The 56,938-nt window shown below is 75.3% G+C and carries 50 protein-coding genes (1 of these 50 running past the window's edge); 27 read left to right on the forward strand and 23 right to left on the reverse strand.

Going from position 1 to position 56,938, the window contains the following annotated elements; all coding sequences use genetic code 11:
- Nucleotides 1-80: 80 nt before the first annotated feature.
- From SCATT_RS26415 to SCATT_RS26425, 3 genes are all read left to right on the forward strand, one after another.
- Nucleotides 81-3,989: a Pls/PosA family non-ribosomal peptide synthetase gene (locus SCATT_RS26415; RefSeq protein WP_014628732.1), complete on the forward strand. Its 3,909-nt coding sequence runs from the start codon at nt 81-83 to the stop codon at nt 3,987-3,989.
- 49 nt (nt 3,990-4,038) lie between these two features.
- Nucleotides 4,039-5,487, forward strand: a complete 1,449-nt coding sequence (locus tag SCATT_RS26420; RefSeq protein WP_202446746.1) for a M1 family metallopeptidase — start codon at nt 4,039-4,041, stop codon at nt 5,485-5,487.
- Nucleotides 5,488-5,567: 80 nt separating this feature from the next.
- Nucleotides 5,568-7,964, forward strand: a complete 2,397-nt coding sequence (locus SCATT_RS26425; RefSeq protein WP_202446747.1) for a GH92 family glycosyl hydrolase — start codon at nt 5,568-5,570, stop codon at nt 7,962-7,964.
- A gap of 22 nt (nt 7,965-7,986) precedes the next feature.
- Here the strand turns inward: SCATT_RS26425 and SCATT_RS26430 are convergent, their stop codons facing one another.
- Nucleotides 7,987-8,292, reverse strand: a complete 306-nt coding sequence (locus SCATT_RS26430) for a hypothetical protein (RefSeq protein WP_014146284.1) — start codon at nt 8,290-8,292, stop codon at nt 7,987-7,989.
- A gap of 230 nt (nt 8,293-8,522) precedes the next feature.
- Between SCATT_RS26430 and SCATT_RS38835 the strand changes: the two genes are divergently transcribed.
- The 11 genes from SCATT_RS38835 (at nt 8,523) to SCATT_RS26485 (ending at nt 22,771) form a co-directional block, all read left to right on the forward strand.
- Nucleotides 8,523-9,002: a hypothetical protein gene (locus SCATT_RS38835; RefSeq protein ID WP_014146286.1), complete on the forward strand. Its 480-nt coding sequence runs from the start codon at nt 8,523-8,525 to the stop codon at nt 9,000-9,002.
- Between the two features lie 57 nt (nt 9,003-9,059).
- Nucleotides 9,060-13,655 carry a cation-translocating P-type ATPase gene (locus SCATT_RS26440; protein WP_014146287.1) on the forward strand — a complete coding sequence of 1,532 codons (4,596 nt, stop codon included), beginning with the start codon at nt 9,060-9,062 and terminating at the stop codon, nt 13,653-13,655.
- A gap of 195 nt (nt 13,656-13,850) precedes the next feature.
- Nucleotides 13,851-14,345, forward strand: coding sequence for a hypothetical protein (locus tag SCATT_RS26445; RefSeq protein WP_014628735.1), 495 nt, complete (start codon nt 13,851-13,853; stop codon nt 14,343-14,345).
- Nucleotides 14,329-15,291, forward strand: coding sequence for a bifunctional lysylphosphatidylglycerol flippase/synthetase MprF (locus SCATT_RS26450; protein ID WP_014146289.1), 963 nt, complete (start codon nt 14,329-14,331; stop codon nt 15,289-15,291). Before SCATT_RS26445 ends, SCATT_RS26450 begins: the two co-directional genes overlap by 17 nt.
- A 105-nt stretch (nt 15,292-15,396) precedes the next feature.
- Nucleotides 15,397-16,536 (forward strand): acyl-CoA dehydrogenase family protein, encoded by a 1,140-nt coding sequence (locus SCATT_RS26455; RefSeq protein ID WP_014146290.1) that lies wholly within the window; start codon nt 15,397-15,399, stop codon nt 16,534-16,536.
- An 82-nt stretch (nt 16,537-16,618) separates the two neighbouring features.
- The gene (locus tag SCATT_RS26460; RefSeq protein WP_014146291.1) at nt 16,619-17,740 is read left to right on the forward strand and encodes an SDR family oxidoreductase; all 1,122 of its coding nucleotides are present in this window, start codon (nt 16,619-16,621) and stop codon (nt 17,738-17,740) included.
- Entirely contained in the window at nt 17,737-19,026 is a 1,290-nt protein-coding gene (locus SCATT_RS26465; RefSeq protein ID WP_014146292.1) for an aspartate aminotransferase family protein, read from the forward strand. Before SCATT_RS26460 ends, SCATT_RS26465 begins: the two co-directional genes overlap by 4 nt.
- 65 nt (nt 19,027-19,091) lie before the next feature.
- Nucleotides 19,092-19,571: an SRPBCC family protein gene (locus SCATT_RS26470; protein ID WP_014146293.1), complete on the forward strand. Its 480-nt coding sequence runs from the start codon at nt 19,092-19,094 to the stop codon at nt 19,569-19,571.
- Complete coding sequence (locus SCATT_RS26475; RefSeq protein ID WP_014628736.1) at nt 19,543-20,139, forward strand: flavin reductase family protein; 597 nt, start codon at nt 19,543-19,545, stop codon at nt 20,137-20,139. Before SCATT_RS26470 ends, SCATT_RS26475 begins: the two co-directional genes overlap by 29 nt.
- The gene (locus SCATT_RS26480) at nt 20,136-21,470 is read left to right on the forward strand and encodes an NAD(P)/FAD-dependent oxidoreductase (RefSeq protein ID WP_014628737.1); all 1,335 of its coding nucleotides are present in this window, start codon (nt 20,136-20,138) and stop codon (nt 21,468-21,470) included. The genes SCATT_RS26475 and SCATT_RS26480 overlap by 4 nt, the downstream gene beginning before the upstream one ends.
- 62 nt (nt 21,471-21,532) lie before the next feature.
- Nucleotides 21,533-22,771, forward strand: coding sequence for a wax ester/triacylglycerol synthase domain-containing protein (locus tag SCATT_RS26485; protein ID WP_014146297.1), 1,239 nt, complete (start codon nt 21,533-21,535; stop codon nt 22,769-22,771).
- Nucleotides 22,772-22,835: 64 nt separating this feature from the next.
- Here SCATT_RS26485 and SCATT_RS26490 read toward each other — a convergent pair whose 3' ends face one another.
- From SCATT_RS26490 to SCATT_RS26515, 6 genes are all read right to left on the reverse strand, one after another.
- A complete protein-coding gene (locus SCATT_RS26490; protein WP_014146298.1) occupies nt 22,836-23,687 on the reverse strand; it encodes an SAM-dependent methyltransferase in 852 nt (283 codons plus the stop codon).
- A 45-nt stretch (nt 23,688-23,732) separates the two neighbouring features.
- On the reverse strand, nt 23,733-25,286 hold the full coding sequence (locus SCATT_RS26495) for an ABC1 kinase family protein (RefSeq protein ID WP_014146299.1): 1,554 nt from the start codon (nt 25,284-25,286) through the stop codon (nt 23,733-23,735).
- A 74-nt stretch (nt 25,287-25,360) separates the two neighbouring features.
- Nucleotides 25,361-25,930, reverse strand: a complete 570-nt coding sequence (locus SCATT_RS26500) for a hypothetical protein (RefSeq protein WP_014146300.1) — start codon at nt 25,928-25,930, stop codon at nt 25,361-25,363.
- 91 nt (nt 25,931-26,021) lie between these two features.
- The gene (locus SCATT_RS26505; protein WP_014628738.1) at nt 26,022-26,549 is read right to left on the reverse strand and encodes an RNA polymerase sigma factor; all 528 of its coding nucleotides are present in this window, start codon (nt 26,547-26,549) and stop codon (nt 26,022-26,024) included.
- Between the two features lie 341 nt (nt 26,550-26,890).
- Complete coding sequence (locus tag SCATT_RS26510; RefSeq protein WP_014146302.1) at nt 26,891-28,666, reverse strand: NAD(P)/FAD-dependent oxidoreductase; 1,776 nt, start codon at nt 28,664-28,666, stop codon at nt 26,891-26,893.
- A gap of 33 nt (nt 28,667-28,699) precedes the next feature.
- Nucleotides 28,700-29,359, reverse strand: a complete 660-nt coding sequence (locus SCATT_RS26515; protein ID WP_014146303.1) for an HD domain-containing protein — start codon at nt 29,357-29,359, stop codon at nt 28,700-28,702.
- 294 nt (nt 29,360-29,653) lie between these two features.
- On the opposite strand from SCATT_RS26515, the gene SCATT_RS26520 reads away from it, so the two are divergent.
- Both SCATT_RS26520 and SCATT_RS26525 read left to right on the forward strand, forming a co-directional pair.
- A complete protein-coding gene (locus SCATT_RS26520) occupies nt 29,654-31,078 on the forward strand; it encodes a cation:proton antiporter domain-containing protein (protein ID WP_014146304.1) in 1,425 nt (474 codons plus the stop codon).
- Nucleotides 31,079-31,165: 87 nt separating this feature from the next.
- Nucleotides 31,166-31,618: a large conductance mechanosensitive channel protein MscL gene (locus SCATT_RS26525; RefSeq protein ID WP_014146305.1), complete on the forward strand. Its 453-nt coding sequence runs from the start codon at nt 31,166-31,168 to the stop codon at nt 31,616-31,618.
- Here the strand turns inward: SCATT_RS26525 and SCATT_RS26530 are convergent.
- Entirely contained in the window at nt 31,585-32,775 is a 1,191-nt protein-coding gene (locus SCATT_RS26530; RefSeq protein ID WP_014146306.1) for a cytochrome P450, read from the reverse strand. The genes SCATT_RS26525 and SCATT_RS26530 overlap by 34 nt on opposite strands.
- A gap of 48 nt (nt 32,776-32,823) precedes the next feature.
- Nucleotides 32,824-34,074, reverse strand: coding sequence for a cytochrome P450 (locus SCATT_RS26535; RefSeq protein ID WP_014146307.1), 1,251 nt, complete (start codon nt 34,072-34,074; stop codon nt 32,824-32,826).
- Nucleotides 34,075-34,215: 141 nt separating this feature from the next.
- On the opposite strand from SCATT_RS26535, the gene SCATT_RS26540 reads away from it, so the two are divergent.
- From SCATT_RS26540 to SCATT_RS26565, 6 genes are all read left to right on the forward strand, one after another.
- Nucleotides 34,216-34,692 carry an NUDIX domain-containing protein gene (locus SCATT_RS26540; RefSeq protein ID WP_231905171.1) on the forward strand — a complete coding sequence of 159 codons (477 nt, stop codon included), beginning with the start codon at nt 34,216-34,218 and terminating at the stop codon, nt 34,690-34,692.
- Between the two features lie 97 nt (nt 34,693-34,789).
- Nucleotides 34,790-36,388 (forward strand): prenyltransferase/squalene oxidase repeat-containing protein, encoded by a 1,599-nt coding sequence (locus SCATT_RS26545; RefSeq protein WP_014146309.1) that lies wholly within the window; start codon nt 34,790-34,792, stop codon nt 36,386-36,388.
- Nucleotides 36,389-36,481: 93 nt separating this feature from the next.
- Nucleotides 36,482-37,873 (forward strand): cytochrome P450, encoded by a 1,392-nt coding sequence (locus SCATT_RS26550; RefSeq protein WP_014146310.1) that lies wholly within the window; start codon nt 36,482-36,484, stop codon nt 37,871-37,873.
- 1 nt (nt 37,874) lies between these two features.
- The gene (locus SCATT_RS26555; protein WP_014146311.1) at nt 37,875-38,108 is read left to right on the forward strand and encodes an acyl carrier protein; all 234 of its coding nucleotides are present in this window, start codon (nt 37,875-37,877) and stop codon (nt 38,106-38,108) included.
- Nucleotides 38,105-39,337 carry a beta-ketoacyl-[acyl-carrier-protein] synthase family protein gene (locus tag SCATT_RS26560; protein ID WP_014628740.1) on the forward strand — a complete coding sequence of 411 codons (1,233 nt, stop codon included), beginning with the start codon at nt 38,105-38,107 and terminating at the stop codon, nt 39,335-39,337. Before SCATT_RS26555 ends, SCATT_RS26560 begins: the two co-directional genes overlap by 4 nt.
- Nucleotides 39,338-39,381: 44 nt before the next feature.
- Nucleotides 39,382-40,674, forward strand: coding sequence for a wax ester/triacylglycerol synthase domain-containing protein (locus tag SCATT_RS26565; protein ID WP_014146313.1), 1,293 nt, complete (start codon nt 39,382-39,384; stop codon nt 40,672-40,674).
- A 12-nt stretch (nt 40,675-40,686) separates the two neighbouring features.
- On the opposite strand, the gene SCATT_RS26570 is transcribed toward SCATT_RS26565, so the two are convergent.
- The 8 genes from SCATT_RS26570 to SCATT_RS26605 all read right to left on the reverse strand — a co-directional run bounded on the left by SCATT_RS26570 (nt 40,687) and on the right by SCATT_RS26605 (nt 48,207).
- Nucleotides 40,687-41,118: an SRPBCC family protein gene (locus tag SCATT_RS26570; protein WP_014146314.1), complete on the reverse strand. Its 432-nt coding sequence runs from the start codon at nt 41,116-41,118 to the stop codon at nt 40,687-40,689.
- 85 nt (nt 41,119-41,203) lie between these two features.
- Nucleotides 41,204-41,986, reverse strand: a complete 783-nt coding sequence (locus tag SCATT_RS26575; RefSeq protein ID WP_014146315.1) for a GNAT family N-acetyltransferase — start codon at nt 41,984-41,986, stop codon at nt 41,204-41,206.
- A 64-nt stretch (nt 41,987-42,050) separates the two neighbouring features.
- Entirely contained in the window at nt 42,051-42,695 is a 645-nt protein-coding gene (locus SCATT_RS26580; protein ID WP_173405661.1) for a LysE family translocator, read from the reverse strand.
- Nucleotides 42,696-42,784: 89 nt separating this feature from the next.
- Complete coding sequence (locus SCATT_RS26585) at nt 42,785-43,291, reverse strand: MarR family winged helix-turn-helix transcriptional regulator (RefSeq protein WP_014628743.1); 507 nt, start codon at nt 43,289-43,291, stop codon at nt 42,785-42,787.
- Between the two features lie 57 nt (nt 43,292-43,348).
- Nucleotides 43,349-45,085 (reverse strand): FUSC family protein, encoded by a 1,737-nt coding sequence (locus SCATT_RS40440; RefSeq protein WP_014146318.1) that lies wholly within the window; start codon nt 45,083-45,085, stop codon nt 43,349-43,351.
- A 58-nt stretch (nt 45,086-45,143) separates the two neighbouring features.
- Nucleotides 45,144-46,151, reverse strand: coding sequence for an acyl-CoA dehydrogenase family protein (locus SCATT_RS26595; protein WP_014146319.1), 1,008 nt, complete (start codon nt 46,149-46,151; stop codon nt 45,144-45,146).
- A complete protein-coding gene (locus tag SCATT_RS26600; protein WP_014146320.1) occupies nt 46,151-47,314 on the reverse strand; it encodes an acyl-CoA dehydrogenase family protein in 1,164 nt (387 codons plus the stop codon). The genes SCATT_RS26595 and SCATT_RS26600 overlap by 1 nt, the downstream gene beginning before the upstream one ends.
- Nucleotides 47,314-48,207 carry an enoyl-CoA hydratase gene (locus tag SCATT_RS26605; protein ID WP_014146321.1) on the reverse strand — a complete coding sequence of 298 codons (894 nt, stop codon included), beginning with the start codon at nt 48,205-48,207 and terminating at the stop codon, nt 47,314-47,316. The genes SCATT_RS26600 and SCATT_RS26605 overlap by 1 nt, the downstream gene beginning before the upstream one ends.
- Nucleotides 48,208-48,288: 81 nt before the next feature.
- Here SCATT_RS26605 and SCATT_RS26610 point away from each other — a divergent pair, with 81 nt between their 5' ends.
- The 3 genes from SCATT_RS26610 to SCATT_RS26620 all read left to right on the forward strand — a co-directional run bounded on the left by SCATT_RS26610 (nt 48,289) and on the right by SCATT_RS26620 (nt 50,982).
- The gene (locus SCATT_RS26610; protein WP_014146322.1) at nt 48,289-49,074 is read left to right on the forward strand and encodes an SDR family oxidoreductase; all 786 of its coding nucleotides are present in this window, start codon (nt 48,289-48,291) and stop codon (nt 49,072-49,074) included.
- A gap of 117 nt (nt 49,075-49,191) precedes the next feature.
- Entirely contained in the window at nt 49,192-49,776 is a 585-nt protein-coding gene (locus SCATT_RS26615; protein WP_173405756.1) for a TetR/AcrR family transcriptional regulator, read from the forward strand.
- Nucleotides 49,777-49,824: 48 nt separating this feature from the next.
- Nucleotides 49,825-50,982 carry an acetyl-CoA C-acetyltransferase gene (locus tag SCATT_RS26620; RefSeq protein ID WP_014146324.1) on the forward strand — a complete coding sequence of 386 codons (1,158 nt, stop codon included), beginning with the start codon at nt 49,825-49,827 and terminating at the stop codon, nt 50,980-50,982.
- Here SCATT_RS26620 and SCATT_RS26625 read toward each other — a convergent pair.
- Genes SCATT_RS26625 through SCATT_RS26640 form a run of 4 tightly spaced genes read right to left on the reverse strand, consistent with a single transcriptional unit; the run spans nt 50,966 to nt 54,424 of the window.
- Nucleotides 50,966-52,057, reverse strand: coding sequence for an NAD(P)H-dependent flavin oxidoreductase (locus tag SCATT_RS26625; RefSeq protein ID WP_014146325.1), 1,092 nt, complete (start codon nt 52,055-52,057; stop codon nt 50,966-50,968). The genes SCATT_RS26620 and SCATT_RS26625 overlap by 17 nt on opposite strands.
- Complete coding sequence (locus SCATT_RS26630; RefSeq protein ID WP_014146326.1) at nt 52,054-52,818, reverse strand: CoA-transferase subunit beta; 765 nt, start codon at nt 52,816-52,818, stop codon at nt 52,054-52,056. Before SCATT_RS26630 ends, SCATT_RS26625 begins: the two co-directional genes overlap by 4 nt.
- Nucleotides 52,815-53,675: a CoA transferase subunit A gene (locus SCATT_RS26635; RefSeq protein ID WP_014146327.1), complete on the reverse strand. Its 861-nt coding sequence runs from the start codon at nt 53,673-53,675 to the stop codon at nt 52,815-52,817. Before SCATT_RS26635 ends, SCATT_RS26630 begins: the two co-directional genes overlap by 4 nt.
- Nucleotides 53,672-54,424: an enoyl-CoA hydratase family protein gene (locus SCATT_RS26640; protein ID WP_014146328.1), complete on the reverse strand. Its 753-nt coding sequence runs from the start codon at nt 54,422-54,424 to the stop codon at nt 53,672-53,674. The genes SCATT_RS26635 and SCATT_RS26640 overlap by 4 nt, the downstream gene beginning before the upstream one ends.
- An 82-nt stretch (nt 54,425-54,506) precedes the next feature.
- Here SCATT_RS26640 and SCATT_RS26645 point away from each other — a divergent pair, with 82 nt between their 5' ends.
- Nucleotides 54,507-55,301: an SDR family oxidoreductase gene (locus tag SCATT_RS26645; protein WP_014146329.1), complete on the forward strand. Its 795-nt coding sequence runs from the start codon at nt 54,507-54,509 to the stop codon at nt 55,299-55,301.
- A 1-nt stretch (nt 55,302) separates the two neighbouring features.
- Nucleotides 55,303-56,232 (forward strand): SDR family oxidoreductase, encoded by a 930-nt coding sequence (locus SCATT_RS26650; protein WP_014628744.1) that lies wholly within the window; start codon nt 55,303-55,305, stop codon nt 56,230-56,232.
- Nucleotides 56,233-56,310: 78 nt separating this feature from the next.
- Here SCATT_RS26650 and SCATT_RS26655 read toward each other — a convergent pair whose 3' ends face one another.
- The gene (locus SCATT_RS26655) at nt 56,311-56,535 is read right to left on the reverse strand and encodes a ferredoxin (RefSeq protein WP_014628745.1); all 225 of its coding nucleotides are present in this window, start codon (nt 56,533-56,535) and stop codon (nt 56,311-56,313) included.
- On the reverse strand, nt 56,529-56,938 hold the final stretch of the coding sequence (locus tag SCATT_RS26660; protein ID WP_014146332.1) for a cytochrome P450. It continues 805 nt past the right edge of the window; 410 of the gene's 1,215 nt are visible here — the last part of the coding sequence; its start codon lies beyond the right edge, outside the window — the gene reads right to left on this strand; its stop codon occupies nt 56,529-56,531. Before SCATT_RS26660 ends, SCATT_RS26655 begins: the two co-directional genes overlap by 7 nt.

Here is a 56,938-nt window from a genome sequence, read left to right on the forward strand (position 1 = left end):
TTCGCCGGAACGCGCGTCCGCCGCGACAGGCGGCCGAAGCGGCAGCGGTGCCGCACAGAGTCGATCACAAGGAACTGGCGTTGACCCCTCGTTCGAGATCCGCCGACCCGGCACGCCGGGCCGCACCAGCTCCCACCGCACCGGACACCGGCGCGGTGTGGCCCGCGGTATCCCCGGCGCCCCCCCGGACCCTCGTCGACATCCTGCTCGACACCGTCCGCCGGCACCCCACCGCACCGGCCCTCGACGACGGTTCCACGCTCCTGACCTACCGTGCGCTGCTGGCCGACGTCACCGCCCTCGCCGGCAAGCTGCGCGCCGAGGGCATCGGCGCCGGTGACCGGGTCGGGATACGCGTCCCGTCCGGCACCGCCGATCTGTACGTGGCCGTGCTGGCCGTGCTGTACGCGGGCGCCGCGTACGTGCCCGTGGACGCCGACGACCCGGACGAGCGGGCCGAGCTGATCTGGTCCGAGGCCGGGGTGTGCGCGGTGCTCGGGGCCGAGCGGTCGTTGACGCTGCGTCCGGAGGTGGCGGTGGGGGGTGTGGAGCGTGGTCCGGGTCCGGGGGATGACGCGTGGGTGATCTTCACGTCGGGGACGACGGGGCGGCCGAAGGGGGTGGCGGTCGGTCATCGGTCGGCGGCGGCGTTCGTGGACGCGGAGGCGGGGTTGTTCTGCCGGGAGCGGCCGTTGGGTCCGGGGGACCGGGTGCTGGCGGGGTTGTCGGTGGCGTTCGATGCGTCGTGTGAGGAGATGTGGCTGGCGTGGCGGCACGGGGGGTGTCTGGTGCCGGCGCCGCGGGAGGTGGTGCGGGCGGGGGCTGACTTGGGTCCGTGGCTGGTGGAGCGTGGGGTGACGGTGGTTTCCACGGTGCCGACGCTGGCGGCGTTGTGGCCGGTGGAGGCGTTGGCGCGGGTGCGGTTGCTGATCGTGGGGGGTGAGGCGTGTCCGGCTGAGCTGGTGGAGCGGCTGGGTGCGGGGCGGGAGATGTGGAACACCTATGGTCCGACGGAGACCACGGTGGTGGCGTTGGCGGCGCGGCTGGTGCCGGGTGAGCCGGTGCGGATCGGGGTGCCGCTGGCGGGGTGGGAGGTGGCGGTCGTCGACGCCCGTGGCCGTGCGGTGGCGTGGGGTGGGACGGGTGAGTTGTTGATCGCGGGGGTGGGGACGGCTCGTTATCTGGACGCGGTCAAGGATGCGGAGAAGTTCGGTGCGCATCCGGTGTTTCCGGGGCGTCGGGTGTACCGCAGTGGTGATCTGGTGCGGGCGGAGCGGGCGGGTCTGGTCTTCGCCGGACGTGCGGACGAGCAGGTGAAGCTGGCGGGGCGCCGGATCGAACTGGGGGAGGTCGACGCGGCGTTGAGCGCGCTGCCGGGGGTCCGCGCGGCAGCCGCGGCGGTACGGCAGAGCCCGGCCGGCGGCCAGGTGCTCGTCGGTTACCTGGTCGCCGAGGACGGGCCGCTGGACCTGGCGGCCTTGCGGCACCGGCTCCTCGACGCCCTGCCGCAGGCCCTCGTCCCCGTACTGACCGTGGTCGACCGGCTGCCGGTACGCACCTCCGGGAAGGTCGACCGGGCCGCCCTGCCCTGGCCACTGCCGACCCACGAACCGCGGGCCGACGGGGTGCCGGAGGGCACGGCGGCATGGCTCGCCGAACGGTGGCGCGAACTGCTGGGCGTCCCGGTCACCGCCGACGCCGACTTCTTCGCCCTCGGCGGCACCAGCCTGACCGCGGCCACCCTGGTGACCACGCTGCGCGAGCGCTACCCCGAGGTCTCCGTCGCCGACCTCTACCACCACCCCGGCCTGCGGCAGCTCGCCGACCACCTCGACACCTCGGCCGGAAGCGGCGGCACCCGGCGCGACGTTCGTCCGGTACCGCGCCGCGCCGGAGCCGTGCAGGCCGCCGTGGTGACCGCGCTCGCCACCTTCACCGGACTGCGCGCGCTGGTGGTGCTCGCCGCCGTGGACAACCTCCTCGGAGCCCTGCCGTGGGCGACGCACACCTCGTGGTGGACGGTGGCGGCCGGCTGGCTCGTCCTCCACAGCCTCCCGGCCCGGCTGCTCCTCGGCGCGGGCGCGGCCCGGCTGCTCACCCGCGGGATCCGCCCGGGCAGCCACCCGCGCGGCGGCCGGGTCCACCTGCGGCTGTGGGCGGCCGAACGGACGGTGGCCACCGTCGGGGTGCCCCATCTGCTCGGCACCCCGTGGGCCCCGCTCTACGCCAGGCTGCTGGGGTGCGCGGTGGGCCGGAACGTGGTGCTCCACGCCATGCCGCCGGTGACCGGCATGGCCGCCTTCGGCGACGGCTGCGCGGTGGAACCCGAGGCCGACGTCGCCGGCCACTGGCTCGACGGCGACGTGCTCCACGTCGGCCCGGTACGCGTCGACGCCGGCGCCCGGGTGGCCACCCGCGCCACCCTCCTCCCCGGCGCCCACCTGGGCCCCGGCGCCGAACTCGCCCCCGGCGCCTGCGCCACCGGCCCCGTACCCGCCGGCCGCACCTGGACCGGAAGCCCGGCCCGCCCCGGCCGGGACGCCGTGCGGTCCGAAGACGTATCGGCCGGCGGTCCCGTCGGCGGGCGGGCGCGGTGGTGGCGTGGTGCCTACGCCGTTGCGCTGACCGGGCTGGGGGCGTTGCCGCTGGTCTCGCTGGTTCCGGCGGTGGCGGTGCTGTATCCGCTGGTGGCCGACGACCGGACGCTCGGGTCGCTCGTGGCTGACCTGTTGTGGAGCGCCCCGCTGCTGACCGTGGTCACGGCGGGTACGTACGCGGGGTTGCTGGCGGCCGTGGTGCGGGCGGTCGCCCCGGGGCTGCGCCCGGGGGACCACCCGGTCGACGGCGGTGCCGCGTGGTGCGCCTGGCTGACGACGCGGGTGATGGACACCGCCCGCAGGTCGCTCTTCGCTTGCTACGCCTCGCTGTTCACCCCTGTGTGGCTGCGGTTGCTGGGGGCGCGGGTGGGGCGCCGGGCGGAGGTGTCGACGGTGCTCACGCTGCCGGGGCTGCTGCGGGTGCGGGACGGTGCCTTCCTCGCCGACGACACCCTGGCCGCCCCCTTCGAGGTGCGCGGCGGCCGGCTGCGGCTGGGCCGGGCCGAGATCGGGCAGCGGGCGTTCCTCGGCAACTCCGGGATCGTCGGCCCGGGCCGCACCCTGCTCGCCGGCGCCCTCGTCGGGGTACTGTCGGACGTGCCGGAACACGCCGGACCCGGCACGTCGTGGCTGGGCCGGCCGGTCTTCCCGGTGGCCCGCACCGCCGACGCCGCCGATCCCCGGCGTACCTTCGACCCGCCGGCCCGGCTGGTGGTGGCGCGCGCGGCGGTGGAGTTGTGCCGGATCGTGCCGCTGATCTGCGCGGCGGTCCTGGCCGACCTGGTCTTCGTGGCCCTCCAGGCGCTGGTGACCACCGCCGGGGCGCCGGCCGCGGCGGCCTGCGGCGGGGTGCTGCTGCTGGCCGCCGGCACCGTGGCCTGCCTGACCGCCACCGCCGCCAAGTGGCTGCTGGTCGGCGCCTTCCGGCCGGGCGAACACCCGCTGTGGAGCTCGTTCGTGTGGCGCAACGAGCTGTACGACACCTTCGTCGAACAGCTCGCGGTGCCGTGGCTGGCCGGCGCGCTGCACGGCACCCCGATGCTCAACGCCTGGCTGCGCACGCTGGGCGCCCGCATCGGCCGCGGGGTGTGGTGCGAGACGCACTGGCTGCCGGAGACCGACCTGGTGCGGCTGGACGACGGAGCGAGCGTCAACCGGGGCTGCGTGCTGCAGACCCACCTGTTCCACGACCGGCTGATGCGGATCGACGCCGTCCGGCTGGCCGAGGGCGCAACGCTCGGCCCGCACTCGGTGATCCTCCCCGGCGCCCTGGTCGGCGCGGGAACCGTCGTCGGACCCGCTTCGTTGGTCATGCGGGGCGAGACGGTCCCGCCGGGTGGCCGGTGGATGGGCAACCCGGTGGCCGTCTGGCCGTCCGGCGACCGCCGGTGAGCCGGACACGGAAGGAGGAACGGAGCACTGAGGAGTCCACAGCGTGTCCATGTCGACGTCGACCCGCCGGGCCTTCCTGGCCGGGATGATCGCCTTGCCGGCCCTGGGCCTGGCCGCCGACGCCGCGGGTAGGAGCAACGACGAGATGAGGTTCTGGCCACGGCGGCACCACGTTCCGCCCGGTACCCGGTACTTCGCCGAGCACGGCGATCCGGAACTCCACGTCGCCGAGTACGACCTGCGTCTGGCCTACCGTCCCGACCGCCGGACGCTGGACGCGGTCGCCCGGATCACCGCCACGCACGGCGCCGGCGCCCCCGGTGCCGACCTCGACCTCTCCTCCGCGCTCAAGGTCTCCGAGGTGCTGCTCGACGGCGCCCCGGTGCCTTTCCGGCACCACCGCGGCAAACTGCGGATCACCCCGGAGGGGGGCTTGCGCGCGGGGCGCCCGTTCCACGCCGAGGTGCGCTACGGGGGCCGGCCCAAGCCGCTGCGCACCGCCGCCTTCGGCGAGATCGGCTGGGACTACGACGAGGCCGACCCCACCGGTGTGATGGTGGCCAGCCAGCCCGTCGGCGCCCCCTCCTGGTACCCGTGCAACGACCACCCCGCCGACAAGGCCGCCTACCGCTTCGAGGTCACCGTCCCGGCCGGCCTCCAGGTGGTCGCCAACGGCGTGCTCACCGACCGCCGCCCGATGCCCTCCGGCGCTGAGCGGTGGACGTACGAACACGCCGGGCCGATGGCCAGCTACCTGGCCACCCTGGGCATCGGCAGCTACGTCCTCCACTCCCAGCACGGCGGCAGCGTGCCCATCCGCAACGCCTTCCCGGAGCGGCTGGCCGCCCTCTTCCACCACGACTTCGGCCGCCAGCCGCAGATGACCCGGGTCTTCACCGACCTGTTCGGGCCGTACCCGTTCGAGGTGTACGGGGCGGTGGTGGTCGACGCCGAACTCGACGACCCGGTGGAGAACCAGACGTTCTCCCTGTTCGGCACCAACCACCTCGACGGCCGGCGGGGCAGCGAGCGGCTGGTCGCCCACGAGCTGGTCCACCAGTGGTTCGGCAACAGCGTCACCCTCGCCGACTGGCGCGACATCTGGCTCAACGAGGGGTTCGCCACCTACGGCGAGTGGCTGTGGTGGGAGTTCTCCGGCGACCGCCCGGCCGCCGCCCACGCCGCCGAACACTGGGCCGACCTCGACGACGACCCGCAGTGGCTGCGCATCGGCGACCCCGGCCCCGACCGCATCTTCGACGACCGGGTCTACACCCGTGGCGCCTGCACCCTGCACGCGCTGCGCACCACCGTCGGCGACGACCGCTTCTTCGCCACGCTGCGCGCCTGGGCGGGTGAATACCGCCACCGCAGCGCCGGCACCGCCGAGTTCATCGCCCTGGCCGAACACCACGCCGGCCGCGAGCTGGGCTCGCTCTTCACCCCCTGGCTCTACGAGAAACGGCTGCCGCCGCTGCCCGGGACCACCGGCGCCTGACCGCGCGGGGCGCGACCCGACACGCGGCGGCACCCCGTGTCGTCACCGAAACAGCGTGCGCGATCACCCATCGTAAGGGGATGAGATCTTTCCACTCACGCCTGTGGACCCCGCTGGTGGCCGCGACCACGGTCGTGCTGCTGGTGGGGTCGGCAGGGCCGCTGCCCGCCGCCGACGCCGCCGGATCCGTCACCGATCTGGTCAACCCGTTCGTCGGCACCGCCAGTGACAGCAACACCTTCCCCGGGGCCGCGGTGCCCTTCGGGATGGCCCAGGTCTCCCCGGACACCGGCTACTTCGCCGGGTACGTCTACGGCGGCCCCCGCAGCCGGGCCTCCGGCCACTACCGGGCCTACGACTACGCGCAGAAGCGGATCCGCGGCTTCAGCATGGTCCACCTGTCCGGGGTCGGCTGCGGGGCCGGCGGCGACCTGCCGACGCTCCCCACCACCGGCCCGGTCACCTCCACCGACTACGCCGACTACGCGGCCTCCTTCTCGCACGCCTCCGAACGGGCCACCCCGGGCTACTACCGGGTCCGCCTCACCTCCTACGGCGGCATCACCGCGGAGCTGACCGCCACCGCGCGCACCGGACGGCAGCGGTACTCCTTCCCGGCCACCCGCACCGCCAACGTCCTGGTCAACACCGGCCAGGCGCTGCACAAGGTCACCTCCAGCAGCGTCACCGTGCTCGACGACCGCACCGTGGCCACCACCGTCACCGGCCGCGGCTTCTGCGCCGACACCCGGCCCTACACGCTGTACGCGATCACCCGCTTCAGCAGGCCCTTCACCGCCCACGGCACCTGGAACGGCCGTACCGTGACCGCCGGTTCGCGGCACACCGCGGGCGGCGGGCGGCGCGGCGCCTACCTGCGTTTCGACACCCGTTCCGACCGCACGGTGACCGCCACCACCGCGCTCAGCTACGTCAGCGCCGCCGGCGCGCGGCGCAACCTGGACCGCGAGGGCGGCGGCGGTTTCGACACGGTGCGCGAGAACGCCCGCCGCGAATGGGAGCGCCGGCTCGGCCGGTTGCGGGTGCGCGGCGGCACCGAGTCGCGGCGGCGCATGCTCTACTCGGCGCTCTACCACGCGCTGCTGTCACCCAACGCCGCCGACGACGTCAACGGCGACTACCGCGGCTGGGACGGCCGCGTCCACCGCGCGCGGGGGTTCCGCTACTACCAGAACTGGTCGTTGTGGGACACCTACCGCACCCAGGCGCGGCTGCTGGAGCTGTTCGCCCCCGGTGAGGCGCGCGACATGGCGCTGTCGCTGCTGAAGGTGAGCCAGCAGGGGTGGCTGCCCAAGTGGGGGCTGGCCACGGTGGAGACCAACGTCATGACCGGCGACCCGGTCACCCCGTACCTGACCGACGCCTACGCCCAGGGGCTGCTCAAGGGACACGAGGAGGAGGCGTACACGGCGCTCAAGCGCAACGCCGACTCGGTGCCCTCGGCCTCCTCGCCCTACGAGGGACGCGGCGGCAACCCCCGCTACCTCAAGGACGGCTACGTGCCGCTGGAACCGCACGCCGCCCACAAGCCCGGCGACTACGACCCCGTCCAGGGCGGTTCGGCGACCCTGGAGTACGCGCTGGCCGACGCGGCGCTCGCGGCGATGGCGCACGACCTCGGCCACGACGCCGACGCCGAGCGCTTCCTGGCCCGCGGACACAACTACCGCAACCTGTTCGACCGCAGGACCGGGTGGTTCCGGGCCCGTGACGCCCGCGGCGCCTTCACCGGCCCGGCCGACCCCAAGGACAGCGTCGGCTTCCACGAGGGCACCGCGGCGCAGTACATGTGGCTGGTGCCGCAGGACCTGCCCGGACTGGTCGACCTGATCGGCGGCCGGAAGCGGGCCAACGCCCGGCTCGATGCCTTCTTCGGCTACGACCGGCTGCTGAAGGACCCCTCCGGCACCGCCCGCACGGTGTGGGTGCACGGGCCGTTCGACTACTACCACCAGAACACCTACAACCCGCAGAACGAGCCCGACCTGCTGGCGCCCTACACCTACCTGGCCACCGGCGAGCCGTGGAAGAGCGCCGACGTGGTGCGGGCCGCCCTCGCGCTCTACGGCGACAAGCCGAACGGCATCCCGGGCAACGACGACATGGGCACCATGTCGGCCTGGGCGGTGCTCTCGGCCATCGGCGTCTTCCCGGTGCAGCCCGGTACGCCGGTGTGGGGGCTGAGCACGCCCGCGTTCGAGCGGATCGACCTCGCCCTCGACCCGGCGTACTACCCCGGCGGCCAGCTCACCGTCACCGCGCCCGGCGTCTCCGACACCAACCGCTACGTGCGCTCGGTGCGGGTCGGCGACCGGTCGTGGCCGGCCACCTGGCTGACCACCGACGACCTGCGCAGGAGCGGCACGGTGGCGTTCACCGTGGGCGGCTCCCACAGCCGCTGGGGCACCGGGGACGACGACGGGCTGCCCGCGATCGGGCCGCGCCGCGACAGGTGAGGCGCCCCCGCCCGGCCCCGGCTCACCCCCGCCCCTGGCGGTCGGTGCCGGTGAGCCGGGCGGCCAGCCAGTCGGCGCCGCGCGCGGCGAGCGCGCGGCGCCGCATCCGCCGGGAGCGCGGCAGCAGCGGCGGGGTGACCGGGGCGGCGGGGACGGTGGCGACCCGGGCCAGCCGGCGGCCGGCCAGCGCCAGGGCGCCCAGCAACTCGGCGCGGACCGCCGGATCACGGGTGGCCAGCAGCGCGGTGTAGAGCCCCTCGATGTCGGCGACCGCGGCGGCCACCCGCAGATTGGTCTCGCGGATCCGGCGTAACCGTTCCCGTGACATCAGTGACGCTCCCCCCATCGGCCGGCCCGCCACCGGACCCCGGAAATTGCCTGGTTGCGCAATGTAGCAAACAAGACGTGAGGTCGCCGCCCGGTATCCCCCGGGGGTGGTCGCGCGGGGGCATCCGCATGACGTGCGGTGTGACATATGCCGATAATCTGGGCATAGAGGGTGGACAACGCGACGGCCGCCGCCGCGCCACCGTCCCCGAGCCGCGATCGGAGACCCCCATGAGTGACAGTGACACCACGGGCACCGCCACCGCCACCACCGCGCAGGACCGGCCGTCGGCCACGGCGACCCTCACCCGCCCGGTGCGCGCCATGGCCTCGACCGTGTCGCACGTACCCGGCGCCACCTCGGTCACCTCGGCGCTCGGCGGCGTACTGGACAAGGTCTCCGCGGTCTCCCCGCGCACCCGGCGCATCGCCGCCTACGCCGGGGCCGGTGTGCTCGGCGCCGTCGGGGTGGTCGAGTGGCCGGTGGCCGCGGCCGGCGCCGCCGTGGTCTGGCTCACCCAGCCCCGCCCCCGGCAGACCACCCCCGCCGGGGACGTCGCCGAGACCGTGGCGCAGGCCCGCGAGACCGTGCAGCCGCACCCCGAGGACGAGACCGCGCACCCGGACGAGGCGCCCCGCCCCGCCCGCACCGTCAAGCCCTCCGCCAAGACCGCCCGGTCCTCCAAACCCCGCGCCAAACACCACGGCTGACCCCCCATCCGCCGGCCCCGCCGACCCCACGGCGTCCGGGTGACCCGAAGGTGGCACATGCTTCCACGGCTGCTCACGCGCCTGCCCGTCGTCGGGCTCGACCTGGCGTTCTCCGCGCCGGTGCACGCCGCCCGGCTGGTGGTGCCCCCGGCCGGCGCCGCGGTGCGCTCCGCGGTGGACCTGGCCGGCACCGGGGTGCGCACCACGGTCGGCGGCGCCGCCGCGGCCACCGCGACCGCCGTGCGGGTCGGCCGGGTCGCCCGCCAGGCGCTGGCCGGGCCGGGCGGCCCCTGGCAGGCCGGCAAACGCCTCCAGTTCCCGCTGCGGCCCCGCCCGCAGGTCGCCCACGCTCTGGAGGACAGGGCCCGGAAGGTCGCCGCGCTCCTGGCCGAACACCCCGACGTCCTCACCGCCTACTGGGACGGCGGCCTGGGCCGGCTGGTCGTCCAGGTCACCGAGGACGCCGTCACCGACCGCGTGGCCGACCGGGCCGGCCGGCTCGCCGCCGACCACCAGCTCGACCAGCCCGAGGACCGCGCCGAGGAGGGCCCCGTCCACCCCGGCGACGTACGCCACGTACGCGCCGCGGTCGCCGCCCTCGCCTGCGACGCGGCCGGCGTGGCCGCCGCCCTCACCGCCCGCACCGCCCATCTGCGCAGCGCGCCACGGCTGGTCACCGCCCTGGTCACGTTGGCGCGTGAGGACTCCCGGGTACGCTCCCGGCTGGCCGGCCTGCTCGGCCCGGCCGGCGCCGACCTCGCCCTCACCGCGGTCAACGCCGCCGCCCACGGCATCGGGCAGGCTCCCACCGCGCTGCTGCTCGACGCGGCGCTGCGCGGCAGCCAGCTCGCCGCGGCGGTGGCCCGCGCCGCCGCCTTCGACGCCGCCCACGACACCGTCTGCGTACCGGACCGGACCAGCCCGCCCGCCACCGGCCACCCCCGCCCGCCGCTGGCCGCGCTCCCCGGCGAGACCTACGCCGACCAGGCGGTCACCGGCAGCGTCGTCGGCGCCGCCACCACCTTGCTGTTCACCCGGGACATGGCGGAGGCCGCCGAGGCGGTGCTGGCCGGATCGCCCAAGGCCGCCCGCTACGGCCCGGCCGCCTTCACCGCGGCCCTGGGCACCGCGCTCGCCCGCGACGGGGTGCTCGTCCGCGACCCCGACCGGCTGCGGCGGCTGGAGTGCGTGGACACCGTGGTGCTCCACCCCGAGGCGCTGCGCGGCACCCGGCGCACCGTGCTCGACGTCCACCCCAACGTGCCCGGCTGGGACCACGACCGGCTGTGGCAGGCGGCCACCGCCGCGCTGCGGCCACCCGGCGAGGCGCCACCGGACGGCGCCGGCCCCGCGCTGGACCTGCGCCCGGTGCCCGACGCGGGCCCGCTGCCGGCCGAGGACGCCACCGGCCTGATGATCGCCACCGCGGCCGGCGAGGACGTCGGCACCGTACTCGTCGGCCGCGAACTCGACCCCCGCGCCGAAGCCGTGCTCGGCGCCGCCCGCCGCGCCGGACTGCGGGTCATCGTCGCCGACGACCCGGCGCTGGAGGACTTCCGCGCCCTCGCCGACGAAGTGGCCGGCGCGGAACGCCCGTTGGACGAGATCGTGGCCGGCCTGCACCGCCAGGGACACGTGGTGCTCGCCGTCGCCCGGGTGCCCGCCGCCCGCCATCCGGCCCCCGGCCGGGCCGGACTCGACCCCGAGGCCGACCGGCTGCGCCACGGGCTGCTCCGCGCCGACCTCGCGGTGGCCGTCACCGACGAGCACAGCGCCGTGCTCTGGGACGCCGACCTGCTCGCGCTCGACGGACTCCAGGGCGTCTGGCGGCTGCTGACGGCGGTGCCGGCGGCCCGCACGGTCAGCCGTCACGCCAGGATCTTCGCGCAGGCCGGCGCCGCCCTGTCCGAACTGCTGGTCATCACCCGCGGCAGACGCCCGCACCACGCCCCGCGCCCGGCCGGCTTCCGGCTCAGCCCGGTCAACGCCGCGGCGGCAGCCGCCCTGCTGTCCGGCTGGCGGGCCGCGCTGACGGTCGCCACCCGCCCGGTGCCGCACCCGCGCCCCCGCGTCCACTGGCACGCCCTGGAACCCGCCGAGGCGCTCGACCGGATCGCCGCCGTCGCCCCCCGGCCGCCCAGCGGCCCGGCCGCCGTCCGCGCCAAGGCGGCCGGCGCCGCGGGCGCCCTCGCCCGGCTGCCGGTCCTCACCCCGGTACGGATCACCGCCCACCTGGCCGGCGCCGTACGGGCCGAACTCGACGACCCGCTCACCCCGGTGCTCACCGTGGGCGCCGCCGCCTCCGCGCTGCTCGGCTCCACCATCGACGCCCTCCTGGTGGCCGGTGCCCTCGGCATCAACGCCACCGTCGGCGGCGTCCAACGGCTGCGCGCCGAGAGGGCGTTGGCGGCGCTCGCGGTCGGCCAGCGGCGCAAGGCCCGCCGGGTGGGCGAGGCCGGCGCCACCACCGTCGACGCCGCCCGGCTGCGCCCCGGCGACATCATCGAACTGGGCACCGCCGACGTGGTCCCCGCCGACGGCCGGCTGCTGGAGGCGGACGGCCTGGAGGTGGACGAGTCCTCGCTCACCGGCGAATCGCTGCCCACCGCCAAACACCCCGCGGCCACCCCGCGGGCCACCGTCGCCGACCGCCGGTGCATGGTCTACGAGGGCACCACCGTGGTGGCCGGCCGCGCCCGGGCCGTCGTGGTGGGCACCGGGGAGCAGACCGAGGCGGGCCGGGCGGCGACCCTGGCGGCCCGCGCCCCGGCCGCGGCCGGCGTCCAGGTGCGGCTGCGCCGGCTGACGTCCAAGGTGGTGCCGCTCACCCTGGCCGGCGGCGCGGTGGTCACCGGGCTCTCCCTGCTGCGCGGCCGTCCGGTACGGGACGCGGTGGGTGGGGGAGTGGCGGTCGCGGTGGCCGCCGTCCCCGAAGGGCTGCCGCTGGTGGCCACCGTGGCGCAGATGGCCGCCGCCCGCCGGCTGAGCCGGCACGGCGTCCTGGTACGGGCCCCGCGCACGCTGGAGGCGCTGGGCCGGATGGACACCATCTGCTTCGACAAGACCGGCACCCTCACCGAGAACCGGCTGCACGTCGTCACCGTGGTCACCGCCGACGGCACCACCGCGCCATCCGGCGCCGGGGCCGCCGCCGTCCTGCGGCCGGCCGCCCGCGCCTGCCCGCGCAAGGCCGACGACACCGGCGCCCACGCCCACGCCACCGACGAGGCCGTGCTCACCGCCGCCCCGCCCGACCCCGACTGGCACCCGCTGGCCCAGCAGCCCTTCGAGGCGAGCCGCGGTTACGCCGCCGCGGTCGGCCGCCCCGGCGACGCCGCCGCCCTGCTGGTGGTCAAGGGCGCCCCCGAAGTCGTCCTGCCCGCCTGCCGTCGGACGGCGGCCGACCCCGAACGCGTCGTGCAGAAACTGGCCCGGCAGGGGCTGCGCATCATCGCGGTGGCCCGGCGCGCGGCCGGCCGGCGCCCCGCCGCCGACGTGCTCGCCGAACCCCTGGCCGACCTGGAACTCCTCGGCTTCATCGGCCTGGCCGACGCCCCGCGGGCCGGCTCCGCGCCGCTGATCGCCGCGTTGCGGCAGGCGGGCGTGCGCCCCGTGATGCTCACCGGCGACCACCCGCAGACCGCCCGTGCGGTCGCCGTGGCCCTCGGCTGGCCGCCCGACGTCACCGTGGCCACCGGCGACCGGCTGGCCGCCCTCGACCGCGACGGCCGCGCCGCGCTGCTGCGCGACTGCGACGTGGTCGCCCGGGTCGCCCCGGAACAGAAACTCCAGGTCGTCGAGGCCCTCCAGGCCGCCGGGCGGGTGGTGGCCATGGTCGGCGACGGCGCCAACGACGCCGCCGCGATCCGCACCGCGGACATCGGCGTGGGGATCGCCGCCCGCGGCTCCGCCGCCGCCCGCAACGCCGCCGACCTGGTGCTCACCGGCGACGAACTGCTGCCGCTGTTGGAGGCGGTGGCCGAGGGCCGGGCGCTGTGGCACAGCGTGGCCGACGCTGTCAGCATGCTGCTCGGCGGCAACGCCGGGGAGGTCGGCTTCACCGTGCTGGGCACCCTGCTCTCCGGCGCCTCACCGCTGTCCACCCGGCAGTTGCTGCTGGTCAACCTGCTCACCGACATGTTCCCGGCGATGGCGCTCGCGGTCACCCCGCAGGACCGCCCCGGGCCGGACGAGGGCACCGGGGACACAGGCGGCACCGGGGTCGCCGCGCTGGGGGCACCGCTGACCCGGCAGATCCGGCGGCGCGGGGTGATCGCCGCGCTCGGCGCCACCACCGCCTGGCTGATCGGCACCCTCACCCCCGGCTCCGCCCGGCGCACCAGCACCATGGCGCTGTGCGGCCTGGTCGGCGCGCAGCTCGCCCAGACCGTCGTGGGACGCCGGCGCAGCCCGCTGGTGCTGGGCACCGTCCTCGGCTCGGCCGTCGTGCTCGCCGCGCTGGTGCAGACCCCCGGCGTCAGCCACTTCTTCGGCTGCACCCCGCTCGGCCCGGTGGCCTGGGCCGGGGTGGCCGTCGCCCTCGGCGCCGCCGTCCTCGCCCCCAAGGCGCTCCCCGCCGCCGAGGAACGCCTCCTGCGGCAGGCCCGCCGGCTGCGCCGCCCCACGGCCACCGGGCGGACCGCGCCCGCCTGACGGGCCGGCCCGGCGCGGGCGTACCGGCGACCCGACCGGCGTACCGTTCCGCGCCCCGGTGGCACCGGTAGGCAAGTCGGCTTATTCCACGAGGGGTTGGCCACCCTGGTGCGTAAACAGGGGTGAAAAGACATCCTGGTGGGGGCGGCGATGCCGGGCAGCCCGCCCCTGCCGCGACATCCCTGGAGCGCCGTCGTGGATGCGAAGAACCGCTTTGAGACAAAGGTCACCTTCCGGCTCTCCAGACTGGAATGGCTGACCGCGCTCGTGATTTCGCTGGTGCTCGCCTACCGCCATCTGACCGACATCCGCTGGCCGGTCTTCGCCGGGCTGTTCGCGGGAATCGACGCCATCGGCTACCTGCCCGGCGCGATCGCCTTCCGGCGCAGCTCCGACGGGCGGATCGGCCGCGGTTACTACGTGGCCTACAACCTCATGCACAGCCTGGTGACCGCCACCGCGATCGCCGCCGGCTGGGCGCTGCTGGTGAAACCGGAATGGGCGCTGCTCGCGCTGCCGATCCATCTCATGGGCGACCGGGCGCTGTTCGGGAATTCCCTCAAACCGTTCGGCATCTCCTTCGAACCGGAAAAGCACCCGGCCTACACGGAATTCGAGCGCCATTACCGTACGGCACCGACCGGTGCCCGCCGTGACCTCGCGGAGGGCGCCGATGCCGTCCGTGCTTGACACCCTCGCCGTGCACAGCGACAACCCCAGCGCGTTCCTGGCGCTCAACAGCGGCAACGAATACTTCCAGGACGGCCGTTTCGACGGCGCGTGCGCCTACCTGAAGTCCGGGCGCCACGTGTTCCAGTTCGGCGGGCCGTTCGCCGCCGAGGGCGACCGCGCCGCGCTGCTCGACGCGTTCGCCGAACACTCCGGCCGCCGGCTCGTCGCCGTCCAGCTGCAACGCGACGACGCCGAGCTGTACGCGGCACGCGGCTTCACCGTCAACCAGCTCGGCGCCTCCTACGCCGTCGACCTCACCCGCTTCACCCTGCGCGGCTCACCCTTCGTACGGCTGCGCAACAAGATCTCCCGGGCCCGCCGCGCCGGGCTGGAGGTCACCGAGGCCGAGGTCGGCGACGACACCGCCGAGCTGGACGCCATCGACCGGTGCTGGCTGCGGGACAAGGGCGGACACGCCAAGGAGCTGCGCTTCCTGGTCGGCCAGCGCACCGGTCCGCTCCAACGCCACCGGCGGCTCTTCGTCGGCCGCATCGACGGCTCGGCCGTGTGCTACATCAACTACTCCCCGGTCTTCGGCAGCCGACCCGGCTGGCTGCACGACCTGAGCCGGCGGCGGCCCGACGCGCCCCCCGGGGTGATGGAGGCCGTCAACGCCACCGCCATCGAGCGGATGACCGAGGAGGGCGCCGGCTGGCTGCACTTCGGCTTCACCCCCTTCACCGGCCTCGACCCGGCCTGCGAACTCCCCGGCGCCAGCCGCACGTTCGCCCGCGTGGTACGGCTGCTGGCCGAGCACGGCAAGGCCGTCTACCCGGCCGCCAGCCAGCTCGACTACAAGGAGAAGTGGGCCCCGCACGCCGTACTGCCGGAGTACATCGCCTTCCGCGGCCGGCCCAGCCTGACCGCGGTGCTCCGCCTGCTGCGCGCCACCAACGCGCTGTGACCCGCGCGGCGGCCGGCCCCGCCCACCGCCGCCGGCCGCCCCGGGGCCCCAGGTCGCCCAAGGCCCTTCAGCCCATGGTCCCCACTGCCGGAAGGACGTCCGGTTATGCGATTCCTCGACCGCGAACGCACCGCGTTGGCCAAGCTCCTGCCCGACCTGGACGCCGGGCTGCGGGAAGTGCCGCTGATGGAGCTGGAACGCCCGCGCAGCCCCGGTATCGAGCTGTTCCGGGCCGGCGGCGGCCCCGGGCTGCTGGTGCCCGAGTCCCACCAGGGCAAGGGGGCCACCGCGCTGGACGCGCTGCGGGTGCAGCGGGCCATCGGCGCTCGTTCCCCGTCGCTGGCGGTGGCCACCACCATGCACCACTTCTCCATGGCCACCCTGGTCGGCCTCGGGGACGGCAACAGCGGCGACGGACTGGAGTGGATGCTGATCGAGGGGGTGGCGGCGGGCAACCGCATCGTCGCCTCCGGCTTCGCCGAGGGACGCCCCGGCACCGGCATCCTCGACCCCACCATGACCGCCCGGGTCACCCCGGACGGGGTGCGCATCAGCGGCGTCAAACGCCCGTGCAGCCTGGCCCGTTCCATGGACCTGCTGACCGCCAGCGTCATGGTGCCGCGCGAGGACGGCCAGGGCGAGGAGCTGGCGGTGGCGCTGGTGCCCGCCGACAGCGAAGGGCTCACCGTCAGCGACTTCTGGTCCAGCTCCTTCCTGGCCGGCGCCGAGAGCGAACAGGTCACCCTCACCGACGTCGTCGTCCCGCCGGAACTGCTGGTGCGCACCGCCGCCCCGGCCGGACAGCAGCTCGACGACCTCCAGACCGCCGGCCTGGTCTGGTTCCAGATGCTGATGACCGGCAGCTACCTCGGCGCCGCCAGCGCCGTGGTGGAACGGGTGCTGCTCAACGAGAAGATCCCCGAGCACGAGCGGGTGCGGCTGCTGGTGGAGACCGAGGGCGCGATGGCCGCCGCCGAGGGCATCGCGCGCCGGGTGGACGAGGGCGGCCCGGACGAATCCACCCTCGTCGACGCCCTGTTCGTGCGCTACACCGTGCAGGACACCATCGCCCGGGTGGTCCCGCGCGCGGTGGAACTCCTCGGCGGGCTCAACTTCATGACCTCCGACGAGATCGGCCACCTGGCCGCCTGCGCCCACGGGCTCGCCCTCCACCCGCCGTCCCGCGCCCGGATGACCGGCCCGCTCGCCGACTACCTCGCCGACCGGCCGCTGTCCATCGCCTGACCCCACGCCCGCGCCCGGCCGCCGCACACCGTCCCGCCCGCGGCACCGGGCCACACCGCGAACCCGCAGGGGGAACCACACCATGTCCACGTACCCGTTGCGTCCCACCACCGCGTCACCCCACCCGGCGCCCGGCCGCCGGCGCCCCACCCTGCTGCTCACCGGCGGCTCCGGGGTGCTCGGCCGGGCGCTGATCGACGAACTCGTCCGCGACTTCGACCTGGTCTGCCTGCGCCACCACCGGCCGCTGGCCGACCCCCGGGTCCGCGAGGTCGGCGCCGACCTGGTCGCCCCCGGTCTCGGGCTCACCGCCCGCGAGCGCTACCAGCTCGCCACCGAGGTGGACGTGGTCCTCCACTCCGCCGCCCAGACCAACTGGCGCACCCCGCCCGAGGACATCTGGCACACCAACACCCAGGGCACCGCCGGCCTGCTGGAGCTGGCCGCCCGCGCCGACGCGCCGTTCTACTACATGAGCACCGCCTTCGTCGCCAGCGAACTGGGCCAGGAGGACCGGGAACGCTTCCCCGGCGCCGCCGCCTACCTCGCCTCCAAGACCGCGGCCGAACAGATGGTGCGCGACAGCGGGCAGCCCGGCGCCATCCTGCGCCCCTCCGTCGTCATGGGCGACTCCGGCACCGGCCGGATCGCCGGCCAGCAAGGGCTCACCAAGGCGCTCGGCGCCATCGTCCTCGGCCAGGTGCCGGTGCTGCCGGGCGCCCCGGAGGCCCGGGTGGACATGGTGCCGCAGGACTTCGTGGCCCGCGCCACCGGCGACCTGGTCCGGGCCGGCGTCACCGGCGGCGAGTACTGGCTGACGGCCGGCAAGGAGGCACCGCTGCTGCGCGAAGTGGTCGAGGTCTGCCAGGAGTTCGCGGTCGACAACGGGCTGCCCAAACCTCCCTCGCCACGGCTGATCCCGGTCGAGGCGGTGCACCGGCTGCTGCTGCCGATGCTGGAGGGCACCGCGCTGCCCGAGACGATGCGCAAGCGCTTCCGCTACTACGCCGAACTGCTGCTGGTCTTCCAGCGGGAGCTGCCCTTCGACTCCTCGATGGGCGTCGACGGCATCGGCCGGCGCCCCAGCCACGCCGCGATCCGCGCCGCGCTGCGCCGCAACGTGGACAGCTGGGCCGAGGGCAGGCCCGGACTGCTCGACCGCCGGGTCGCGGCCGGCGCCGGGGTGCGGGAGATGGCCTCGTGAGCGCCCCCGTCCGCCCCGCCGCCGTACCCGCACCGGCCGCGGCCGGCGAACCGCGGCCCGACGTCGCCGAGTTGTACCGCCGCCACCTCGGCAGCGGCCGGGCCGTGATGGGCACCGTACTGGGCGGCATGGCCGAGGTCGGCTCCGGCGGGCCGTGGGTCCACACCGACGACGGCCGCCGCTTCCTGGACTTCGGCGGCTACGGGGTCTTCCTGCTCGGCCACCGCCACCCGGCCGTGGTCGCCGCCGTCCACCGGCAGATCGACACCCACCCGCTGGCCACCCGGGTCTTCCTGGAACCGGTGGCCGCCCACGCCGCCGAGGCGCTGGCCGCCCACACCCCGCCCGGACTCGACCACATCCACTTCGTCAACTCCGGCGCCGAGGCCACCGAGACCGCGCTCAAGCTCGCCCGGGCCGGCGGCCACGACGCCATCGTCACCACCCGCGGCGGCTTCCACGGCAAGACGTTCGGCGCGCTCAGCGTCACCGCCAACCCCAAGTACCAGGAGACGTTCCGGCCACTGCTCCCCGGCGTCACCGAGGTGACCCACGGCGACGCCGCCGAACTCGCCGCCGTGCTCGCCCGGTTGGGGGAGCGCGCCTGCTTCGTGCTGGAACCGGTGCAGGGCGAGGGCGGGGTACGCATCCCGCCCCCCGGCTACCTCGCCGAGGTCGCCGCGCTCTGCCGCCACCACGGCGCCTTCCTGATCGTCGACGAGATCCAGACCGGCATGGGCCGCCTCGGCAGCTGGTGGGGGGTGGACGCCGAACAGGTGGCGCCGGACGCGCTGCTGATCGGCAAGGGGCTCAGCGGCGGCGTCGTCCCGGTGGCCGCCGTGGCCGCCACCAAGGAGGCGTACGCCCCCTTCAGCCGCGACCCGTACCTGCACACCTCCACCTTCGGCGCCTCCCCGATCGCCTGCGCCGCCGCGCTCGCCACCGTGCGGACCATGGTGCGCGAGGAGACCGTGGCCCGCGCCGCCGCGCTCGGCGAGCGGCTGCTGGCCGGGGTACGGCAGGTGTGCGCGCCCCACCTCGGCACGCTCGTGCGCGAGGTACGCGGCAAGGGGCTGCTGATCGGCATCGAGTTCCACCGCGAACAGGCGGTCGGCGAACTCGTCCTGGAGATGGTCGGCCGCGACGTGCTGGTCAACCACTCGCTCAACTCCACCACCGTGCTGCGGCTGACCCCGCCCGCCGTGGTGGACGACGCCGCGGTGGAGCTGTTCCTGACCACCTTCGCCGACGCGCTGCGCGTCACCGCGGCCCGGCTGCCCGGCTGAACTCGCCGCAGCACGCCGTCCCCGCCGCCCACCCGGCGGCCCACCGCACCCCAGAAAGGCACACCATGCGCCATGTGGTCCTGCACGCGATGGCCCACGCGCTGCAACCAGCCGCGGCCTACGAGCGCATCAGCGACTTCCGCCGGTACCCCGAACTCACCGACACCGTACGGGAGGTGCTCGTCCAGGCACCGCTGCCGGACGGCTCGGTGGTCTCCGAGTGGACCGTCTCGTTCCGCAACGGGCTGATGCGCTGGCGGGAACGGGACGCGTTCTCCCCCGAGACGCTCTCCATCACCTTCGAACAGCTCACCGGCGACTTCGAGGTCTTCAACGGCAGCTGGCACTGCGCCCCCCGGGACGGCGGCACCCTGATCACCTTCGCCGCCGACTTCGACCTGGGCATCCCCACCCTGTCCGAGATCATCGACCCGGTCGCCGAATCCACCCTGCGCACCAACATCGCCCGCATCCTGCACGGGCTGACCGGCGCCGAGATCGTCGAGGAGGCGCAGGGTGAACCCGCCGTCGCCGCTCGTGGCTGAGGCCGCCACCGGCCACCGTCCGGCCACCGCGGCGGACGGACCCGGCTGGGACCCGCTGGACGCCGAGCCGGGCCCCGACGCCGCCCGCTGCCTCGGGCTGTACGCCAAACTCGCGGCCGGTGTCACCGTGGTCACCGCCCGAGGCCCGGACGGACCGCTGGGCATGACGGTCTCCGCCGTCACCTCGCTCTCCGCCCGCCCGCCGCTGCTCCTGGCCTGCCTGCGCAACGGCTCCCGCACGCTGACCGCCATCCGCGGCAACGGCTCCTTCGCGGTCCACCTGCTGCGCGAGGAGCAAAGCGGCCTCGCCGCCCGGTTCGCCGACCCCGCCGCCACCGCCGCCGAACGGTTCGCCGGCGCCCAGGGCCGCCAGGTGCTCGGCGTCCCGGTGCTCTCCGGCGCGCTGGCGTGGACCGTCTGCCTCCTGTCCGACGTGCGGCGGTACGGCGACCACCACCTGGTGGTCGGGCGGGTGGCCGCGGTCCACGTGGGCGGCGGGCGCCCGCTGCTGTGGCACGACCGCCGCTTCGGCACGCTCACCGGCGCCACGGGGGGCGAGGCCGGATGACCCCAGCCCCGGACGGCACCCCCTGCTGGGTGCCGGACGACGGCGGCCCGGCGCTGTCCCCGCTGCCTGCCGTGACCGGCGAGACCGGCGCCGACGTCACCGTCGTCGGCGCCGGTCTCGCCGGGCTCTCCACCGCCTACCACCTCGCCCACCGCGCCCCGGGGCTGCACATCGCCGTGGTCGATGCCGGCCACCCCGGGGCCGGCGCCAGCGGCCGGGGCACCGGGCTGCTCGGACCGCGCGCCGGCCCCGCCGTGGACGTCGCGGTCCGCCGCTACGGCCCGGCCACCGCGCGCCGGATGTACCAGGCGAGCCTGCGCGCGGTGGCCGACGTCCTCGACCTGTGCGACCGCCTCGGGGTGCGCCGAGGGGTCCGCCCCGGAGAGCAACTGGTGGCCACCCGCTCGCCCGGCGGACTCATCGCGCTGACCCGGCAGGCCGACGCCTACCGCGCCCTCGGCCTCGACGTGCCGGTGCTCACCCGCACCGCGCTGCGCCGCCGCCTCGAACCGCCGTACACCGCCGCCCTGTTGTACCGCGACGCCGCCACCCTCGACCCGGCCGCGCTCACCCGCGCCCTCGCGACCGCCTGCGCCGCCAAGGGGGTGCACCTGTACGGCGCCAGCCCGCTGCGCGAGGTGCGCGCGGGACGTCCCGGCGGCACGCGGCTGGTCTTCCCGCACGGCACCGTGCGCACCGGGCAGGCCGTGCTCGCCGTCGGCGCCGCCGCCGCGGCCGGGGCGCCGGTCGGCACGGTGCTGCCGTTGCAGGTCTACGCCATCGCCACCGCGCCGCTGCCGCCCGCCGCCCGCAAGGCGCTGGGCGGCGGCGCCCTCTCGGTGGTGGACGCGATGCCGCTCGCCCCCTACTTCCGGCTGCTGCCGGACGGCGGCCTGGTGGCCGGCGGCGGCACCGTCACCCACCTCCCGGACCCGGACGCCCGCCACGCGGACCGGGCCCGCGGGCGTGCCTGGGCCTGGCTGGCCGGCTGGGTCCGCGGACTCCACCCCGAACTCGCCGGGGTACCGGTGACCCACCGCTGGGCCGGCCGCATCGGCCACACCCTGGACGGCCTGCCGGTGGTCGGCCCGGTGCCCGGCCGGCCCGGGGTGTGGTACGTCGGCGGCTGCTGCGGCCACGGCCTGGCGATGTCGGTCGCGCACGGTGCCCACCTGGCCGGCGAACTGCTCGGCGAGGGCTGCCCGGAGCCGGGCGGACCGCTGCCCTGGCACCGTTCCCGCGCCCCCCGCCTGCCGCTGCCCGCCCCGGCCCGTCCGCTGCTGCGCGCCGCGCTGGCCACCGCGGGCCGCGCCGCCCGGCGCAACTGCTGAGCGCCCCCGGCCACTTCGACCCACCCGACCCGGCGAAACCGGCAACCAGAGAGCGAGCCGCGATGCACCCACAGCCCCGCACCGCACGGACCGTGCCGCTCGGCGCGGCGGACCTGGCCTTCCTGGAAAGCGGCGGGGAGAAGACGCTGCCCACCGTGTTCATGCTCAACTTCGCCGGTCCGCCGCCCACCCTGGACGCGCTGCGCGCCCGGGTCGCCGAACGCGCCGGGCGCGTCCCGGTGCTCGGCTGCCGGGTCACCACCTCCCGCCGGGCGCTGGAACGCGTCGAGCGCCTCGACCTCACCCGCCACGTCCGCGAACTGTCGCTCCCCGGCCCGCTGGACGACGGGCACATCGCCACCCGGATGCTCTCCCGCCCGCTGCCCGGTCTCGACGGACCCCCCTGGGACCTGTGGCTGGTGCACGGCACCGAGGGCGGCTACCGGGTCGTGCTGCGGGCGCCGCACGCCCTCCAGGACGGCGCGGGCGCCGCGCACACCGTCCGCGCGCTGCTCGCCGACGAACCCGGCGGCGGGCCGCCCGCGCACCGTCCCTCCCGGCCCCGGGCCCGCGGCTTCCTGGACACCCTCGGATACGTCGCCGCCGCCTTCCGCGACGCGGGCCCCATGCCCGCGTTCGCCGCCCGCCCCACCGGGGTCACCGAGGTCTGCCACGTCGACACCCCGGTGGCCCGGCTGCGCGCCATCGGCCGGGCGGTCGGCGGCAGCGTCAACGACGTCTACCTCGCCGCGCTCGCCCACGCCGTGCACACCTGGCACGCCAAGGAGAACGGCGCCGTCCATCCGCCGCTGCCGGTCGTGGTGCCGATGTCGGTGCGCCGGGCGGGGGAGGAACACGCCCCGGGCAACCGGATGGTCACCGCCCGGCTGCTGCTCCCGTGCGACCAGGACTCGCCGTTCGGCGCGCTGGCCGCGGTGATGGCACGCACCGCCCGGCTGCGGCGCAGCGGACAGCGGGACGCCACCCGGCTGCTGATGACGGCCACCCCGCGGCGGATCGCGGCCAACCTCGGCAAGCGCATGGTGCACGGCTCGACGGTGGCCGCGGTCACCAGCGGCGTCAACCTCGGCGACCCGTTCACGTACCAGGGCGATCCGGTGGTCAACGCGGCCGTGTTCACCGACGCCATCGCCGGCGTGATGTGCGTGGCCGTCCTCACCGGCTGCGGCGGCAACGCCCGGTTCACCTTCGTCCACGACCGGGCGCTGCCCACCGCCGACGAGATCCCCGACCTGTGGCTGGCGTCGCTGCTGGAGCTGGACAAGGCGCACACCGGCTGACGCGCGGCGGGCCGACGCGAAGGTCCCGGGGCGATCACGCCCCGGGACCTTCGCGTCGCAGCGCTCATCGCACGCCGGTGACCAGGAAGACCACCTTGGCCGCACCGGCCTTGGTCAGGAACGGCAGCAGCGTGGCGAACCGCTCCATGGCGTACGGCAGCGCGAACAGATCGGCGACCTGGGTGGCCCAGCCCAGCGAGCCCCACCAGTTGACCGGGTCACCGATCTGCCAGTGCCACCCCAGCCCGCGCGAGGCCAGCGACGTCAGGAACGGCGCCACGAACGGCGAACCGGCGGCCCGCGCGTTGACGCACTCGGCGGAGAACGTACTGCCCGGCGCGGAGAGCGCCGCCATCACCGCGGCCACCGCGGCCACCTGGTCCGGCTCGCGGAAGTACAACGGGCTCTCGCACAGCCACGCCGTGGGCCGCGCGGGGTCGAACCCGGCGGCGATCAGCGCCGGCCCCCAGTCGGCCGCCAGGTCCGCCTCGACCACCGTGCGCTCCGCCCGGGGCGGACGCCGCCCGCCCAGCACCCGTTCCTTCAGCGCGAAGACCGACGCGTCGTCCACCTCGAACACCCGCACCCCGTCCGGCCACTCCAGCCGGAAAGCCCGGGCGTCGAGGCCGGCGCCGAGCAGCACCACCTGGCGCCGCCCGGTCTCCGCCGCGGCCAGCAGGAAGTCGTCGAAGAACCGGGTGCGCACCACCATCCAGTCCGGCAGCAGCTGCTGCAACGGCCCGTTCCCGGGCGGCCCCCCGGTGAACCCGGCCGCCGCCAGGAACTCGGCGGCCCACGGATCGTGCACCAACGGCGTCGGGCGGTTCGCCTCCTGGGCGTGCGCGCCCGCCGTCCACAGTGCCTCCGGGCGGATCAGGATCTCCGGTGGCGACAGGGGTACGGGGCTCTCCGGCATGGTGGTCCTTTCGGCGAAGAGGAACGGGAACGGCGCACGGCCGCCTCAGCGCGCGCCCCGGCGGCCGGCCATCAGGGCCAGCGCGCCCAGCGCGAACATGCCGACCGACGGCCGGACGGGACGCTGACCGCCCTTGGCCGCCGGCGTACGCGGCTCGTGCACCTGCAAGGCGAGCTGCCGGTTGGACAGATCCGCCAGCACGCTGCGCATCTGCTCCGGGCCGGCGACCGCGGCCAGCATCAACTCCATCGTGGTCCGGGCGATCTGGGCGCCGGAGAACAACTCCCTGGTCAGCGAGCGCAGGATGCCCGGCACCTCGCCCTTGAACACCTCCGGCAAGGTGATCTCCGGTGCCAGGCAGCGCACCGAACCGTCCAGGTTGGCGAAGGACTTGCCCAGCAGCGAGACCGCCGGCGGCGAGCCGATCCCGCGCCGGGACGCCTTCTGCAGCACCGTGGTGAGCGACACCCCGAAGTTGAGGTCCTCCAGCGACAGATGGGACACCTTCGGCACGAAGGCGGCCATGTCGGCGGCGAACGCCGGCATGTCCGACCACGCCGTGATCCGTCCCATCTCCGCCCAGTGCTGGGCCAGTCCGTGACCGTCGTTCTGCGCCAACGTCATGAACAGCGGCAGCAGTTGCAGGCTGGTGCGCCGGTCCAGCCGGCCCACCATGCCCCAGTCGATCAGGGTGGCCGGGCCGCCGGGCGCCGCGAAGACGTTGCCGGCGTGCGGATCGGCGTGGAAGACCCGGTCGACGAAGTAACCGCGGTACATGAAGCGCAGCAGGTCCCGGCCGATCTCGATGCGCTCGGAGTCGGTGAACAGACCGCGGTCGAGATGGCGTACGGAGACCCCGGGCGCCAGCGACTGCACCAGCACCCTGGGGGTGGCGTGCACCACCCGGGGCACCGACAGGGTGCGATAACGGCGCACATGGGCGCGTGCCTCGTCCATGTTGCGCGCCTCGCCGGTGAAGTCCAGCTCCGGCTCCATCGCGTCGAAGACCGCGCCGAGCATCGCCTCGACGTCGATGACCTCGTTGAACCGGGGCGCCACCTTCGCCAGGACGCGGGAGGCCCGGCGCATCATGGCCATGTCGGCGAAGACGCTCTCGCGGATCCCGGGCCGCTGGATCTTCACCACCGCGGCGCGTCCCCCCGGCAGCACGACCCGGTAGACCTGGGCGAGCGAGGCGGCGCCCAGCGGGGCGAGGGTGTCGATGTCGTCGAAGCGCAGTTTCCAGTCGGGCCCCAGGTCCCGGGCGAGCACCGGCTCGAAGACCGAGAACGGCTGGACGTCCACCTGGTCGTGGAGGTTCTGCAACTCGGCCCGGACCGCCTCGGGCACCATGTCGGGCCGGGTCGACAGGATCTGACCGAGTTTCACATAGAACGGACCGAGGCTCTCCAGCGCGTGGCGCACCGCCTTGGCGCGCCGCTGGTCGGCCCCGGCGGCGGCTTCCTCCGCCTCCGCCGGGGCCCGGTCGTCCCGCTTCGCCCGCCGGCGTTCGCGCGTCACCTGGCCGACCTCGTCGCTGACGAGACTGCCCAGGACCTTCACCACCACACGCAGCCGATCGCCGACAACAGACGCCACCGTGGCGAGCCTCCTTCGCGGTCGAGTTCACTTGCGCCCGGTGGTCGCTCCGGGCGGGACACCGTCGGCCGGGGTCAGACCTGGGGCGGCTGGCCGGGCTGGCCGGGCTGGGCCGGCCCGCCGACCCCCGGGATGCGCTGCACCAGTGAGGTGAGCTGCGCCACCATGTCCACCAGCTGGTTGAACTTCTGCGGCAGCGTGGCCAGCGCCTGCACCGACTCGCCGAGCCCGGCGACCGTCTGCCCGGCGCTGCCGGCCAGGTGGCCCACCTGTCCGAGGGCGCCCAGCGGGTTGGCGGCGCCGGCCAGCGCCCCCAGCGGGTTGCCCGCGCCGCCGAGCGCGGCGAGCGGGTTGGCCGCCGAGGCGGCGCCGGAGGCGGCCTGGCCGGCCAGCGCGGTCAGCGGGGCCGCGGCCCCGGCCACCGACGCCAGCGGGTTGGCGCCGAGCGCGGTGAGCGCGCCCACCACGTTCTGCGGCAGCCCGGCCATCGACTGCAGGGCGTTCGCCCCGGACTGGTTCTGACCGCCGATCGCGCTGGTCGTGCCCGCTCGGTTCAGGATTTCGTCGAAGGCCAGCTTGTAGCTGTCCGTAATGTTGCCGATGAAGTCCTTGATGGTTTCCTGCGTGTTTTTGTTCGATGCCATGGGACAAGTTCCTTCCGGGCTGTTTTCTGGTCCCGCGCAATAAATCCCGGGCGGACCGGGACCCACTGTGCGGAAGGGGTTCCGCCGGCGGTTATCCAGTGGCGCCTTCCAATGCCTTCGCGCAGGCCATCCGAAGTCGTGCCCGACCTCGGGTGAACGCGCCTTCCGCCGCCTTCACGGAAATCTTGTGGATGCGGGCGAACTCCGCCGTGGAAATGCCGTCGGCGCGCGCCAGTATTACCTGCTGTTCCCTTCCCCGCAGGAGCTGCGCCTGTTGGAGCAGCCATCTGCCGAAATCCTCGTCGCACACGCCCTCCTCGGGGGTCTCCGGTTCGTCCACCACGGCGGCCCGTTGCAGCAGCCGCTTGCGGCGGTCCTGGTCGCGGTAGAAGTCGATGCACAGCCGCATCGCCACCGAGGTCAGGAAGGGGCCGAGGCGCTGACGGTCCAGCGTGGTGTGGGCGGCGGCACGCATCATGGTCTCCTGAACGCAGTCCTCGGCATCCGCGGAATTCGGCAGTCTTCGGCGTACCAGACGCATGAGACGCTCCTGATGCTGGAAGATGTCCTCCCAGGAGCATTCGGCGGGGGACCGGCGTGCGGGGTTTCGCAACTCCATGTCAATCGTGGCCCGATGTCTCGAAAGGGCAGGATGTCCACGACCGGTGATTCACTCCGTCGGTCGCCGGGCATTTCCTACCCGGGGTGTCGCGTCGACAAACCGTGGTCTTCCGGCTTACGCTCATTCGAATGAGGTGTCCCGGGAATCGCCTCGGTGCTGTTCCGGAGGGCATCCGGAAATGTTTCCGAGAGAGCCGGTGAAATCGTCTCCCGGCGTGTATTACCGCCCCCGGCGTGGTCATCTCTCCATATTTATTTTTCAGTCTTTCGAGGGACCTATCCGGCGGCAGGCCGGTGACACCGGGAAGGTGTCACCGGCCTGCCGGGCCGCCACCGCACTCAGCGCGGCGGCTCGCCCGTGGTACGCGGGGCCGGCTTGCGCGCCCAGTCCCGGTTCCAGTTGAACCACATGTCGCGCACCGTCTCGTTCACCAGCCGCGAGCCGTGCCGCAGCTCCGCGGCGTACGCCTGCACCGCCTCCCGGCCGACCAGCCCCGCGCCGCCGGTGAGGTACTTGCCGCGCACATGGCGCGGGGCGAAGAACTTCCCCCACACCAGCAGCTTCATCAGCGGCCACATCGTGAACGCCCGTGCCGGACACCGGTCCTCGGGGTCGAGCGTGCCCCACACCGCCGGGGAGAGCCCGCTCTCCCGCATGGCGTGGAAGAGCCTGGCCACCGTCTCCTCCCGGCTCAGCTCACCGGCCCGGTACGCCAGCATGGTGTCCCGGCACCGGGTGAACATCTGCTCCACCCACGGGTTGTCGGCGCCCTGCAGCCCCCGGTACGGAGCCCGCTCCAGCATGGCGAAGACCGCCGGGTCCTGGGACTTCTCGAACTCGACCGCCGCCTGGTTCTGCCCGTTGGTGCCGTACAGCGTGGTGAGCGTCCACACCCGGGTCCAGGCGTTCCACAGCTCGAAGTCGTCGAAGGAGATGTAACTGCACGACACCAGGTCGTCGTAGAAGGCGAACATGCGCTTGATCCACACCTGGAGGTAGTCGAAGCGCTCGGTGGCGAAGTCCTGCTTGCGCACCGCGTCGATCAGCCGGTGCCCCAGCGCGTTGAGCGCCATCACCGTCACCGCCAGCCCGCTGGAGAACAGCGGGTCGATGAAGTCACTGGCGTGCGGCATCAGACACCAGCGGTCGCCGACCACCTGGTCGGAGAAGAACTGCGTGCGGTCGGTGGCCACGTACGGCCGCACCGCCCGGGCGTTCGCGAACTGCCGCGCCACCGACGGGAACCGGCGCACGTGCTGCCAGAACTCCTCCTCCGGCGCCACCTCGGCCGGCCGCGGATAGCGCTCCATGTCCAGGTTGAGCCCCACGCTGCACAACCCGCTGGTGGACCCCGAGTGGTTGTCGAAGGGGATCACCCAGAACCATCCGCCCTCGAACAGGTGGTGCAGCGTGCCCTCGCTGAACGGGCTCGGCATCCCGTGCTGCTTGCGCGGCGGCCCCACGGTGTCGAACGGCAGCACGTTGACCATGTGGGTGTAGATGGTGCGCGACCGCGTACGGTACGGCGCCTCCTTGCGCAGCCCCAGCCGCTCCGGCAGCACGGCCCGCATCCCGCCCGCGTCCACCACGTACGACGCCTGGAAGGTGCCCTTCTCCCGGGTGACGAGGGTGACCCCGTCCTCCTCGAACTTCACGTCGTCCACCAGGGTGTGGGTGTACGCGGTCACCCCGTACTCCACGGCGACGCGGAACATGTAGGCGTCCACGTCCTGCCGGAAGTAGTGCGAGTCGGGCCCCAACGGCGGGCCCCAGGTGGGGTACTGGGTGCACTCCTTGGGCCGGGTCGGCTCCCCCTCGCGGTGGTAGACGAAGCCGAAGTTGCGCTTCACCCCGCAGTTGGAGGAGACGTTGCGGCGCAGCGCCGAGTTGGTGGCCAGGTGCTCGATCTCCGGGACGTCGTAGCGCCGGGCGAGCACCCGCAGCCCGAAGGTGGTCTCCGGCACGGTGGACTCGCCGATCGCGAACCTGGGGTGGCCGCTTCCCTCCAGCAGCAGCACCCGCACGCCATGGCGCGCCAGGATGGCTCCCAGCATCGTCCCCCCGATGCCGCCGCCGATCACGGCCACATCGAACACACGCTGGTCGTCTTGCATGTCTCGGTCCTTTCACGACACGGGAAGCGGCGGTCAAGCGGTCGTCCGGCGGCCCGCGGCGGACGGCCCGGGCGCCGTGCGGTGCAGCCGGCAGGCGGCCAGCCGCACGGTGAAGGTGAGCGGGAACCACGGCGTCGGGGCGAGCGCGGCCAGCCGGCGGCGCTCACCGGGCACCTGCCGCCCGCCCCGCCCGGTCACATCGAGCCAGGCCCCGAAGTGCAGCAGCCGCGCCTCGGTGCCGGCGCCCCGCCCCGGCCACGGCCGCATGTGTCCGGAAACCGCGCGCACCAGCGCCCGCCGGCGGGCCTCACCCACCGCGTGGGCCACCAGGAAGCGGTCGAGCACCGCCGCCGAACGGCGCGGGAACGGACCCCGTCCGGCGGCGGCACCGGTGAGTCCGGTGTCGTGGAAGGCGGCGGCGGCCAGCAGCCCCGGCGCGTCGTAGCCGACACCGTGGCGCCGGGCGTAGGCGTCGGCCAGCAGGAAGGTGCGCAGCGAATGCACCGCGATCTCCGGCGGCACCAACCGGTCCAGCGCGTCCAGCGCGTCGTCCACCAGCGGCCGGCCGAGCAGCCGGGCCAGCGCCGGCTCGGCCAGCAGCCCGCGCCAGGCGGCCGGCCCCGGGGCGGCCCGGTCCGCCCACCGTACGTCGTCCCCGTCCCGGTCCTGGCCGTCCGCGAACAAAGCCCCCATGCGCCGCTCGCCCCCCTGGATCCACCGTGCGCTGTGCCGGTCTCACCCCTCTTTACGCGCCAACCGGCGTCAACCCTGCGCGCGTTGACACACTGCCGCGCACCGGAGGCGACAAGGCGGTGGCCTGAGTTCGCCGCCCGGCCGTCCGTGGTGGGTAACTTGGCAAGGATCGGTCGGTTCACGCGGGGAGCGACCCAGGAGTTCACATGAACCACATAGCGTCCACCGGTTCCCATCGACTCCTTCCGGCCAAGGCCACCGGATGCCCGTACCGGGCGACGGGGGGCCGCCGGGATGGCTGACGCCGAAAACCTGCGCCCGGCGGTCACCGCGCGCCGGGCCCTGCTGAGTTACGGAGCGCTGGTCGGCATCCCGGTGGCGGCCACCGCGCTCATCGTGGTGGCCATCGGCTACCCCGGCACCGCCGCGCCGCACGCCGCCGCCTCCGGTGCCAACACCACCTACCGGATTCTGGCGGCACTGGCCCTGGTCACCGCCGGCGCGGGCGGCGCGGGGGTGCTCGCGCGGCGGCTGGGCCAGCCCCGGGTGGTCGGCGAGATAGCCGCCGGGGTCCTCCTCGGCCCCTCCGTCCTCGGCGCGCTCGCGCCGGGGGTGCAGCACTGGCTGCTGCCGCCGGAGGTCCTCCCGGTGCTGAGCGCGCTCGGCCAGATCGGCGTCTCCCTCTTCATGTTCACCGTGGGGCTGGAGCTGTCGGTGGGCACCCTGCGCAGCAACGGACTGACGGCATCGGCCCTTATCGGCCATTCCGGGATCGCGCTGCCGTTCCTGGCCGGCGTGGTGGCCGCCGTCACGCTCCCCGCGAGCTACCGGCCGCCCGGCGCCTCCACCGCCCCCTACGTGCTCTTCATGGGGCTGAGCCTGAGCATCACCGCGGTGCCGGTACTGGCCCGGGTCCTGGCCGAGGAGGGGCTGCTGCGCACCGGACTGGGCACGCTGGCGATGGCCTCGGCCGGGGTGGCCGACGTCACCGCCTGGTGCCTGCTGGCGCTGGTGCTCGCCGTCGCCCGCGGCGGCTCGCTGCTGGGCGCCGCCGTCACCGTCGGCTGGGTCGCCCTCTTCGCGCTGGTGGTCTGGTACGGGCTGCGTCCGCTGCTGGCCAGGTGGCTCGACCCGGCGCGTCCGGACACCCCGCTGGCGATGGCCCGCACCGCGACCATCGTGCTGGTCAGCGTCCTGCTGTGCGCGCTGGCCACCGAACGCATCGGCGTCCACGCGCTGTTCGGCGCGGTCGCCGCCGGTCTGGCGATGCCCCGCACCGCCGCGGTACGCCAGATCACCTGGCGCATCGAAGGGCTCACCACCTGGCTGCTGCTGCCCTCGTTCTTCATGACCGTGGGGCTGAGCACCCGGCTGGGCACGGTGGGCGGGGCGACCGGCTGGCTGTGCTGCGGGGCGGTGCTGCTGGCCGCGGCGGCCGGCAAGTTCGTCGGCACGCTCGTCCCGGCCCGGCTGATGCGTTTCGACTGGCGCAGTTCGGCACAGCTGGGCGCCATGATGAACTGCCGCGGGCTGACCGAGCTGATCATCCTCAACACCGGACTCGCGGCCGGGCTGCTCTCCCGCGGGCTGTTCGCCATGATGGTGGTGATGGCGCTGGTGACCACCGCCATGACCTCCCCGCTGCTGCGGCTCTTCGGCCACCGGCGGCCCCGGCAGCCGGCCGCCGGGGCGGCGCCGGAGTGTGCGCCGCCGGGGTGACCACCGGCCACGCCGTCACGGTGGCGCGGGCGCCCCCGCGCCACCGTGACCGCGCTGCCGCCCGCGGACATGGCGAAGGAGCCGACGGTGCTCAAGGGCTTCAAGAACTTCCTGATGCGTGGCGACGTCGTGGTGGTCGCCATCGGGCTGATCACGGCGATCGCCTTCAGCACGCTGATCAAGTCGTTCACCGACGACGTGATCAACCCCCTCATCGCCCGCGCCCAGGGCGGCCGTTCCCTCGGACTCGGCTGGCAGCTCGGCAGGCCCGGCAACCGGGCGACCTACCTGGACATCGGCTCGTTCGTCTCGACCGTCATCTACTTCGTCATCTTCATGGCCGTGGTGTACTTCGTGATCGTGGTGCCCTACCGCCACTACCAGCAGCGCCGCGGCCTCCAGGTCTTCGGCGCTCCGGTGGCGGTCACCACCTGCCCCGCCTGCCTGTCCCCGGACATCCCGCGCGGCGCCACCCGCTGCCGGTACTGCGGCGCCGACCTGCCGCCTCACCACGCCACCGGCAACGCCGCCACGCCGTAGATGATCACCTCCGGCCGGAAGACGATCTCCTCGAACGGCACCGCCAGCCGCAGCCCCGGCAGCCGGCGCCACAACGTGGCCAGCGCCACCTCCAGCTCGATGCGGGCCAGCCGGTGGCCCAGGCACCGCCGCACCCCGTAGCCGAAGGCCAGATGGCGCCGGGCCGGCCGGGTCACCTCCAGCGCGTCCGGCTCGGCGAAGACCTCCGCGTCCCGGTTGGCCGCCGAGACCATGCACAACACACCCTCGCCGGGCCGGATCAGCTGCCCGGCCACGGTCACCTCCTCGGTGGCCGCCCGGGCCACCCCGGCCTGGATCACCGTCAGATAGCGCAGCAGCTCGTCCACCGCCCCCGGCACCAGACCCGGCCGCCCGCGCAACCGGGCCAACTGCTCCGGATTACGCAGCAACGCCAGCACCGACAGCGCGATCATGTTGGTGGTGGTCTCGTACCCGGCCAGCAGCAGCAACTGCGCCAGCCCCGCGATCTCCCGGGTCGACAGCTCACCCTGCGCGGCGAGCCGGCCCACCACGCTGCCGTCCGGCGCCCGCCGCAACGTGGCGGCCAGCCGCTCCAGGTACCCCAGCAGCTCCACCGCCGCCCGCTGGATCTCCTCCGGGTCGCCGTGGTGGTCGACCAGCAGGCAGGCACGGCGGTGGAAGAAGGCGTGGTCCTCGTAGGGCACCCCGAGCACCAGGCAGATCACCCGGGACGGCAGCGGCAGGGCGAGCGCGGTGACCAGATCGGCCCGGGTGCCCCCGGCCGCCATCTCCTCCAGCAGCTCGTCGGCGATCCGCTGGACGCGCGGGCGCAGCGCCTCCATCGCGGCGCCCCGGAAGTACCCGGGCACCAGCCGCTGCAACCGCTCGTACCCGCCGCTGTCCATGCCCAGCAGCGCCGGGTTGTCCCGCATCAGCGCCCGGTAGCCCGGGGTGGGGAAGGGGTAGCCGGGGCGGTGCGGGTCCGAGCTGAACCGCGGGTCGGCCAGGACCGCCCGCACGTCCTGGTAACGGGTGACGATCCACGGCGTGGAGCCGTCCCACAGCGTGCCCCGGGCGATGGGGGCCTGCCGGTAGGCGGGCGGCGGGGCGAACGGGCAGGCACCGCGCGGCGCGGGGAGCTGCAGGTCCGGCAGCGGCTGGTGGGAGAGGGTCATCGGGCTCGCATTCGTCGGTGGGGACGATGGGGACGTGGGGACGGCCGGTCAGGTACGCCGGCGCACGACGGCCGGCAGCGGTCCGCCGGGCCGCAGATTGGCGCCGAACACCGGGGCGGCGGGGGGATCGCGCAACTCGACGGTGAACGCGGGCAGCAGCCGGGCCAGCAGCGCGGCCGTTTCCCGCAACGCGAACTGCTGCCCCAGACAGGCGCGCGGACCGAGGCCGAACGGGACGTACGCGCCGGGGTGCGCCGGCCGCACCCCGCCGGGCAGGAAGCGCGCCGGATCGAAACGCTCCGGGTCGGGCCACCACGCGGGCTCCCGGTGCGTCAGGTACGGGCACACCAGCACCCCGCTGCCGGCCGCCACACGCCGCCCGCCGAGCACGTCGTCCCGCGCCGCGCACCGGGGCACCAGCCACACCGCCGGGTACAGCCGCAGCGTCTCCGCCACCAGCGCCCCGGGCTCCGACGTCCGCGGCACGTGGATATTCTGATGCAGCATCAGAAACAGCCAGGCGAGCGTCTGCGCCGTGGTCTCGTGGCCCGCCACCAGCAGCGTCACCAGTTCGTCGCGGACCAGCCGGTCGGGGTCGCCGGCGTCGGAGCCGGAGGCGTCCAGCAGCAGGTCGAGCAGGGCGTCCGAGGGGCCGTGGGCGGCCCGGCGGGCGCGGGCGGCGGCGATCACCCGGCGGGCGGTGGCGTCGATCCGGCCGAGCGCCGCCCCGACCTCGGCCGGATCGCCCGTCGGGGCCCCCGCGGTGGTGGGTAGCGCGGCCACCACGGTGTCCACCGCGGCCAGTTCGCGGTGGGCCGCCTCGTCCAGCGGGTCCCCGGTGAGCGCCCGCCAGATGGTGTCCAGGGCGAAGAACCGCATGTCCTCGCCGACGTCGACCAGGTCGCCGGTGCCGGCCGCCGCCGACCAGCGCCGCGCGATCCGCTCCGCCGCCGCGGCGATCCCGGCCTCGTACCGCCGCACCCCGGTGACCGTGAACCGGGCCTGGAGGAGGCGGCGTTGGCGCTTCCAGGCGTCCCCGGTCGCGGTGATCAGACCGTCCCCGAGCAGCGCCCGGGCCCGGTGCGAGTGCTTGACGTAGACCTCCGGGCGGCACGCCAGCACCTGGCGCACCTGCTCCGGATCGGTCACCAGCGTCATCGGCCGCCCGTCCAGCTCGAACGCGGCCGGCGAGCCGTGCCCGGCGGCCCGGGTCAGCACCTCGATCAGCGCCGGGCCGGGCGGGGCCTGCCGGGCGGGAGTTGACGGCGCCTGGGGCGGGCGGGGGACGGCCGCGGTCAATGGGGTTCTCCTGCTCGGCCCGGCCCCGGGCCGGACGCGCACGGACTTTGACAGCACGGAGTGTATGCGTTTCGATACGTAGTGCAAACTCCGATCCCGGGCAAGCGATCGACGGTAACGGCAATGGGGATGATCGACGGCATGGCACCCGAGACGGTCGACTACGTCGACGTGCGGGACCGGCCGGTCCGCCGCGGCCCGCGCGGCCGGGCCGCCCGGTACGGCCTGCACTACCGGGTGGCCGCCACCGTGTGCACCGATCCGCTCGGCCGGGTGCTGGTCTACCGCCGCCCCGCCGACGCCGCCGTCCTCCCCGGCCACCACGACGTCCTGATCGGCGGCTCGGTCCGGGCCGGGGAGAGCTACCTGGCCGCCGCCGCCCGTGAACTCGCCGAGGAACTGGGGGTACGGCCACCCCTGCGCGAGATATACCGCAGCCGGCAGACCGCCGGGCCGGGGCCGTGCTGGCTCACCGTCCACCACGCCACCGTCACCGGCCCGCTGCGCCCCGACCCGCGCGAGATCGCCTGGTGCGACTGGGTCCCGGCGGGGGCGGCAGGTTCCCTGCGCCCCTTCGTCCCCGCCGGACGGACAGCGGTGACCCGGCTCCTCGGCTGAGCCCGGCCGGCGCGCCGGGCGGCCCGCGGCCCCCGGCCCGGTCCCCGAGCGGCCCCGGGTACGGCCCTCCGGGACGTCATCCAACGAAAGACCCTTGATGATCACCTCCTCACTGCTGTCCCGCCCCGGACGAACCGCGCCGGCCGGCTCCGCGGCGCTGCGCTGCCGCGACCGGCTGGCGCAGCGCGTGGCGGACCAGGTCGGGCCGGACGGACTCGTCAAGGCGCCCTGCGCCAGCCGGGTGCTGGAATCCTCCCTGCTGCTGCGGCTGCTCACCGTCGAGGGGTACGCCCCGCACGTCCGTGAACGGCTCACCCGCTATCTGCGCAACCGTCTCGAACACCGGCCGCCCGACGCCATCCAGGGCGCCGTCGCCCGCGCCGCGCTCGGCGAGCGCCTCCCCGGCGGCTGCTTCGCCGAACGCGCCCTCGCCTCCTTCGACCACTTCACCGCCGACCGCAAACGGCTGATGTTCACCACGCTCCTCGCCGAGTTGGGCGTCACCGTCTTCCCCCGGACCCGCCCGGAGGCGTTCACCGCGCGGGGTCAGCAGAGCTGGCTCCAGGCCGAGATGGCCGCGCTGAAGATCATGACGGCCTACGGCACCGGCACCACCGGGCTGCTCACCGAACGCGACTGGTTCCTGCTGGCCCCCGCCGTCCGCCCCGGCCCGGTGTGGGAGGGCAACCACTTCGCCCGGCTGCTCGCCCTCCTCGCGCTGCGCAAGAACCCCGCCCACCGCGGCGCGGTCCGGCGCACCCTCGAAGCGGTCACCGCCGATCTGCGGCCCGACGGCGGCCTGCCGTTCATCACCGGCATGGACATCTTCGCCACCGCCATCGCCGGGCTCGCCCTCACCGGCCCCGCGGCCTGCGCCCACGCCGGCCACCGCCCGGTCCGCTGCGGCACCGGCCCGCTCCCGGCCGCCATGGCCGACGCGCTCGCCACCCGCCAGAACCCCGACGGCGGCTTCGCCTTCACCCCCGGGGTGCGCCAGAGCGACGTGGACGACACCTCGTACACCGTCGAGTTCCTGCGCGTCGCCGGCCCCTACCGGCACCGCAGCGCCATCGCCGCCGCGGAACGGTACCTGCTCGCCGTGCGCAACCCGGACGGCGGCTTCCCCACCTTCGCCCGCGGCACCCCGTCCGAGATCGCCATGACGGCCGCCGCCGTCAACGCGCTCGCCCCCAACCCCGCCCACCGCACGGTGGTCGACGAGGCGCTGGCCTTCCTCACCCGCAGACGCCAGCCCGACGGCATCCTGGAACGCAGTTGGAGCCGCAACGTCACCAACGCCGTCTTCCGTACCACCCTGGCCTGCGCCGCCGCGGGCCCGGGCGCCCCGCCCGGCCTGAGCCGGGCCGCGGGCACCACCAAGCGCCAGGCCACCCGCTACCTGGCCTCGGTCCAGAACCTGGACGGCGGCTGGGGTCACCACCCCGGCGACGCCAGTGACCCGATCAGCACCGCCTACGCCGTCATCGCGCTCAGCCGGGACGGCGGCCACCCCACCGCCCTGGCCCGCGCGCTCGACCACCTGGTCCGCGCCCAGCGCCCGGACGGCGGCTACCGCAGCAGGCCCGACCAGGCAGGGCCCCGGCCACTGCTCTACGACGTCCCGGCGCTGGCCGACGTCTGCGTCCTGCTGGGGCTGGCCCACGCCGTCGGACCGACGGCCCGCCCGCGTGTCTGACCGGTCCCGGCCACGCCCACCCGCCCGTGTCCGGCCCCCGACCTGTGACACCCCCTCGGGCCCCGGCCCGCCCTGAAAGGACACGTTCCCACCATGCCCCCCAACACCGTCCCGACCCCGGTGCCAGGAGGCCGACCGCTGATCGGGCACGCCCGCCAACTGCTGTGGCGCAGGCTGCCGTTCCTGGAGTCGCTGCGGGACCACGGCGACATCGTGGTGATCCGCCTCGGCCCGTGGCGGATCCATGTGCTCAACGACCCGGCGCTCGTCCGCGACGTCCTCACCAAACGCTCCCCGGACTTCGGGCTGAGCCCCCAGTTCCAGGTGATGAAACGCGTCATCGGCAACGGGCTCCTCGCCACCGACGGCCCCTTCCACCGCCGGCAGCGCAAACTGATCCTCCCCGCCCTGCACCACACCAGGATCCGCGCCTACGCCCGCACCATGACCCGCCTCGCCGACGCCCGTACCGCCCGCTGGCAGGACGGGCAGACCCTGCGCGTCGACGCGGAGTTCACCGAACTGGCCACCGAGATCGTGCTGCGCTGCCTGTTCTCCACCGAGATCGGCGGCGCCGACGTGGCCGCCGTGGTGGCCGCCCTGCCCGACCTGATGAGCTGGGCCGGCAGCCGCGGCCTCGACCCGACCGGGCTGCTCGGCGCCGTCCCCACCCCGCTGGGCCGCCGCTTCCGGCGCTCCATGGCGGTGCTGGACGCGCTGCTCGCCCGGGTCATCGGGGCCCGCCGGGCGGACGGCCCGGCCACCGACCACCCCGACCTGCTCGCCGCGCTGCTCGCCGCCCGCGACGCGGAGACCGGGGAGCCCATGTCCGACCGGCAGATCCGCGACGAGGCCATGTCGTTCCTGGTGGCCGGGGCCGAATCGGTCTCCCGCACCCTGACCTGGAGCGCCCTGCTGCTGGCCGGCGACCCCGAGGCGGCCCGCCGGCTCCACCAGGAGGCCGATCGCGAACTGTCCGGCCGCCCGGCCCACTTCGAGGACCTGCCGAGGCTGCGCCACACCCGCATGGTGCTCCAGGAGGCGCTGCGCCTGTACCCGCCCGGCTACCTGATCTCCCGGGCGGCGCTGCGCGACACCACGCTCGGCCCCTACCGCATCCCGGCCGGCGCCACCGTGATGTTCTCCTACTACGCCCTCCAGCGGGACCCCCGCCGCTTCCCGGACCCGGCCCGGTTCGACCCGTTGCGCTGGTCGCCCAAGCGCGGCGGCGCCGACCGGGAGGCGTTCACGCCGTTCGGCCTCGGCCCGCACGGCTGCCTCGGCGAGAGCTTCGCGTGGACCGAGATGTCCATCGTGCTCGCCACCCTCGCCGCCCGCTGGGAGCTGCGCTCCGCCTCGCCGCGCCCGGTGCGGCCGGTGCCCACCTTCTCCCTGACCATGGCCGGCGCCCCGATGACCGTCACCGCGCGGCCGGTGCGCACCGGCCCCGTCCACACCCTGCTGGCCAGCCGTAACGGAGGATGAGTTGTCGTTCGACGAACTGAAGGACGTGCTGGTCGGGATGGGGATCCCGGCCCAGGACATCACCTCGCGCGCCACCCGCGAGGAGGCCGGCCTCGACTCGCTCGCCATCGCCGAACTGGTGCTGGTGCTCCGCCGCGAGCACGGCATCGGGGTCACCGAGGAGGAGGTGCACGAGGCCGTCACCGTCGCCGACGTGGCCGACCTGCTCGGTCGGTGCCGGACGGCGGCCCCGTGACCGGCGCCGGCCCGGGATCCGGCGCGGACCAGGTGTGCGTCACCGGGATCGGCCTGTTCACCCCCGCCGGGGACGGCTGGGCGGCCACCTGGGAACAGGTCCGCAAAGGGGTGGCCACCACCGTGCTCGCGGAGGCGGCCGAACCGGTTCATCTCGCCTGCCGGGCACCGGCGTTCGACCCGGACCGGCTCGGCCGCGCCCGGGCCGGCCGCCCCGACCGCTGCACCCGCTTCGCGCTGCTCGCCGCCGCCGAGGCGGTCGCCGACGCCGGACTCGACCCGGCCGGCTGGGACGGCGCCCGGGTCGCCGTGGTCATCGGCAGCGGGGCCGGCGGCGCCGGCACCCTGGAGGAGCAGCACCACGCGCTGCTCGCCGAAGGGCCGGCCGGGATGTCCCCGTTCGCGGTGCCCAGCGCGCTGGGCAACTCGGTCTCCGCGCAGGTGTCGATCGCGCTGCGCGCGACCGGGCCGTCGTCCACCATCAACACCGCCTGCGCGGCCGGGGCGACGGCCCTGGGCACCGCCATGGACCTGCTGCGCCTGGGCCGCTGCGACATCGCGGTGGCCGGCGGCGCGGACGCCGCGCTCACCCCGTACTACGTCACCGGGTTCGACCGGCTCGGGGCGCTCTCCCGCCGGTTCCACGACCCCGGCGGGGCGCCGCGGCCGTTCGACGCGGAGCGGGACGGCTTCGTGATGGGCGAGGGCGCCGGGGTGCTGGTGCTGGAGCGCGCGGCGCACGCGCGGGCCCGCGGCGCCCGGATCCGCGCCCGGCTGGCGGGGTACGGCGCCTCGTGCGACGCCCATCACGTGGTCAAGCCCCGCCCGGACGGCGCGGGGCTGGCCGCCGCGGTACGCGCCGCGCTGGCCGACGCCGGGGCGCGCCCCGCCGACGTGGCCCACGTCAACGCGCACGGCACCGGCACCGTGCTCGGCGACCGCGCCGAGGCCGCCGTGCTGGCCCGGCTGCTGCCGCACCGCCCCCCGGTCAGCGCCACCAAGGGCGTCACCGGCCACCTGCTCGGCGCGGCCGGCGCGGTGGAGGCGGCGCTCACCGTGCTCACCGTCGAGCACGGCCGCGTACCGCCCACCGCCAACCTCACCGAGCGGTCCGCCGGCGTCGACCTCGACCTGCCGGTGCGCTGCCGTGCCGCCGACGTCCCCTTCGCCCTGTCCACCTCGGTGGGGTTCGGCGGACAGAACACCGTCCTCGCCGTCGCCCGCGCCTGACCGGGCCGCCCCTCGGCCCGCCCGCCCGCCGAAGAAAGGCCGCCATGTCCCTCCGGGAACCGAGCCGAGCCCTCTGGCCACCGCTGTCGGTGCAGGACCGGCTCATCCTCGAACTCGCCCGCGTCTCCGCGGACACCTCGCTCCACCTGGGCGCCGTGCTCACCTTCGACGGCCCGCCGCCCGGCGCCGACCGGCTCGCCGCCCATCTGGAGGCGCGCCTGGCCGGGCTGCCGGAGCTGACGTTCCGTCTCGCCGGCACCGCGCGCCGGCCCCGCTGGGAACCCGACCCGTGCTTCGACGTACGCCGCCAGCTGCACGTCTACGACCTGCCCGACGGCCGCGCGGACGACCCGGACCGGGTGCTCACCGCGATGCTCGGCCAACCCCTGCGCCGCGACCGGCCGTTGTGGGGCGTGTGGCTGGTCCGCGGGGCGGGCGGGTACGCGCTGTGCTACCGGGCGCACCACGCCTTCCAGGACGGGCTGGCGGCGGCGGAGACGTGCGAGCGGCTCTTCGGTCCGCCGCCGGTGGTGCGGCCCCGCCGGAAGGGCGAGGTGCTTCCCGCGGTGCCGGAGCAGCGCGGCCGGAGCCGGCGGTCGGCGGTGTGGCGCGATCTGCTGCCGCCGGTGCGCCGCACCGCGCGCTGGTCCCCGCTGGACCGGCCGCTGAGCGGGGAACGCGTGGTGACCACCGCCGACGTGGAGCTGGCCCGGCTGCACACCATCGGCCGGGCCACCGGGGCCAGCGTCAACCAGGTCTGCCTGGCCGCCGTCACCGCCACGCTGCGCGCCTGGCACCCGGCCGACTGGTCCGGCACCGCCGTCCGCGACCTGCGGGCCACCCTGGCGATCAACGTCCGCTCGGCGCACGAGCCCTACCGGCTGCTCGGCAACCGCGGCGGCATCGCCAACATCGCCCTGCCGTGCGGCGAACCCGTCCCGTTGCGCGCCCTGGCCGAACTGAGGGAGCAGGTCACCTTCGCCCGCCTCGCCGACCTCGGCCGGCGCCACCGGGTGCTGTACCAGAAGATGCCCTACTGGTGCGGCCACCTCGGCCTCGGCCGCAGCATCGATCCCCGGTACACCCCGCTGACCGTGGCCGACGTGCGGATGCGCAAGCCGCTGGGGTTCGCCGGGCAGCCGGCCCGCACCCTGCATCCGCTGCCGGTCTCGGTGCCCGGCCAGCCGCTGTTCATCGCCTGGTCCACGCATCGCGGCCGGCTGCACACCACGTTCCTGGCCGACGCCGCGGTGCGCGACCACCGCGAGCTGTCCGGGCGGTGGTACGAGGCGGTGGACGCCCTGGAGTCCGCGGTGCGGGCCGGCTGCGCGCCGTGAGCCGGCCGGCGGCTACCGCTCCCGTTCCACCAGCGCCTTGAGGCGTTCCAGATCGCGGTGGACCATCTCGTGGATGGCGTCGGACTGGGCGAAGCCGCGCGGTCCGCCGAACTCCTCGCGAGTGCGGTCGGGGTCGTAACGCACCCGTACCTGGACCTCGGTGCCGCCGTCGGCGAGTTGCCGCACCGAGAAGGCGCCTTCCAGATCGGGGCCCTCGGTGGTGTGCCACATCATCACCCGGCCGCCGCCGCGGTCGCTGAACTCGGCGTCGCAGCCGCGCCGCCGCCCGCCCGCCTCGATGTCCAGCCGGGCCCGGTGGGCCCCCTCGCGCCGGGCCCCGCGCACCCCGTCCACGAACTGCGGGTACGCGGAGACCTCGTGCAGCCGGTCCCAGACCACCTCGGGCGCGGCGCCGATCTCGATCTGGTCCTCCAGCACGCTCATCGCCGCCACCTTCCGCGCTCGACACCGTCCGCGCCCCGCCCCACCTCCACCATGCGCCGCCGGGGCCGCCGTCGCGACCCGGCCGTCAGCGGGCCGCGCGGACGAACGTGTGCGAGCGGCCGATCACGGTGAACCCGCGCCGCGCGTACCAGGCACGGGGCCAGTCCTCGGCGTACGCGACCAGGAAGAGGCGGTGTCCGGCGGCGAGGCGGCGGGCGGTGGCCAGCAGGGTGTCGCCGTGGCCGCGCCGGGTGTGGCCCTCGGCGGTCACCACCTCCTCGATCTGTGCCAGGCCCAGGGCGGGGGAGACGTAGAGATCGGCCCAGGCGGCCACCGTTCCGTCGGGTTCCCGGACGGTGAGGAAACGCACCTGCTCGGCGCCGCGCAGCCGGGCCGCGCGGCGCTCGGCGAGCTGGCGCACCACTTCCTCCGGAGCCTCCGGCATCCAACGGCGCAACTGGCGCCGGATCGCGGGCAACAGCACGTCGAGGCCGCACTCCTCGGCCCACGGGCCCGGCCCCGGGTCGCCCCGGGTGGTGTCGGCCATCACCACCTCGGGCTCGTGGCGGTACCCGGCCGCGCTCAGCGCGGGCAGGCAGGCGGCGCCGATCCGGTCGTCGAGCACTGTGATCCGGCGGTGCGGCAGGTGGCCGAGGAGTTCGTCGGCGAGGGCCGGCAGGGCGGCGTGATCGGGGTCCGCGGAGGCGTCGAGCACGAGCTGGTTGTGTTCCTGGGAGGCGGGCCACCTCTCGTGCAGCACCGCGAAGCCGCCGGGGAAGTCGGTGGTACGGGTGGCCTGGCGGCGGGCGAAGCGGGCTTGGAAGGCGGTGACGGCGGCGGCGAGTGCGGTGGTGTCGTGTTCGGCCATCGGCGGAGTGTAGGGCGTGACGTCCCGTGGCGCAGGCGGGTTTCCGGCGGCCGGGCGCACCGCGTCAGGCGATCGTGGCCGGGGCGCGGTCGGTGGCGAGTTCGACGGCGAGGGCGCCGAGGACGGTGCCCATGATGTAGCGCTGGAGGCGGAGCCAGTTGGGGCGGCGGGTGAGGAAGGCGGAGACGGCGCCGGCGGTGAGGACGAGGGTGAGGTTGACCGCCAGGCTCACGGCGATCTGCACGGCGCCGAGGAGGAAGCCCTGGGCCATGAGGTGGCCGCGGCGCGCGTCGGTGAACTGGGGGATGAGCGAGAGGTACATGACGGCGATCTTCGGGTTGAGCAGGTTGGTCAGCAGCCCCATGGCGAAGAGCCGGCGCGGCGGGTCGGCGGTGAGCTCGCGAGGGGCGAAGACGGCCGCGCCGCCGGGGCGCAGCGCCTGCCAGGCCAGCCAGGCGAGGTAGCCGGCCCCGGCCAGCTTGACCGCCAGGTACACCTGCGGCACCGCGACGAAGACCATGGACAGCCCGAGGTTGGCGGCGCACAGGTAGACCAGGAAGCCGGTGGCGACCCCGGCGAGGGAGAGCGCCCCGGCGCGGCGGCCCTGGGTGACGCTGCGGGAGACGAGGTACATCATGTTGGGCCCCGGGGTGAGCACCATGCCGAGGGAGACTGCCGCGACACCGGCGACCGCTGCGGTTGTGATCATGACAGCAAGCATGGGGCGCGGTCACCCTTCAGCACCAGTGAAGGTTGCTGGGGTGATGGATTGAGCAACGCTGAACGGTGGCGTCCCGGTCAGGGCTCCACCCCGCCGATCCGGCCTTCGAGGAGGACGAGCAGTTCGGCGAGGCAGTCGGCGAGCTGGGTGCGGCGTTCCTCGCCGAGGCCGGAGAGGAGGGCGCGTTCGTAGCGCAGTTGGGCCGGCAGGAGGCGGTCGAGCAGGGCGCGGCCGTCGTCGGTGAGCGACAGGTGGGAGACCCGGCGGTCGCGGTCGTCGGGGCGGCGGGCGACCAGGCCGCGCTCTTCGAGCACCCGCAGCCGTTTGGTGACGGCGGCGCCGGAGGCGAAGGTCTCCCGGGCGATCCGGCCCGGGGTCAGCTCGCCGCTGGTGCGTCGCAGGGCGCCCAGGATGTCGAACTCGGCCCGGCTGAGCCCCTCTTGGGCCAGCGGGGCGTCGACGGCCTGTTGCAGCAGGGCGGTGCAGCGGTTCAGGCGGCCGATCACGGCCATCGGCGCGGTGTCGAGGCCGGGATCGGCCCGCTGCCACTGCCGCAGCACCCGCGCGACGATGTCCTCAGCCACCATGTCTCCTCTCGGCCGGGCCGGATCCGCGATGATCCGGTCGCAGCAATTGTGCCGTCAGGCGGCGAGCGGAGGCGCCGTGGCCAGCTCCACCAGCCGGCCGAGCACCTGGTGGCCGTCGCGTTCGGCCAGCGCGACCCGTTCCTCGGGCAGTGCCCGCTGCCACCATTCGCCGGCCGCCACGTCCATCGCCTCGCGCAGTTCGATCAGCGCGGTCATCAGCCGGTCGCGGGCGAGGCCGGCCTCGTCGTGGGCGGCCCGCAGCGCCGCGCCGGCGCTCCGCAGCCGCAGCGCCGCGCACCGGGCCTCCAGCTCCAGCCCGGCGTCCTGCGCCCGGGCCACCCGTTCCAGCGCGCCGTGGAGCCGGTCGGCGGCCCGCCGGTTGGTCACCAGCACCGCGGCGAGCACCCCGACGACCGCGCCGACCACGGTGTCGGTCCACCGGTCGCGCACCAGCGTCCCGGCGCCCACCGAGGCGTTGCCGAACTGGCTGAGCAGCAGCGCCATCGGCGTCACGCACACGCTGCCCAGCCAGTAGTTGCGGCTGATCAGCGCCTCGGCGCCGAACTGGAAGGCCAGCGCGAGCAGCACCATCGCCAGGTGGCCGGTGCGGCTGAGCGGCAGCAGCGCGGTGAAGAGCAGCAGCCCCAGGAAGTTGCCGAGGGTGCGCTGCACCGCGCGCTGCCAGGAGAGCGTGATGTTGGCCTGGTGGATGGCGGCGGCGGTGACCACGGCCCAGTACGGGTGGCCGACGCCGAGCACCATGGAGAGCCAGCCGGCCGCGGTGCAGCCGACCGCCACCCGGGCGCCGATGGGCAGCAGCGGTGAGCCGGGGCGCAGCCGGGCCAGGGCGGCGCGTACCCCGCGCGGTCCGGGGGCCGGGTGGTGCAGCGCCCGTTCCACGGCGATGCCGGCGAGTTCGCCCTCGCCGCCCCGGCCCGGCGCGACGTCCGGCAGCGCACGCCCCTTGCGCAGGTCGCGCGCCCACCGCGTGAAGCGTTCCGCGTCCGCCACCGGCGCGACGGTCAGCGCCGTCTCGGCCCGCGCCAGCAGGCGTTCGAACGGGACGCGGGAGCGCCCCGCGGCGTGCGCCCGGGCGGGGACCAGGAAGAGCGTGTGCCAGGCGGCGTTGACCGCGGCGGCGGTGGCGTGCCGGGCCCGGGTGGTCTCCTCGGGGCCGGCGGTGAGCAGCCGGGCGGCGGCCTCCAGGGCGCGGGCGGTGGTGACCCGCTGCGGCCCGTCCGGGCGCACCAGCGCAGGCGCCATGCACACCGCCCAGGCCAGCGCGCCGCACGCCAGGGTGATCGCCAGGTGGCCGGGGACGTCGGCGAGCCGCTGCGGTACGAAGAAGGAGGTGGCGGCGACGAAGGTGACGATGATGTTGCCGGGCGGCCCGATCCGGGTGGCGTCGCAGACCATCTTGTGGACCGCGGCCAGCAGCGAGGCGGCGACCACCAGCACCGGCGCCGACCGGGTCAGCGAGGCGGCCGTCAGCGCCAGCCCCACGCTCGCCACCATGCCCAGCACCACCCACGCCAGCGCGCGCGCCCGGGCGGCGTACGGCAGCCCGTGCCCGTACAGCGCGGCGAGCGCGCCCGCCGAGGCGTACAGCGCCAGGTCGAGCCGGCCGACGGCGAGCAGGATCAGCTCCGGCGCGGCCGCGGCCACCAGCGCGCTGGAGGCGGGCTTGTGCCAGATGTCCAGCGCGCGTCCCAGGCGCACCGTGCTGCGCAGCGGAAGCGCCCGGACGAGCGGACCACGGGGCGTCGTCGGCGCGGGGGACTGCTTCACCATACGTTAAACATTACCAGGTGTTTTACATGGAAATTACCTCGCTGCGGGCGCCCGCCGGTCAGCGCATCGACGTCAGCTCCAGCGCCCGCGCCCGGCACTGAGCCACGCCGCCCCACGCCGACCGCAGCGCCCGCGCCTTCCCCAGCCACAACGACAGGTCGAACTCCGCGGTGTAACCGATCGCCCCGTGCAACTGGAGCGCCGCCCGCCCCGCCGCGTACGCCGCCTCACCCGCCTGCGCCTTGGCCACCGCCACCCGCGCCCCGGCGTCCGGTGCCGCCCCGGCGAGCGCCACCGCCGCGTCGTACACCACCGGCCCGGCGAACTCCAGCGCCAGCAGCACGTCCGCCAGCCGGTGCTTGACCGCCTGGAACGAGCCCACCGGCCGCCCGAACTGGGTGCGCCGCCGCACCTGCGCGACGGTCCGGTCCAGCAGCGCCCGGCCGGCCCCCAGCGCCTGGGCCGCCACCGCCAGCCGTGCCCAGTCCAGCGCGTGGGCGGCGGCCCGGCGCACCGCCTCGCCCCGGGCGACCACCTCGCCGCCGGCCGCCGGGCGGGCGAGCCGCCGCGCCGGGTCCAGCGACGGCTGCACCGCGCCGTGGCCGGCGGCCACCCGCAGCCGGGTGCCGTCCTCGTCGACGGCGAAAACCACGTCGGCCGCGTCGGCGTCGAGCGCGTAGGGGCCGCCGCCGGGCGCCGCCAGCGTGGGCACCAGGCGCCCGTCGGCGATCCGCGGCAGCCACGCCCCGGCCGCCGCGCGCTCGCCGAGCCGCCCCAGCAGCGCCGCCACCGCGACCGCTTCGGCCACCGGACCTGGCACCGCGTGCCGCCCCAGCTCCACGCAGGCGCAGACCACCTCCACCGGCAGCGGGCCGAGGCCCCCGTACCCCGTCGGCACCGCGAGCGCGAAGACCCCCGTGCCGGCCAGCCGGCCCCACAGCTCCCGGCCCGGCCCCGGCTCGCCCGCCGCCCAGGCCCGTACCACCGCGGGCGTCCCGGCGGCGGTCAGCAGGCGGTCGAGCGTGGCGGCGAACGCGGTCTGCTCGCCGTCCAGCGCGAAACGCATCAGCGGCGTCCCTTCGGCAGGCCGAGCAGGCGCTCGGCGATGATGTCGCGCTGGATCTCGTTGGTGCCCGCGTAGATCGGCCCGGCGAGCGCGAAGACGTACCCCTCCGCCCAGCCGTCCGGGGCCTCGGCGGCCCGGTCGGCGAGTTCGCCCTGGGGGCCCAGCAGATCCAGCGCCGTCTCGTGCAGCGCGAGGTCGAGTTGGGACCAGAAGACCTTGTTGAGGCTGGCGGCGGCGACGGGGGGAGCGCCGGAGGCGGACCGGCAGGCGGCGGCGTAACCGAAGAGCCGGTAGGCGTGGGCCAGGGCCAGCACCCCGGCCACCCGGTCGCGCAGCGCGGTGTCGGCCGGGTCGGCCCGCTCCCGCCACGACGCGGCCAGCCGGCGGGCGGCGGCGGTGAAGCGCCCCGGGCTGCGCAACGTGAGCCCGCGTTCGTCACCGGCCGTGGACATCGCCACCCGCCAGCCGTCGTGCGCCCGGCCGATCACGTCCTCGTCGGGCACGAAGACCTCGTCCAGGAAGATCTCGGCGAACGCCGGACGGCCGTCGAGCCGGGCGATCGGGCGGATGGTGACCCCGGGGGCGTCCAGCGCGAACATCACGTACGTCAGCCCCTGGTGCGGGCGTTCGGCCGGCGGGCGGCTGCGGAAGAGGCCGAAGGCGCGGTCGGCGAAGGCGGCCCGCGACGACCAGGTCTTGTGGCCGGTCAGCAGCCAGCCGCCGGTGGTGCGCCGCGCGGTGGAGCGCAGGCCGGCCAGGTCGGAACCGGCCTCGGGCTCCGACCACGCCTGCGCCCAGACCACCTCGCCGCGGGCCATCGGCGGCAGCACCCGGGCCCGCTGCTCGGCGGTGCCGTGCGCCAGGAGGGTCGGGGCCAGCAGGGCGATGCCGTTCTGCGCGACCCGGCCGGGGGCGCCGGCCGCCCAGTACTCCTCCTCGAAGAGCAGCCACCGCAGCAGCGACGCGCCCCGGCCGCCGTACCCGGCCGGCCAGGAGACCGCCGACCAGCGGTCCCGGCCCAGGACGCGCTCCCACTCCCGGTGGGCCGCGAACCCCTCCCGGGTCTCCAGCGAGGGCAGCGGCCGGGCGGGCACGTGCGCGGCGAGCCAGTCGCGGGCCTCGGCGCGGAACCCCTCGTCGCCTGCGGTGAGTTCCAGGTCCATCAGGCGCCCGCCTCCCCGGCGTCCTTCATCGCGGCGACGTCCATCCCGCCGAGCGGATCGCGCGCGGTCTCCGCGTTGTGCGCGTGCGCCAGGTGGTGCAGGGCGAAGGCGGCGTCCATGCCGGAGTGCAGGCCCTGGAGGTCCTCGGCCTGGTTGACCGCGCGCTTGGCCAACGCCAGCCCGAACCGCGGCATCCGCGCGACGGACGCTGCCAACTCCTCTGTTACAGCCGGTAGTTGATCGCGCGGCACGACCCGGTTGACCATCCCCACCTCGTACGCCCGCCGGGCGGACATCCGCTCGCCGGTGAAGAGCAGCTCCTTGGCCACCCGGGGCGGCATCACCCACGGGTGGGCGAAGAACTCGACCCCGGGGATGCCCATGCGCACCACCGGGTCGGCGAAGAACGCGTCCTCACTCGCCACGATCAGGTCGCACGCCCAGGCGAGCATCAGCCCGCCGGCCACACAGGCGCCCTGCACCGAGGCGATCAGCGGCTTGGGCAGCTCCCGCCAGCGACGGCACATGCCCAGGTAGACCTCCGCCTCCCGGGCGAGCCGGCTCTCCGCGCCCGCCTTGCCGCAGTGGTCCCACCACAACGACGCCCGCCGTTCGAAGGGCAGATGGGCGTCGCGCCCCGGGGTGCCGATGTCGTGGCCGGCCGAGAAGTGCGGGCCCGCGCCGGCCAGCACCACGACCTTGACCTCGTCGTCCTCGGCCGCCCGGTAGAAGGCCCGGTCGAGCGCGTAGGTCATCGCCGAGTTCTGCGCGTTGCGGTACTCGGGGCGGTTCATGGTGACCGTGGCGACCGGGCCCCGGCGGTCGTAGCGCACCGGTGCGGCCGGGTCCGAGGGGTCCACAGGGTCGTGCGGGCCGTGCTGGGCAGTGGGCATCGCCGCTCCTTCCCTAACAAGTGTTTGGTAGGTTAACGTACCGTCGGAAGTGGCGTCGAGGGAGCCGAGGGGGCGCTGCGCGTGCACTCACCGCCGCCGTACGTACCCGGCCACCGGTTGCTCGCCGGGCGCACCGCCGTGGTCACCGCCGCCGCCGGCACCGGTATCGGCGGGGCGACAGTCCGCCGGTTCCTGGAGGAGGGCGCCCGGGTCGTCCTCGGCGACGCGCACGCCGGCCGGCTGGCGGAGAGCGTGGCCGCGCTCGCCGGTGAGTTCGGCGAGGAGAACGTGGCCGGCGCCCCCTGCGACGTCACCGACGAGACGCAGGTGCGGGCGCTGCTCGACCTCGCCGAGGCCCGGCACGGCCGCCTCGACGTCCTCGTCAACAACGCGGGCCTCGGCGGCACCGCGCGGCTCACCGAGATGACCGACGAGCAGTGGTCGCGCGTCCTGGAGACCACACTGACCGGCACTTTCCGCTGCGTACGCGCCGCGCTGCGCCGGATGCGGGCGGCCGGCCACGGCGGCGTGATCGTCAACAACGCCTCGGTGCTCGGCTGGCGCGCCCAGGCCGGCCAGGCCCACTACGCCGCCGCCAAGGCCGGGGTGATGGCGCTGACTCGCTGCGCCGCCGTGGAGGCCGCCGAGTACGGGGTACGGGTCAACGCGGTCGCCCCCAGCCTCGCCCTCCACCCCCACCTGGCCAAGGTCACCACCCCGGAACTGCTGGCCGAACTCACCGCCCGGGAAGCCTTCGGCCGCGCCGCCGAGCCCTGGGAGGTGGCCAACGTCATCGTCTTCCTGGCCGGCGACTACTCCTCGTACATGACGGGGGAGACGGTCTCGGTCAGCAGCCGGCGGGCGTGAGCCGACAATGGCGGTGTGCCCGAGAACAAGCAGCCGAAGAGCCCGCAGAAGAACCCCGCCGCGCGGACGAAGGACCCCGCCGCACCACCGCGGAACGCCGTCCGCCGGAAGGGCGCCGTGAACGCCGCGCCCCGGCGCCGTGGCGAACTGCTCGCCGTCGCCGCCGAGGTCTTCGCCGCCCAGGGGTACGACGCCACCACCGTGCGGGAGATCGCGGACGCCGCGGGGCTCCTCGCGGGCAGCCTCTACTACCACTTCGACTCCAAGGAGTCGATGCTGGACGAGATCCTCAGCACCTTCCTCGGCGAACTGTGGGCCGGGTACGACGCGGTGCTCGCCGCCGGTCTCGGGCCCAGGGAGACCATCGAGGCGCTGGTGACCGAGTCGTTCCGGGAGATCGACCGGCACCGGGCGGCCGTCGCCATCTACCAGAAGGAATCGCGCCGCCTGACCGACCAGCCGCGCTTCGGCTACCTGGCCGACTCGCAGCGCAGGTTCGAGCAGGCGTGGCTGGGCACCCTGGAGCGCGGGGTGACCGCCGGGGTCTTCCGCGCCGACCTCGACGTCCGGCTCACCTACCGCTTCGTGCGCGACACCGTCTGGGTCGCCGCGTCCTGGTACCGGCCGGGCGGACAGCACAGCCCGGAGGAGATCGCCCGGCAGTACCTGTCGATGGTGCTGGACGGCATTGCCACCGGGTGACACCGACAACCGGCGGGTCGCGCCGGATCAGCCGAAGGAGAGGGAGTCATGGCGGAGGCGTACATCGTCGGAGCGGTCCGCACCCCGGTCGGCCGGCGCGGCGGGGGGCTCGCCGCCGCCCACCCCGCCGACCTCGGCGCCCATGTGCTGCGGGCCCTGCTGGAACGTACCGGGGCCGACCCGGCCGCCGTCGAGGACGTGGTCTTCGGCTGCCTGGACACCGTGGGGCCGCAGGCCGGCGACATCGCCCGCACCAGCTGGCTGGCGGCCGGCCTGCCCGACCACGTCCCCGGGGTCACCGTGGACCGGCAGTGCGGCTCCTCCCAGCAGGCCGTCCACTTCGCCGCCCAGGCGGTGCTCTCCGGCACCCAGGACCTGGTGGTGGCCGGCGGCACGCAGAACATGTCGCAGGTGCCGATCGGCTACGCCAGCCGGCAGGCCGCGGTGCCGCTCGGGCTCGACCAGGGCCCGTTCGCCGGCTCGGCGGGCTGGCGGGCGCGCTACGGCGACCAGCCGGTCAGCCAGTTCCACGGCGCCGAGATGGTCGCCGAGCAGTGGGGGCTCGACCGCGAGCGGCTGGAGGAGTTCGCGCTCACCTCGCACCGGCGGGCGGTGCGGGCGATCGACGAGGGGCGGTTCGCCGCGGAGACGGTCCGGTACGGCGACGTGGTCCACGACGAGGGGCCGCGCCGGGACACCTCGGCGGCGAAGATGGCCGCGCTGCCCCCGCTGGCCGCGGGCGGACGGCTCACCGCCGCGCTCGCCTCCCAGGTCTCCGACGGCGCCGCCGCGCTGCTGCTGGCGAGCGAACGCGCGGTACGCGACCACGGGCTCACCCCGCGGGCCCGGATGCACCACCTGTCGGTGCGCGGCGAGGACCCGATCCGGATGCTCACCGCGCCCATCCCGGCCACCGCCCACGCGCTGAAGAGGGCCGGGCTCACCATCGACGACATCGACCTGGTGGAGATCAACGAGGCGTTCGCCCCGGTGGTGCTGGCCTGGCTGCGGGAGACCGGGGCCGACCCGGAGCGGGTCAACGTCAACGGCGGCGCCATCGCGCTGGGCCACCCGCTCGGCGCCACCGGTGCCCGGCTGATGACCACCTTGCTGCACGAACTGGAGCGCACCGGCGGCCGTTACGGCCTCCAGACCATGTGCGAGGGCGGCGGCCAGGCCAACGTCACCATCATCGAACGTCTGTGAGCCGCATCGCGGAGAGCGTCCGCAGCACCTGGTGGGCCTCGGTCATCACCCGCTCCACCAGCTCGGCGCAGGACGGCACGTCGGTGATGACCCCGGCCACCTGGCCGGCGGCCATCACCCCGGTGTCGGTGCGCCCGTCCACCATGGCCGCCTTGAGCAGCATCGGCGTGCCGGCCGCCAACATGACCTGACTGAGCGTCAGTTCACGGTGGCGCCGCATCGCCAGCCCGTCGCGCACCATCCGCGGCCAACTCGCCCCGAGGACCTGGCGCAACGCCACCGCGTGGCGCACCGCGCGCAGCAGCGCGCCCGCCCGCCCGGACCGCTCCAGCCCCGCCACCAGCTCGCTGCGGAGCATCCGGTGCGGCAGCCCGTCCACCTTGGTGGTGACGGTGACGTCGGTGACCGAGGCCGCCAGGTAGCGCGCCTTGACCGGCTCCGGCACCGTGGACTCGGCGGTGAGCAGGAAACGGGTGCCCATGGCGATCCCGGCGGCGCCGTACGCCAGCGCCGACACCAGCCCGCGCCCGTCGAAGAAGCCGCCGGCGGCCACCACCGGGATCCCCACCGCGTCCACCACCTGCGGCAGCAGCACGCTGGTGGCCACGCCGCCGGTGTGCCCGCCGCCCTCGCCGCCCTGCACCACCACCGCGTCCGCCCCCCACGCCGCCACCTTCTCGGCGTGCCGGCGCGCCCCCACCGACGGGATCACCACCACCCCGGCGTCCTTCAGCCGGGCGATCAGCTCCCGGGACGGCGCCAGCGCGAACGAGGCCACCGGCACCCCCTCCTCGATCAGGATCCGCACCCGCTCGGCGGCGTCGGCGGCGTCCGCCCGCAGGTTGACCCCGAACGGCGCCCCGGTACGCGACCGCACCTCCCGCACCGCCTCCCGCAGCCGCCGCGGGGACATGGTCGCCGACGCCAGGATGCCCAGCGCGCCCGCCTCGGCCGCCGCCGACACCAGCCGGGGCCCGGCCACCCAGCCCATCCCGGTCTGCACGATCGGATGGCGCACCCCGGTCAGCCGGGTCAGCGCGGTGGGCAGCGACGGGGCCGGCGGCGCGGCGGTCACGACGCCACCTCGCGCTCCCGCAAGGCCCTCGGGTCGACGACCTCCCGGATCAGCCGCAGCTCCTCGGCGGTCGGCTCCCGGGTGGGCGGCACCTCGTCCGGCATCGCCAGCGGAAACCCGGTCGCCGCCACGATCCGTCCGACCGGCACCCCGGGGTGGCGGGAGACCAGCCGCATGGTGCCGTCCGGGCCGGCGAAGTCCAGCACCGCCAGATCGGTGACCACCCGCACGAGCCGGTGGAAGCGGGACGCCGACGGGCCGGCCGCCGCCGCCCGGTCGTTGCCCACCCCGCACACCATGTCCACCTCGGGCACGAAGACCCGCCGGGTGTGCCGGGGCACCCAGTAACTCACCGCGTTGTTGAGGGTGTTGACGGGGGCGCCGCGCACCCCGAGCAGTTGCCGGTCGGGGCGGTGCCAGTCGCCGACGCACGAGATGTTCTGGTTGCCGTACCGGTCGAGCTGGGCGGCGCCCATCATCACGTGCCGCCGCCCGCCGGTGACCAGCGCCAGGTGGGCGCGGTACGGCAGCCACCCCTCGACCACGGCCGGGGCGCCGCCGAGCGGTGGCACGTCGCCCATGAGCAGCGCCTCGCCGTCGGTGAGCAGCAGCTCGGGGGAGAAGGTGAGCTTCGCCAGCCGGGCGGCGACGGTGGGGACGGTGCCCATCGGGCTCGCCAGGATCTCGCCCGCGCCGCGCCACGCCTCGGCGCAGGCGACCACGGCGTACTCGGCCCGGGTGGGGGCTGCGGTGCCGGTCATCGGCGCTCCTCGGTGAAGGCCGCCACCGCCGCCCGGTAGCCCGCCTCGTCACCGGTGAGGAAGCGGTCGGTGAAGGCACGCCAGGCGGCCGGGTCCGCCGCGGCCTCGGCGTAGGCGCGCTGGAAGGGCTCGTCCCGGCCGTAGTCGGGCACGCAGGAGGTGAAGTGGGCGCCGCCCGGGGCCGCCACCACACCGGCGACCGAGTGGCGTCGCACCAGCAGCGTCTGCGGCGGTCCGGCGGCGGCGAACCCGGCCGTCTGCACCAGGCGTTCGCAGGAGACGTAGGCCGCCGACGCCGCCTCGCAGAACAGGTCGTCGAAGTAGGGGTCGGGGCCCAGGTACTGCCCGTTGCCGTGCCGGTCGGCCCGGTTGAGGTGGACCAGCGCCGCGTCCAGGGTGAGCGCCGGCACCGCGACCAGCTCCTCGCCGTCCGGGTAGGGCGAACGCACCGTCCGCAGCGCGGGGTTGACCCGCATCACGTCCGAACCGAGCCCGGCCCGCACCGGCAGGAACGGCAGCCGGTGGACGGCGGCGGTCAGCCCCCACATCATCATCGCCTCGTCCAGCTCGACCAGTTCGAGGTCACCGCGCTGCCGGGCGGCCCGGAAGTGCGGCTCCAGCGCGATGGAGTCCAGCGTGGCGAACGCGGTGACCAGCTTGCGGATCTTCCCGGCCGCCGCCAGCAGCCCGACGTCCGGACCGCCGTAGGAGACCACCGTCAACTCCCGTACCGGGGACCGCAGCACCGCCCGGACCAGGGCCATCGGCTTGCGGCGCGAACCCCAGCCGCCGATCCCCACGGTCATGCCGCTGCGCAGCCGCGAGGCCACCTCGTCCGCCGTCATCACCTTGGTCACCGGCGCTCCTTTTCGGCCGTGAAGGCGGCCCGGTGGCGGTCGGCGAGGCCGGCCAGCGCCGCCTCGAAGGTGAACCCCTGCTCGTAGCGGTAGGAGCGGCGCACGTCCACCGGGTCGATGCCGTTGATCGCCGCCTTGGCCAGCCGCAGCAGCCCGCCGTCCTTGGCCGCGATCCGCCGGGCCAGCTCCAGCGCCGCGTCGGGCAGCCGGTCGCGCGGCACCACCTGCCACACCGAGCCGTGACGGTGCAGCTCGGCTGCGGTGACGGTGGCGGAGGTGTAGTACAGCGCGCGCATCAGGTGCTGCGGGACGAGCCGGGCCAGATGGGTGGCGGCGCCCAGCGCCCCGCGGTCCAGCTCGGGCAGGCCGAAGACGGCGTCCTCGCTGGCCACTACGGCGTCCGCGTTGCCGACCAGGCCGATCCCGCCGCCCAGGCAGTGGCCGTGCACCGCGGCGACCACCGGCACCTGGCACTCGTAGACCGCGGCGAACGCCTCCGCGCAGCCGTGGTTGGCCCCGATGAGCGCGGTGTGGCCGGGGCCGCGCTGGATCTCCTTCAGATCCACACCGGCGTTGAAGCCGCGTCCGGCGGCGGCCAGGACCACACAGCGCACCTCCGGGTCGCGGCCCGCGGCGCGCAACGCGTCGGCCAGCGCGTACCAGCCGCTCACCGGCAGCGCGTTGACGGGCGGATGGTCGACGGTGACGACGGCGACGCCCCGGTCGGGGGCGGTGGTGGAGACACCCATGGGCAGATCCGCTACCTTTCCACCAAACGTTTGTTAGGTACGACGGTAGCAGCGGCCCGTCCGCTGCGGGAGGTGAGCGCGCATGGGCTTGACCGTCGAACTGGCCGGCCGCGTCGTCGTCGTCACCGGAGGCACCCGCGGGGTCGGCGCCGGGATCGCCCAGGCCTTCCTCGCCGCCGGCGCCGAGGTGGTCACCCTGGCCCGCCATCCGCCCGGCCACCCGCTCACCGTGGCCGGCCGCACCGCCCGCCACCACCAGGCCGACCTGCGCGACACCGCCGCGGTACGCCGCCGGATCGAGGAGATCGCCACCGCCCACGGACGCCTCGACTGCCTGGTCAACAACGCCGGCGGCACGCCCTACCGACTGCTCGCCGACGCCGGCCCGGAACGCCACGCCCGGGTGGTCGAACTCAACCTGCTCGCCCCGCTGACCGCCTCCCTCGCGGCCTACGAGGTGATGCGCCACCAGGCGAGCGGCGGCTGCGTGCTCATGGTCGGCAGCGTCAGCGGCACCCGCCCCTCCCCGGGCACCGCCGCCTACGGCGCGGCCAAGGCGGGGCTGGAGAACCTGGCCCGCTCGATGGCGGTCGAATGGGCCCCGCTGATCCGGGTCAACACCGTGGTCCCCGGCATGGTCCGCACCGAGCGCGCGGAACGCCACTACGGGGACGCGGACGGGGTCGCCGCGGTCGCCCGCACCGTACCGCTCGGCCGGCTCGCCGAACCCGCCGACGTCGGCGACGCCTGCGTCTTCCTCGCCTCCGACCACGCCGCCTACATCTCCGGCGCCGCCCTCCTCGTCCACGGCGGCGGCGAGCGCCCGGCCTTCCTCGCCGCCGCCACCGCAAACCAGCCCGCTCACAGGGAGAATTGACATGCCATCAGACTTGTTGTGCGCCGGCCGGGTGGTGGCGGTCACCGGGGCCGGCCGGGGCCTCGGCCGCGCCCACGCCCTCGCCTTCGCCGCGGCCGGCGCCAAGGTGGTCGTCAACGACCTCGGCGTACGACGGGACGGACGCGGCCCGCACCACCCCGCCACCGGCGGCCCCGCGCACGACGTCGCCGAGGCCATCCGCGCGCGCGGCGGCGAGGCCGTCGCCCACACCGGGGACGTCGCCACCGACGAGGGCGCCGCCGCCGTGGTGCGCACCGCCCTCGACGCCTTCGGACGCCTCGACACCCTGGTCAACAACGCCGGCTTCCTGCGCGACCGGATGCTGGTCAACCTCGGTGAGGACGACTGGGACGCGGTGATCCGCGTCCACCTCAAGGGGCACTTCCTCCCGCTGCGGCACGCCGCCGCGCACTGGCGCGCCGAGACCAAGGCGGGGCGCGTGCCGGACGCCCGGATCGTCAACACCACCTCGGGCGCCGGCCTGCTGGGCAGCGTCGGCCAGGGCAGCTACTCCGCCGCCAAGGCCGGTGTCGTCGCGCTCACCCTGGTCGCCGCGGCCGAACTGGCCGGGTACGGCGTCCAGGTCAACGCCGTCGCCCCGGCCGCCCGCACCCGGATGACCGAGGCCGCGTTCGCCGACGCCATGGCCGCCCCGCCGGCCGGCGCCTTCGACGCGATGGCCCCGGAGAACGTGGCACCCCTGGTGGTCTGGCTCGGCTCGGCCGGCAGCACCGGCGTCACCGGCCGGGTCTTCGAGGCCGAGGGGGGCCGCATCACCGTCATGCACGGCTGGCGCCGCGGCCCCGGCGAGGACACCGGCGCCCGGCGCACCCCGGCGCAGGCCGGCGCCACCGTCCGGCGGTTGCTCGCCGAAGCGGAGCCCGCGCTGCCGGTCTACGGCGCGCGGTGACGGAGAAGGGGGCGCGCCCCGCCGTACGCGACGGCGAAGCGCGCCCCCGAGGCCCGGCGTCGGACCCGGCTCACCGCGTCACGGACGCGGACCCACCACCGAGTCGCCGTCGCGCACCGTGATCGCGGACATCGGGCAGGAGTCCGCCGCGTCCAGCGCGGTCTCGTCCGGCTCGATCCGTCCCCGCAGCACCCGGGCGTGCGCGCCGTCCAGCTCGAACAGCTCCGGCGCGAGCCCGGCGCACATCCCCGAGGCGATGCACCGGTGCTCGTCCACCTCGACCCGCCAGGCCACGTTCACCACCCCACCGGCAGCGTGCGCGGCCCGCGGACCAGCATCTGCGTCTTCCACTCGATGTCACCGGCGATCCGCAGACCCGGCAGCCGCCGCAGCAGCGCGCCCAGCGCCTCCTGCAACTCCAGCCGGGCCAGCGGCGCCCCGAGGCAGTGGTGGACGCCATGGCCGAACCCGAGGTGCTGGTTGCCCTCCCGGGCCAGGTCCAGCTCCTGCGGCGCGTCGAACCTGGCCGGGTCGCGGTTGGCCGCCCCGACCGCCACCAGCACCGGCTCCCCGGCGCGCACCAGCGTGCCGCCGACCTCCACGTCCTCGGTGGCGTACCGCGGGAACGAGGCACCGCTGCCCAGCGGCACGAAACGCATCAGCTCCTCGACCGCGGTCGGGACCAGCTCCGGGTCCTCCCGCAGCC

Source organism: Streptantibioticus cattleyicolor NRRL 8057 = DSM 46488 (assembly GCF_000240165.1).
GTDB classification, from domain to species: Bacteria; Actinomycetota; Actinomycetes; order Streptomycetales; family Streptomycetaceae; genus Streptantibioticus; species Streptantibioticus cattleyicolor.

Excerpts from the sequence above, each read along its gene's own strand:
- SCATT_RS26420 (WP_202446746.1), top strand. The coding sequence starts at position 4,039 with ATGTCGACGTCGACCCGCCGGGCCTTCCTGGCCGGGATGATCGCCTTG.
- SCATT_RS26425 (WP_202446747.1), top strand. The coding sequence starts at position 5,568 with ATGAGATCTTTCCACTCACGCCTGTGGACCCCGCTGGTGGCCGCGACC.
- SCATT_RS26430 (WP_014146284.1), bottom strand. The coding sequence starts at position 8,292 with ATGTCACGGGAACGGTTACGCCGGATCCGCGAGACCAATCTGCGGGTG.
- SCATT_RS38835 (WP_014146286.1), top strand. The coding sequence starts at position 8,523 with ATGAGTGACAGTGACACCACGGGCACCGCCACCGCCACCACCGCGCAG.
- SCATT_RS26440 (WP_014146287.1), top strand. The coding sequence starts at position 9,060 with ATGCTTCCACGGCTGCTCACGCGCCTGCCCGTCGTCGGGCTCGACCTG.
- SCATT_RS26450 (WP_014146289.1), top strand. The coding sequence starts at position 14,329 with ATGCCGTCCGTGCTTGACACCCTCGCCGTGCACAGCGACAACCCCAGC.
- SCATT_RS26455 (WP_014146290.1), top strand. The coding sequence starts at position 15,397 with ATGCGATTCCTCGACCGCGAACGCACCGCGTTGGCCAAGCTCCTGCCC.
- SCATT_RS26460 (WP_014146291.1), top strand. The coding sequence starts at position 16,619 with ATGTCCACGTACCCGTTGCGTCCCACCACCGCGTCACCCCACCCGGCG.
- SCATT_RS26470 (WP_014146293.1), top strand. The coding sequence starts at position 19,092 with ATGCGCCATGTGGTCCTGCACGCGATGGCCCACGCGCTGCAACCAGCC.
- SCATT_RS26480 (WP_014628737.1), top strand. The coding sequence starts at position 20,136 with ATGACCCCAGCCCCGGACGGCACCCCCTGCTGGGTGCCGGACGACGGC.
- SCATT_RS26485 (WP_014146297.1), top strand. The coding sequence starts at position 21,533 with ATGCACCCACAGCCCCGCACCGCACGGACCGTGCCGCTCGGCGCGGCG.
- SCATT_RS26490 (WP_014146298.1), bottom strand. The coding sequence starts at position 23,687 with ATGCCGGAGAGCCCCGTACCCCTGTCGCCACCGGAGATCCTGATCCGC.
- SCATT_RS26500 (WP_014146300.1), bottom strand. The coding sequence starts at position 25,930 with ATGGCATCGAACAAAAACACGCAGGAAACCATCAAGGACTTCATCGGC.
- SCATT_RS26505 (WP_014628738.1), bottom strand. The coding sequence starts at position 26,549 with ATGGAGTTGCGAAACCCCGCACGCCGGTCCCCCGCCGAATGCTCCTGG.
- SCATT_RS26510 (WP_014146302.1), bottom strand. The coding sequence starts at position 28,666 with ATGCAAGACGACCAGCGTGTGTTCGATGTGGCCGTGATCGGCGGCGGC.
- SCATT_RS26515 (WP_014146303.1), bottom strand. The coding sequence starts at position 29,359 with ATGGGGGCTTTGTTCGCGGACGGCCAGGACCGGGACGGGGACGACGTA.
- SCATT_RS26520 (WP_014146304.1), top strand. The coding sequence starts at position 29,654 with ATGGCTGACGCCGAAAACCTGCGCCCGGCGGTCACCGCGCGCCGGGCC.
- SCATT_RS26530 (WP_014146306.1), bottom strand. The coding sequence starts at position 32,775 with ATGACCCTCTCCCACCAGCCGCTGCCGGACCTGCAGCTCCCCGCGCCG.
- SCATT_RS26540 (WP_231905171.1), top strand. The coding sequence starts at position 34,216 with ATGGCACCCGAGACGGTCGACTACGTCGACGTGCGGGACCGGCCGGTC.
- SCATT_RS26545 (WP_014146309.1), top strand. The coding sequence starts at position 34,790 with ATGATCACCTCCTCACTGCTGTCCCGCCCCGGACGAACCGCGCCGGCC.
- SCATT_RS26550 (WP_014146310.1), top strand. The coding sequence starts at position 36,482 with ATGCCCCCCAACACCGTCCCGACCCCGGTGCCAGGAGGCCGACCGCTG.
- SCATT_RS26565 (WP_014146313.1), top strand. The coding sequence starts at position 39,382 with ATGTCCCTCCGGGAACCGAGCCGAGCCCTCTGGCCACCGCTGTCGGTG.
- SCATT_RS26570 (WP_014146314.1), bottom strand. The coding sequence starts at position 41,118 with ATGAGCGTGCTGGAGGACCAGATCGAGATCGGCGCCGCGCCCGAGGTG.
- SCATT_RS26575 (WP_014146315.1), bottom strand. The coding sequence starts at position 41,986 with ATGGCCGAACACGACACCACCGCACTCGCCGCCGCCGTCACCGCCTTC.
- SCATT_RS26580 (WP_173405661.1), bottom strand. The coding sequence starts at position 42,695 with ATGATCACAACCGCAGCGGTCGCCGGTGTCGCGGCAGTCTCCCTCGGC.
- SCATT_RS40440 (WP_014146318.1), bottom strand. The coding sequence starts at position 45,085 with ATGGTGAAGCAGTCCCCCGCGCCGACGACGCCCCGTGGTCCGCTCGTC.
- SCATT_RS26595 (WP_014146319.1), bottom strand. The coding sequence starts at position 46,151 with ATGCGTTTCGCGCTGGACGGCGAGCAGACCGCGTTCGCCGCCACGCTC.
- SCATT_RS26600 (WP_014146320.1), bottom strand. The coding sequence starts at position 47,314 with ATGGACCTGGAACTCACCGCAGGCGACGAGGGGTTCCGCGCCGAGGCC.
- SCATT_RS26605 (WP_014146321.1), bottom strand. The coding sequence starts at position 48,207 with ATGCCCACTGCCCAGCACGGCCCGCACGACCCTGTGGACCCCTCGGAC.
- SCATT_RS26620 (WP_014146324.1), top strand. The coding sequence starts at position 49,825 with ATGGCGGAGGCGTACATCGTCGGAGCGGTCCGCACCCCGGTCGGCCGG.
- SCATT_RS26630 (WP_014146326.1), bottom strand. The coding sequence starts at position 52,818 with ATGACCGGCACCGCAGCCCCCACCCGGGCCGAGTACGCCGTGGTCGCC.
- SCATT_RS26640 (WP_014146328.1), bottom strand. The coding sequence starts at position 54,424 with ATGGGTGTCTCCACCACCGCCCCCGACCGGGGCGTCGCCGTCGTCACC.
- SCATT_RS26645 (WP_014146329.1), top strand. The coding sequence starts at position 54,507 with ATGGGCTTGACCGTCGAACTGGCCGGCCGCGTCGTCGTCGTCACCGGA.
- SCATT_RS26650 (WP_014628744.1), top strand. The coding sequence starts at position 55,303 with ATGCCATCAGACTTGTTGTGCGCCGGCCGGGTGGTGGCGGTCACCGGG.